Here is a 57,671-nt window from a genome sequence, read left to right on the forward strand (position 1 = left end):
TTGGATACTGGCTTTGAACAAATCTTTCTCATGCTCAATTCGACCAACCGTGAGGTAGGAGAAGTGTTCGACACTTATGTCTATTCTAACGGCGTTCAACAGGGACAGTTCAGCTTCAGCACGGCTGTTGGTTTGTTCAAATCATTAGTAGGCTTATGCTTGGTATTAGCGGCTAACAAGATTGCAAAGAAGTTCGGGGAACAAGGTGTTTATTAAAGTTGAAAGGAGCTGCTGCCATGATTCGTCAATCACTCGGCTCACGTATTTTTGATTTTGTAAATGTCGTCGTGTTAATTGCCGTTGCCTTAATTACTTTGATTCCGTTCGTGTTTGTATTGTCAGGCTCGTTAACGGCTTCTGAAGAGCTGATTCGCCGCGGTGTCGTCCTGATTCCAACGAAATTATCGCTTGATGGTTACAAATATATTTTTTCGACGAAAACGATTTTATGGAGTTTATGTGTAACCGCTTTCATAACCATTGCAGGCACGTTAATCAACCTGTTTTTTACCACGCTGACAGCTTATCCGCTCGCGAGAAACGAGTTTATGGGACGACGTCCGATTATGCTGCTCATTTTGTTCACGATGTTGTTCAGTGGAGGGATGATTCCAACATTTCTGGTTGTGAAATCGCTTGGACTGCTTAACAGTTATGGATCATTGCTTATTCCAGGCGCCATCAGTGCATTTAACTTGATTATTATAAGGAATTTCTTCCAACAGCTGCCCGACGGGCTGGAGGAGTCTGCGAAAATCGACGGATGTAACGATTTTCAAATTTTGATCCGCATTGTGCTGCCACTATCCCTTCCGGCCATGGCAACCTTTGCCTTATTTTATGCGGTGGGTCACTGGAACACGTTTTTTAATGCCATTCTATATATCAATGATACGACGAAATGGCCGATTCAAGTATGGCTTCGCCAAATTGTCATCTTATCACAAGGGGGGGTAGGGGATTCACAACAGATGGGGAGCGATTATGTAGCGCCTCCCGGCGAAGTGATCAAGATGGCGGTTATTGTTGTATCGACCGTGCCGATTCTACTTGTTTATCCGTTTTTGCAAAAGCATTTTGCCAAAGGGGTTTTGCTCGGTTCCGTGAAAGGCTAGTTATACAGCAGGCTGCTGATTACGAACCGATTATTTTTGTAACGACACTAGGAGGCTAACATGAAAATTACGAGCATTACTTGTTACAAGCAAACGATGGGATTGTTTTATGTAAAAGTAGAAACCGACGAAGGAGTTTATGGTTTCGGCGAATCAAGCCCGATGCGGCCGGATGTGCTGATGCAAATTATGAACACGGTGATCAAGCCTGCTGTCATTGGGATGGACCCTTTTCAAACGGAATTGATCGAAGAGGTGGTGCTGCGGAGAAATTACAAAATATCAGGTCAATTGCTTGCCTCGGCGTACAGCGGTCTCGAAATCGCGTTATGGGATCTGAAGGGTCGCTATTTAAACCAGCCGGTGTATAATTTAATCGGAGGTCTCTATCGTGATCACATTCCGCTTTATGCATCCAGTATGAGTCGCGATCTAACCCATGCGGAAGAAGCGGATAAAATTCGAGATGCGATCGATCGTCTTAAGGTCAAAGCCGTCAAAATCAAGGTAGGACCTCGTTTCGGGACAGGGCTCCCGGTTGATTTGCACGATGATGTGCTCAAGGTCAAGGCGGCTCGAGAAGCGATTGGACCTGATTGCAAGCTGATGATTGACGGCAACAGCTCTTATACTTACATTCAAGCCGTACAACTTTTCGACCGTATTAAGGAATACAACATTCATCATTTTGAAGAGCCTTGCCCGTATTACGATGTAGACACTTACGTGAAGCTGTCGAACACGCTGCCTGTCCCTATCCATGTGGGCGAACAGGATTGGAATATATTCACTTTCCGTGACTTTATTAGCAAGGGCGCTTGTCATCTGTACGCAGCCGATCCTGTCAAATGTGGGGGAATATCTAGCGCGAAGCGCGCTGCTGCTTTATGCCGTGCGTTCGGCATTCACTATGTTCCGCACAACACCACTAAGGGAATCGGCTTCGCAGCAGCCATTCATTTGGCAGCGAGCTCGCCGGAATGCAGCAGCTTTTACGAATACAATATCGAAACAAACAGTACCAGAGAACGTTATTTGAAACAGCCTTTCGAAGTGAAAGATGGACATGTCCTGGTACCGCATGGACCAGGGTTGGGGATCGAATTGGATGAGGAACTAATGGAAGCTACACTTGAAGTTATTCGATAAGATTGTTTTGACTATTAAAAGTTCGTAATTAGGGGGCTAGCGTATCCATGAAAACGAATCATATTTTTAAGCGGGGACTACTTGTTACAGGAGCATTATCAATTATTCTTGCTTCGGCATGTTCCAATGGCGAGGGAACCAAACCTAGTGCATCGGAATCTACGAAGCCAGCGGAACTTACCATGATGAACTTATATTTGACGCCAGAGCCTCCAAAAATGGATAGCGAAGCGATGAAACTGCTTCAAGAGTACACCAACACGAAATTAAACATAACTTGGGTCCCAAGTTCAAGTTATAGCGAGAAAGTAACCGCATCGATCGCTGTCGCCGGGGATCTGCCACAAATCCTTCTCGTGAAGGACGACCGCAACCCTGCGATTATCGAAGCTGCACGAGCAGGCTTGTTCTGGGAACTGGGGCCATATCTGAAGGATTATCCGAATCTGAAAACATTGGATGCTACACGTCTAACCAATACGTCAATTGACGGTAAAGTGTACAGCATTTTCCGTTGGAGACCGATGGCGCGTAACGGTGTCATTATTCGCAAAGACTGGTTAAATAATTTGGGGCTTCAGGAACCAAAAAACCTCGACGACTTGATGAATATTTTTAAAGCTTTTACCTATAACGACCCTGACAAAAATGGTAAAAATGACACGTACGGCATTTCATTTGATTCAAGCAGCGCGCAAATTTTTCACCTCCTTGCTATGATGGGCGCTCCGAATACGTGGGAATACAAAGATGGTAAAATGTCGCCGGATTTCATGACGAAGCCTTATATGGATACGATGAAATTACTGCAGCAAATGTTCAAGGATAAATTGTTTAACAGTGACTTTCCAGTGGTCAAAGACCGAACTGTATTGGTGAATCAAGGTAAAGCAGGCGTATACATTGGGGCTTATGATGATTTGAACTCCCGGTTCACTGACTTATTGAAAGCGAATCCAAAGGCTGAATTGGATACTGTTGCTACTTTGAGCGGACCTGGGGGAATGAAAGTGCAGGGAGGTACCGGCTACAACAGCGTATATATGATTCCGAAAACTAGTGTAAAAACCGAGGATGAACTCAAAAAAGTTCTTACCTATATCGATAAGCTCGGTGATGAAAAGGTGCAGAACCTAATGGCGTGGGGGATTGAAGGCAAACACTATAAGGTGGAGAATGGCCAAGCAGTGCGGATTGACGAGCAAGTATTCACCGACGAAATCTATAATAACTTGTTCCAATTAATGGTGTTTGATGGCAGCAAGGCACTTCCCGGTAAGCAGGATCCTAGCGTTGATAAGTATACCAAGCTTATTCAGAACAACGAACAATACGCAGTTCCGAACCCGGCCTTGCCGCTTCTTTCCAAAACCTATATGGAAAAAGGAAAACAGCTGGATCAGGTCATTACGGATGCTAGAACCAAATTTATCTTGGGTGAACTGGACGAAAATGGCTTTCAACAAGCCATTGCTAACTGGCAAAAGCTAGGCGGAGACCAAGTCATGTCCGAGTACAAAAGCGAGTATGAGAAAACAATGAAAAAATAATGGGTGCGATGGCACCCACTTCATGCGATAATGTACGCAATCGAATCTTATAAATGGCATAAAGAAAGTGAGATTGTCATGAAGCTGAATTTGCCCCGTTATCAAGTGAAACTATTTGCATTATGCCTACTGCTTGGCGCCATACCTGTTATGGTGCTAGGCATTTTTTCGTATATGAAATCATCGAGCATCATTGAAAGCAAAGTGCTGAAAGGAAATGAGCAGCTTCTTCAGCAGACGCAGATCCAAATTGAAAACACGCTAAAAATTATCGATTTCTCCATCTTTCAACTTGGCAATTCGCAAGCGGTTACAGATCTTCTTCCTATACAAATAAAGGCTAACGATTTCCCGCTGGTAGACAGATTGTTAGAAACGATGCAGCGCATACAAATTTACGAGCTGGGAATTCTCGATATTCGACTGATTAATATTGATCAGCAGTGGGAGATAAATGATAAGGGTTACTCAAAGTTGAAAGAATCGGAGGATCTTCAGCTGTTTCGTTCATCTTCTCCACTCAACAGGCAGTTCAAATGGATGACACAAACGGTGGAGGGAAAAGCAGGAAAGCCATCACAAACGAATGTCTTTTTGTTCAAACAATTTCCGAATCTTTCGGCGAATCCCAGTGCTTTTCTGGTAACCCAAATGTCAAATCAGGAGCTGTTCAAAGTACTTCCCAAAAGCAGTGAACTGGGATCGTTGATCATTCTAGACGACAAAAGTAATATTATCGCGACCGACATGGCGTCCTCATTGGATGCGCTCGTTCGAAATACGCCGCTGTTGAAGGAGATGACCGAAGCTTCCGACCCAAACGGTTACCGTATTCAAAAAATGGGGAAAGAAGAGTACGGTTTCACTTACCGCAAATCGTCCTATAATGGATGGACGTACCTGTCTGTCGTGTCGCTGGACAGCCTCACACGGGAATCACAATCCATCGGTTGGGCTACAATATGGGCCTGTTTCATCATCATTGTTTTGATTTCAGTTCTCTCGCTGAAGGGAGCAAATAAGCTGTATTTGCCTGTCAGAGGCTTATATCAGAGCACCGCACAACCGGGGGAAGCTTCTGAATCTCAGGATCCAAAGGATGAGTTCAAGGTAATCGAAAGCCGAATAGAAAAAATGACGCAAAATTATAGGCATATGACTAGCCATGTACAAAGTTTAAGGAATCAATTAAAACCTTTTATGATATATAAATTAGTGCAGGGGGAACTATCGGCCAAAGAGATTGAAGAGCAGATCAGGCTGTTTGGTTATAACCCGGAATTCCGATGGCTCGCCGTCGTGGTGATTCAGATGGAAACACTTGAACCTACTCGCTATCAAGAAAGCGACCGTGACCTGTTATTGTTTGCGGTCAGCAACATTGTAGAGGAGCTGGTGCCAACCGAGTATCGTCTGAATCCTGTAGTTATCAAGCAATCACAGGTTACCGTCATCCATGGTAATCACGATTCACCGGAAGCATTTAAGGAGTTTCTATATGAAACGATCAAGCAAGTCCAGGCTAACGTGCTAACATTTCTTGATCTTCCTATCAGTGCAGGCATCAGCCGACCTTTCCAAATGTATAAGGATACTCCTAAAGCCTATGAAGAGGGGCTTGATGCGCTGAAGTATCGCATAACGAAAGTTACCGAGACGATCCTTTTTATCGAAAATGAAGAACCGGAAAAGCAAATGGTGTTTTTTCCTGATCATCTGGAAAAGCAGCTGGTGGAGGCCGTGAAGTTCACGGATGAGAAGCGAGCCCATGCCTTATTAAAGGAGTTTCTGCAAATATTGTCGAATCGCGAGCTCAAACATAACCAGATGTATAACTGGCTTATGAAGCTTCTGCTGGATTTGTTGTACATCCCGGAGCGGCAGGAACGGCCTTCTTTCTCGCTGGATACAAATGCGACACCGTTGTATGAACAATTGAAGCGTTTTAACACGATTCAGGAGATTGAGGATTGGTTTATGGTGCAAATTATTATGCCGATTATCCATACGGAGGATCAGAACAAGGAAGCGCCGCATCAAAAAATATCAAATGAGGTCATCCGGATTATTCAAAGTGAATATGACCGGGAATTAACGCTCGAGGAGTGCGCTTCGCGACTTAATTATCACTCCAGCTATATCCGGCGTGCATTGAAAAAAAGTTTGAATATTAATTTTACCGACTATTTGCTTTCATACCGGATGGAAATCGCCAAAAAATGGCTGCTGGAAACAGATATGAAAATAGCCGATATGTCGCAAAAGCTTCAATATAATAATGCGCAAAACTTTATTCGCTATTTCAAGAAAACGACTGGATTAACACCGGGGCAATACAGGGAAAAGATTCTAAATGACAATGATGGGGAGTAACTGTAGGGGAAGATGTATGTGCTATTATGGAAGGTGCTGATACGAGATGTCAAAAAAACGGTACGAGGTCGAAGAAAACGAAGTTAGCGTAGTTCCTTTTGACCCTAATTGGTTCGTATTATTTACCGAGGAAGCACGCAGCTTAAGAAATGTAATTAACGATATCGTTCATTCAATTGAACATTTCGGCAGCACTTCCGTTGAAGGGCTAGATGCTAAACCTATTGTAGATATTCTGGTTGGGATACAATCAGATGTTAGTCTGATGGAAGTTCATATTGAAGCTCTCGAAGAGTTAGACTATGAATTTTTAAGGGAAGATGGGCGAAGACCTGGTCGATTTTTTTTCCGGAAAAGAGGGGGAATAACTTTAACGTAAGTTTCGTACCATTTGATGGCGACTTGTGGAGAGATAATATCGTATTTCGTGATTATTTACGCGAGCATCCGGATGAAGTCTGTCGCTATGCTGCAATTAAGAAAGCAGCGGCGCAAACATCACCCAATAGCTTACTGGGATATCAGAACTATAAGCGCTCTTTTGTAGAGGAAATGAAAGAACGTGCGCGAGTTTGGAGCGGAACGATATGAAAGCAAAAAAGATTGTACTAACGGGTGAACGTTAGTTCAATCTTTTTTATTTTACGACACTGACAATTCGATTTCGGCCTTCTTCTTTTGCTCTATACAAAGCTTTATCTGCAGATTCAAGCAATTCGTTTAAATAGGAATGGGGACTTCTTAGACTTTCCATGGTGAAATTATTAATCGTTAGTAAACCAATACTTATCGTAATCGATAAGGAATGAGGTACATTTTTAACGATCATCTTATTGGATTCAACGGTATTTTTGACTCGCTCAGCTAAGAGGTTCGCCTGTAATTGACCCGTTCGCGGTAAATAGATTATAAACTCCTCCCCGCCATAACGAGCCAAAAGGTCTGTTTGACGCAGGGTTTGTCGAATTGCTGCCACCGTGCTAAGTATCATTTGATCACCGACTAAATGGCCGTAACTGTCGTTGATTAACTTAAAATAGTCGATATCTAATAAAATGACTGAGAATGGGATTTGGTGTTTGATATTATTCATTACTTCATACTCTAACTTTTGTGTCAGGTAACGACGGTTATAAATACCTGTTAGCCCATCGGTTATAGCCATCTTTTCGAGTTTCCGGTTTGTTAGTGAGAGTTCATCTTGTTTAATAATTAACGATTGGTTGCGTTCATGCAGGATCTCGTTCTGAGAATTCGTTTCATGAATGAGGCGATAAAATTCACTCACATCTTGAAAAGTGATAACACGTCCCACCATTTCACTATCCACACGGATAGGTGCTGTTTGAATATTCACATACCGTTCATTAGGGAACTGTATTTCGATTTGAGTTCGCTTCAAAGGGTGCATTTGATACGTTTGAAGGAACGAGTGAATATTGCTCTTAGATTGCCCTTTTGAGAGAAGATTGGCCATATCAAAACGGGAACCTATACGAAAACTAATATGAGGAAGTAGAGTGCGATTTATTTCTACAACTACTTCATTATCATTGAGTACCAGAATACCATGATCGATAGTGTCTATAATATCTTGATGAGCTATTTTTACAATATCAAATGCTTTATCGCGATGAATGGCTATGACAAAGAAAATAGCAGAAAGTAATATGCCTAAGGATGTCAACCCTGGAATCGCGGGTAAAGGTAAATGAAGGACAACATTTAAGAATATATCTAAACATACGAATACGGTCATTACCGTAATTCCTTTAAACACTTGCTTGACCTGCGTTTTGATACGTGGTGCCTTGTCGGATATTAAAGCCCGACTCATCAGATAAAGCGAAACTATAACATAGCCGATCAAAACAGTAATGAGAACCCAAAAAAGGGGTCCATAAGTCCTGTGGATGTAATTACCCTGCAAAGGTAGAACGAACTTACCATTTGGATTCACAATCGCGCAAATTGCTACAAATATAGCTGGAACAAAAAGCAATATTGGCACTTTTTTTCTCAGGAATCGTGTATGTCCAGTGAGAAATATGGTGAAAAGAAGCCAACCGACGGCTATCAGGCACATGTCAATAAAAGATAGTTTTAAATAAAATAATTGAACTTTGGGCGTGTCCACCGCTTTAATGGCAAATTGGCAGATTGGCCAGAACATCATGCAAAAATGGAATGTTAAATAAACTTTGTGCAGAATCGTGATGGTTACGGAAGCAAATACATAGACAAATAATGCAAACAAAAGTAAAAACAAGGTCAAGTCAGTAAACGACAAAAAATCCATGTTACACCCTCTAAAGTAATAATAATATTCATATAATTACTAGCTTTGGGCTAAAAGTCCTGCTTCATTGTACTAATATATTATTTAAGTGAAAATATCACCATTCATAAGATGATTTATGCCTGGATACGTTCATCGCTCAGCATTGACAGATTTTTTCATTTCGTCGTGTTGTACTGTGATATAATAATTTTTGAATAAAAAGTGAGGTGCATCATCATCAATAAAAAAGCGTTAAGCATTATATTCCTTATCATAGGCGGGCTTGCGTTGCTGCCATATCCTTTCTTGATGATTGCAAACATCATGCAGATTGCCGGGGTTCGATCGGAAGGCGATAGCGCCCTGTTATTATTTATCGTATACGCATTCGTGATCGTGTCCAGCTTGTATTTGATTACGTATTTGGTATGTTTGATTCTCGCGATCGTCAAGCGGAAGCAAGGATTTTTACTGATTTCGGCCATACCACTTTATCATTTGGTCTTAGTTTTTGTATTGCTTTTGATTTGGTTCTTATTTGAGTAGGACACCAATTAGAAGATGATTGCTTGTTTGAAAATAAGCAAAGGCAGCCGGTAGGCTGCCTTTGCTCAATTGATGGGGTAGATAGGGAATGTTACCATGAGGGGGAAATGACCATCGAAGCGGTCAGTCAAACAGTCAAGATCTACCGCTGAACCGTTTGATCGCTTCCTCGGTCACCGGTGTGAAGAGGTTAATCAGGTTACCGTCCGGATCGCGAAACAGCACAGCACGGTTACCCCACGGCATCGTGGTTGGTTCGTTTACCCACTCGTCGACAAACGGCTTCAAGCGCTCGTATTCGGCATCGACATCTTGGACGTGAAACTCGATGATGACTGTCCGATTGTTAGCCGCCTCAGCGGAACCAGCGCCGAACAATTGTACCGTCTGGGAGTGGCCGATCGCCAGGGTGCACGATGGCACAACAAGTTCGGCAAAGACGGGCGCGAGGCGTTCCGCTGAGACTCCCATGACTTTCTCATAGAAATCGACGAGACGATCCACGTCGTCGGTAATGATGCGTACAGATGCAAAATTCATGAGATACCATCCTTCCTATAATAGATGATACCACTCAGTAGCATATCATTTTGGGCCAAAATTCTTCGCATTTAATTCCCACTCCTTTCATTTACTTACTCCGATTATATAAAAACGCTACTGACAACAGTGTGTCAGTAGCATTTAACCATGCAATTTGAAGCTCCAAATTTTAATTATGAAGTCCTGTCCGTCAACGCGGCAATCCTCTCATTCATATTGCCACATAATCGCCCGCCATGATAGCAGATGACAGTTTCAATGTCATACATGTTGAGCTTCTTCAATGATTGAAGCGCAGTTCTCAAATTAGGTGTTAAGGCTTCAATTGGGCCTTTGAGTTCTCCATTTTCGATTACCATAGCATCTCCCGCAATTAACGTCTTGGTGGGCTGATGATAGAAACAGACATGTCCAGGTGTATGGCCAGGCGTGTGAATCACTTTGATCCCGCCAGCAAATGGCAGTGTTTCGCCGTCTACCAATGTACGATTAACATTTGCACTCGCGGGCTTAACGAAAGCTGCTTCAAAATCGCTTTGTATCTTCTTCGGAAGTGTAGCCAACAGACCGAATAGTCTTTCCAATGGTATTTTAAGCATCGGCTGTTTCCCATTAATAACTGCCTGATCCTTTTCATGAGCATAAACAAGTAGTCCCGAATTATCTGCTATAAAGGTTGGAAGGCCCCCGATATGATCAATATCTTGATGGGTTAAAAGGATGGTGCTAAGGCGTTGTTTAATGCCCGCTCGCTGAATAAGCTCCAAAATTGCTGGGGCAGAGCCAGGCATCCCTGTGTCAATCAGTATCGACTCCTGTTTGTCGAATAAAACAGTCGGGCAGATCGTCATCATCCCCCAATTTAGCTCCAACATTTCAATACCATCTGCAATCCGCATCTTTCAGCCTCCATTAGGTATGGTATATTAAAGTAACAGATGTTGCCTTAATGAGAAATATACAACCGTTGCATGAATGGAAACAACCAACAATCATTGCAGGAATGTTGCTATAGCGATAAAGCAGATAAATTGTCGGGGAAGGTATGATGGAAATGGGCACAAAAGTATTGAACATACGAAATACACAAACAAAACAGTTACTAATCAACGCATTTTTGCAGTTAGTTTCTGAAAAAGATTTTGAAAAAATAAGAATAGCGGATATTTCTCAAAGAGCACATGTGAACAGGGCTACTTTTTATGCTCATTTCAATGATAAGTACGAGTTATTGGACTACATGATTGGAGACTCCGCTTCTGCTGCAATTGTGGAATTTACTTCAGGAACTGTGACATTCGATCAGAATAGCATCTTTCAGCTCGTCCTAGGAGCATGTTATTTTTATCAACAACCGAAAATGAAATGCCGCAGCAGCTATATAGGTTTAGTCGTACCACAACTGAAAGAAAAAATGATAAATGAGTTGAAGATCTATTTGATGAAAAGTTTAGAGAATATGCAAACAGAAACTGAAAGGAATCTTTATGTGCCTATATTTGCAAATATCATTAATGAAGGTGCACTTCAATGGGCTTCTGGAAAAGTTGAAATGAATCAAGAGGAAATAGCGAGGAGAGTCTCATTATTAGTAATAGGAGGATAACAGCTTTCTGAGGAATGAATTGTATAACAAGTTTAAAATGAAATAAACACCGGTTACCTTAAGCAGGTGACCGGTGTTTTCTATTAGCGTTTAGGCATTTTGCTCTCATCCATGTATAACAGGTTCCAGCGGTGACCATCCAAGTCGGCAAAACCTGCACCGTACATCCAACCATCCGTTTCACTCGGCTTGCCAAAGATGCTTCCTCCGGCAAACTCTACTTTTTGAATAAAGGTATTTACTTCTTCTCTGCTCTTAGCGCCAATGGAGAATATGACTTCTGCGCTATGGGAAGTATCTGCGATTTTTGAACCTGTAAATTTCTCAAACACCGTATCCGGGAACAGCAAAATCGTTGTTTGGCCTATGGCAAGCTTGGCTCTCTCGTTACCCATACTCACTGCTTGGAATCCAATCTCATTAAAAAAGGCGGTTGACCTCTCAACATCTTTGACCGGCAAGTTAATCCAAATCTCTTGTGACATGGCTATAGCCTCCTGGAATATATTTTCAACTGCTTCAACTATACGCTATTTCAGGCCGCAGAAGCGAATTCATCATTTACGACGGCTCAGATAGGGTTCGCATTTTTCGAAGTGATGGGAATAGATACATCCAAAGCCCCGCGATTGCAAGCGTACCAAGACCACCGACGAATACCGCAGGAACTGCTCCAATAAATCCGGCTAAAGTCCCCGACTCAAACTCTCCCAACTGATTAGAGGTACCGATAAAGAGGGAGTTAACGGCATTGACCCGCCCCCGCATTTCATCCGGAGTTTGCAGTTGTACGAGAGATGACCGAATGATGACACTAATCACATCTGAAGCACCAATGAAGAATAATGCCACAAGGGAAATGAATAAATGGCTCGAAACGGCGAAGAGCATAGTCGCTAATCCAAAGACGGCGAGCGCTGCAAACAGAATGTAGCCAACAGCTTTTTTCAGTGGATAATAGACCAAGACAATTGACATTAACAAGGCGCCGATAGCCGGTGCGGTCCTCATTAAACCTAGTCCCCATGGTCCTGTATGAAGAATATCCTGTGAAAAAATTGGCAATAAAGCGGTTGCACCACCCAACAATACAGCAAAAAGGTCAAGTGATATCGTCCCCAGGATGATGGGTTGGCGGTAAACGAACATGATGCCAGAGAAGAGGGAACGTAGAGACACCGGCTCAGATTTGCGCACAATAGGCGTTGAACGGATGAAGAAGGTTAGGATGCCCGCGGTTAAAAGGGCGAGCGAGGCGGCTGTATAAACAAAAGATGAGCCTGCCCAATAAAGTAATCCCCCCATGGAGGGTCCAAGTATCTGCGATAATTGTCCGACCGAGGTGTTCCACGATATCGCCTGTTGAAGGAATTCCTTGGGTACCAATTGAGGCAGCAAAGCTGAAGAGGAAGGACCTTCGAATGCTCGGCATGCTCCTAAAATGGCCGCCATTACTAGGATATGATTCTGACCTAACGAATTTGTAAGACTACCCGATAAAAGCAATAAGGCGATAACGCCCTCTACGATTTGGCAGAGAAAGACGATATATCGCCGATCATAGCGGTCTGCGAAATGCCCAACGACCAAGGTCAGCAGAACCATGGGGAGAAATTGGGCTAGTCCAACAAGACCGAGACTGAAGGCATCATGGGTCAGCTCATACATTTGCCAACCGATCGCTACAGAAAGCATCTGGAAGGCAATTGAGGATAACATTCGTGATACCCAATAGTTCTTATAATAGGGGATTTGTTGAATTGAACTGCTTGATGAGGCCAATTGTATGACACATCCTTTCGACTAATAACTCATAAATTGTATTATATGCCTTACTCAAAAAAGAAGTCTATAGCCATATTGTTTTGTAAACGGCGTTTCCGAAAGGGTGATTACTTATGAGAGCAGGGGAAGTCCGCAAGTCTAAGCCCCGCTTGTATCCGTTTCCCAACCAGGTGCTTTGGCAGAACCACAATACAACAGCTGCCCAGACCGTCAATTTTTCGATCATAGGCGATTGTCATGTCGGCTATTCGAACAGCTTGAGTATTTTTAAAAGCATACTGCCCAAGGCCGTTCGTCTTGGGAGTACAAGTTTTGTTATTTTTGGCGGTGATAATAAACATGGGTCGAAAGGCGCGCAGGCGGATAGCGATTATCAGGCGTTCAAGGATGCTGTGACGAGCGTGCTCGGGACCAGTATTCCATACAAAGCGTCCATCGGAAATTGGGAGGACGATACGCGGGAGCAATTCCGGAAATATTTGAATCCGGTGCTTGGTATGATGAATTTTCCGGGGACAGGTGGCAGGGTGAAGTATGTCTGGCTTGATAACGCACCGGGCAAGTTCAGCTATGACAGCATATCCCTACTGAAATCGCTCAGCGCTAACTACTACTATATTATCGATTGCCACTGGCCGCTACGTGTGAACGGCATTACGGTGGACTCCTCGCATGTGCTGAGCGCAGAGGAGACGGGGCATTTCTTCAAGTCGATTCCGGTAAGCGTCCGGGATAAAGTGCTCGGCATTTTTACGCATCATGCGCACACGTTCTTTGAAAATACCTCAACCATCTACACGGGATTTAATGAAACAAGGTTCTATGTTTGCGGCTGTTCCGGTTCCTATAATTGTCGATGCAACAGTTCATCATGCGGGAGGGGGTATTATCAAGCGTCGCTCACCCTACAAGGGAACCAGGTTACTCTTTCCAAGGTAACGCCCGGCAAAATGTGAGCTAAATAAAGTTTCCACAGCGTTCACTCAACTGGGTGAACGCTTTTTAGCAGGCTGGGGGCGGAGATAGTGACGAAACGCAACTTATTTTATACTCCCGAAAACTTCCCGGTTTTATCCCAAACATTTCCCAGTGGTGTCTCAAGAAAAGTGAATTGCACGTGTTGTATGCTAATTCCAGCAAGTAAATACAATTCATTTGACAAAGGGAGAGAATGGAATCTATGACATTGAAGTTCAACAAACGTAAACAAACCTCAGCCATTACATTTTTATTGGCGGGGTGTTTGGGGTTCGGCAGTATTGCCGGTGCTTTTGGCGAGACGCCCCCTGCAAGCGTGCAAATCAAGGAGTTTAGCTTGCTAGATACGTCATCTGACATCGTAGGTGCAGCTGATTTTACACCTGAGGGCAACAAGGACGGTCACTTCAAGCTACGGCTAAGTCTAGCTCAGAATACGGTTATCAATTCCGTCGTATTACGTTCCACGGATGCTTATGGTAAGGATAACTACCAAGGGGTATGGAGAACCAACCATGTAACAACGGGGTGGCTCCTCGGCATTGTGCAAGATAAAACGGTTACATCGTCAAGTGGTACATCACATGAAAGCATCATCATTAACCAAGGGTTTCGAAAGGATGTGAAAGAGCCTGTCGGTGAATTTGAGGGAGAGCTTAACTTAGACCTCTACGCCAGCGATAACGGCACGATCAAGGAAACGCAATATTATGTCTTAGAAATTTTAACTCCTCAAGGGACCGTAGTTTCCAAACCGATAAAGTATAAAAGTCCGATGACAACAGGGGAGAGCACGGGCTCTTCAAGCCCGCCACCGCAACCTATACCAACACCTCAGACCCCAACCCCTGTTCCAACTTCGGATAATCCGCTAATTCATGTGCTTTTTAATGGTCAAGAGCTTCAGTTCGATCAAGTCAGTCCCGTACTGAAAGATGGTTCAACACTTGTACCGTTCCGTAAATTATTTGAAACGCTGGGTTTCGAGGTTCAGTGGAAGGAGACTGACGGGTCCCAGAAAGCGATCGGAATTAAAGATGGACTCAAGATTGAATTGACAATTAACAGTACCACCGCAATTGTGAATGGTAAAAACGTGAGCTTGGATGTCCCTGCCCAAATCCTGAATGGGAGCACCTTAGTCCCACTTCGCTTTGTAGCGGAAAACAGCGGATACAAGGTGTCGTACTCCAGAAATGGTAACGAGATGACAGTTCGAATTGATGCAGCTGATGAAGTTCCAAACACACCATCACCAACCCCTTCTCCTTCTCCTGCTCCAATCCCGGATCCGGTAATAGAGGTGGCTGAGCCGTATGTCGTTAAAGGTTATGTGCGGGATGCAAAAGGCCAGCCTCTCCCTGATATTGTTGTTTTCGCCGATAACACAATGCTTTACGACAGCAATATTCTTGGCGTTACCGATGAATCGGGACACTATCGGATCGAGCTGCCTCTGATAGCTACATCATGGCATATGGGCGCTGATATAACGAAATCATTTAACGAAATGGATTACACCTTCCATTTAAACGTTGATAAGGATCTACCGTTTTCGGGAAGCACTGGAGCCGTCCGCAATTTTACTTGGAGCAAATTTGAAGGAATGATTTATATATATCCGAATTTTACGTCATCGGACGATTCACTGCCGGAGTTCGATATGAGCGATCTGGAAATCACGCTGACTCCCGCCGGCCCACTGCTCGATGGTAGTGCCGGTCGTACGATAACGAAACGCGGAGGTCCGATTTCAAATGGAGCGGGCATTGATCAAATACCGATTGGCCGTTACAAGGCTACCGCCAGATGGGTGCCAGAGGGGCATGCGCCAATTTCCTTACAGATTAGTGACTCAACCGGCAAATATGCAGCTACTGTCGAATTTGAATTCGGTCCTCCTGTAGGCGTATCTACAACTAATTATCTCGCAGAACTTAACGTTAAAATACCTTAAATCGACATTCAAACAACAAGCGATTAGACTGCCGAATGGCAGTCTTTTTGCCTGCTGTATATTTAAACCTTCCTATACGAAAAAAAACCGACCTTACGGCCGGAGTTCCTTGCTGCAACTTATGCGGTTAATTCTTTTGAATTTTTTACCTTCGTGAAAAAATTTCCCGTCCATATCATATAGCCCATTCCCACATACACCAAGCCCCAGAAGAAGGCAAACCATTTCTCAAGCCCCGGCATACCGAACGATATGAGCATGAGAATAAACAAAATAATCGTCCACCGTGGAAATACTTTACCTCTAAAAGTAACAATCATTAAAATAATAGTTCCAAGCAGCATCCCCATACCGGAGACAGCTCCGGTGAGATCAACGAACAGCTGCCCTTTTTTCGCATAATCGCCGTATGCAAACAAACCGTAAAAATTAGAGGCAACAAGCAAATTGCCAATCATGATAAGCAGTGTAGAAATGAAGCCCAATACGCCGGTCTCCTTCGACTGTGCCATATATAGCGCAATAGAACTGATCGCCATCAGGATACAAGCGATAAACCCGCATATCACTTCCGGCGAACTGTCATCTCCCCAGATGAGCGACGATGGTGTCATTCCTATTCGAACGATTCCAGCTAAGAAACAGATAAATCCAAGCGATTTCACAACTTTGTCTAGAGTCATTTTGAATAACCTCCAATATTTATTGACTTCCATGTTACTAATTGTACCAACGGATAGTTCCTGTCAACGAGAGTATCCCCTACCTAGTGAAGACAGGAAGATTTATGGGTAGATCCGGGAAGCAATCCGCAAGTCATATACAGATTCAGGGGCAGCAGTTATAATTTTCATATAGCTTTCATTGGCTAATTAGGAGGAGAGATGAGGCTCTTAAGAATGAAACTGAGTAGTCAAATGGAGTGGCTATTGCAGGTGCTTATGATTGCAATCAGCTCAATTATGGTTATTTTCTTCATAAGCAGTATTTCAGGTTATTATGAAACGCTGCGCGATCAATGCATCTTGCAGTCATGCGGTTCATCGGCTCCAGTTCCGCCGACCACGCTTGAGACACTGAATCAGCACAGTTTAACGGTTGATTCGTATGCGGCGGCTTTAGTCGCGATTGACAGCGGGCTTGCATTTTTTTTCTATACGGGTGCCGGTATCATCCTCTGGAAGAGCAAGCGAGAGAAGATGGGAAAGCTTGCCATGCTCGCGCTCGTTGCGTATGGGACTACGTTTCCCTCGCTCGTCTATATTGCTTCTGAAGGGAGCAAGACATTTCAGAGATGGCCGGATGGCATCAGTACAATTGGTTGGATAACGCTATTTTTGTTTTTTTTATTATTTCCGAGCGGAAAGCTAACGCCCTATTGGACACTCTTTGTTTGGATCCCGTTTAGCTTGGTACAGATTTCGAGCTTTTTACTTCCGGAAACCGTTATAGATTTGCAACAATGGTCCCCAACAGCGAGGATTTTGTATTATTTATCTGCCATCGGCAGTATGATTTATTCGCAAATTTATCGATATAGGAAGGTTTCTAATGCCGAGCAGAAGCAGCAGACAAAATGGGTTGTCTACGGCGTTACCATTTCGTTTCTTGGTTTTTTTGGAATAGGTGCCTTTTTTGTTGCTGATGCGGCGTTCAGTCCGGTCTCTTATATTTATTTGACGATCGCTTTACATGTTTTTGTGTCTATCATTCCCTTGACGCTTGCATTTGCTACCCTTCGCCATCGCTTATGGGATATCGATCCGCTCGTTAATCGGACCATTGTCTATGGTGTCTTGTCCCTTGCCATTGTGATCGTTTATTCTGCCTCTGTTCTATATTTAAGCAGTGTGTTCCGAACGGATAAAAGCTATATTATCTCCCTGATCGCAACTTCCATCGTCGCTATTCTTTTCGCACCGCTTAAGCAATGGCTTCAGCGTATCGTGAATCGCTTGATGAAAGGCAGGCACGATGATCCGTTTGCTGTGCTTGTCGAATTGGGAGATAGTCTGATAAAACCGATGGCGCCAGAAAAGGTGCTAGATGCCGTCGCTCGAACCATTCAAGATGCGCTTCGCCTTCCCCATGTTAGTATCTCGATTGGAATAAACGGTCAGGAAACGATGGTGATATCCATCGGTGAAAAGAAATATGAGTTGCATGCTTTTCCTCTTATTCACAGCGGTGAAGAGCTCGGTACGCTCTGGTTGTCGAGTCGTTCGCCAGGAGAGGCGTTCAGCTCGGAAGATAGCAGGTTGTTGGATGTACTGCTTCGTCAAGCTGTGCCAATCGCTAAAAACATAAAAATGACCGCTGGTATGAAGCTACTGGCCAAAGATTTGCAGGAATCGCGCGAACGTCTGGTGCTTGCTCGTGAGGAGGAGAGAAGGCAAATCCGTAGAAATCTTCACGATGAGCTTGCTCCGCGCTTGATGTCGCTGGCGTTTAACGTAGCGGCTGCGGAGCAGTATATTCGCAAAAGTCCGGATACCGCTATCGAACTGCTGGGAGAGTTAAGGCAGGTCATCCGTACGACGGTTAACGATATCCGTACAATGGTACACGATTTGCGTCCACCAACGTTGGATGAATTCGGCCTGCTTGGCTCAATTGAGGCACGAATTGACGAAATCTTGAAGACGTCCGCTCAAATGGCAGCTACACGGAATCATGACGTAATTCGTGTGAAACTACACGTGCTGGAAGAGCTTCCAATTTTACCGGCAGCGGTGGAGGTAGCGGTGTATCGCATCGTAACAGAGTCTTTAGTTAACGTCATAAGGCATGCGGAGGCAACAATTTGCGATGTACATATACGGTTGACTGCGGCGCAAGAGCTGCAAGTTGAAGTTATCGATAACGGGAAGGGCATTCCAATTCCTATAAAGCCAACCATAAATGGAGGCATCGGGCTAACCTCAATTCGCGAGAGAGCGGGAGAAATTGGCGGTCATTGCCTATTTGAAAGATTGGAAGCAGGCGGTACGCGTGTAATGGCGCTGCTGCCGCTATTGCGTGGGGAGGAAATAAAGTGAGAATTTTGCTCGCAGACGATCATCCGCTATTTCGCGGAGGCGTGCGCAACTTAATTGGTACTACAGAAGATCTACATGTCATAGGGGAAGCATCGAACGGGGAAGAAGCGGTGCAGTTGGCTCTCTCCTTATCACCTGACGTCATTGTTATGGACATTCGAATGCCGGGTATTAATGGGATTGAAGCGACGAGAATGATTAGGGAGAAGCAGCCTGAACAAAAAATACTCATCGTAACGATGTTAAAAGACGACAAGTCCGTTTTTATGGCCATGCAAATGGGAGCACGAGGTTATGTACTTAAAGATGCGGGGGAGATGGAGCTGCTGCAGTCCATTCGAATTGTGGGTGGAGGTGGTGCTGTATTCAGCTCAGACATCGCTTCACGCATGATGCATTATTTTACGATGCCGAAGCCATCACAGCCGTTAAATCCGGCGCTTTCCGAACTGACGGGCCGAGAGACGGAGGTGCTTGAGCTGATCGCGGACGGATACTCCAATGGACAGATTGCAAGCCGCTTACAATTGAGCGCGAAAACGGTCGCCAACCATGTCACCAATATACTAAACAAGCTTCAAGTTCAAGACCGTCACGAAGCTAAAAAGGTGCTGAGGAACTTTCATGATGCATCGGATTTTGAAAGGTAATGTTGTTTAAGGCTACCGTATCAGGAAAGACCTTGTCATTACGACAGGGTCTTTTTTGTGTCAAGCCTGAAGTCTCCTACTTAGAAGGTATTGTGTCCATAATGATGTGTAATTTAAACTAATAATTTTTATTATTTTGGACTGTGTAGTCTGTAATTAACGTTTTTCTGATTTCTCCCCATAAATCAGCTGAATATAAGGGAATGCATTAACAAGAATTCCCGGTGTGTGCAAATCCAATAATGGATTGACAGCAGTTGTGTCTTAAGATAAGATTAGAATGAACATTCGATCTAAGGAAGAGCGTAGGTGGTTATGAGGCCTCCCATTGCCTTTTCATTTATTGATTGAACGTTCGATACAAAATTGGTCATCAATGACTGAAAAAAATCATTTGTACAAATAATATTTGGAGGAGATTCAATTATGAATAAGAAGACTATTTTTATTACAGGAACAAGCTCAGGATTGGGAAAACTGACGGCGATTCATTTTGCGAAGCTTGGTTGGAATGTGGCCGCGACGATGCGTACGCCAGAGAAGGAAACTGAGCTTACCGCATACGATAATATTAAAATCTTTAAGTTGGACGTTACGAATGTGGACCAAGTCAATTCTGCAGTTAACGATGCGATAGCAACCTTCGGAAAAATCGACGTTGTAGTTAACAATGCGGGGATGGGGTCGTATGGGGCGCTTGAATTAGCCGAAGAGAGCACCATCGATTGGCAGTTTGCCGTGAATGTTCGCGGCCCGATTAACGTTATTCGTAAATTCCTGCCTCATTTCAGAGAGGTTGGCGGCGGGATGTTTATCAATATTAGTTCTTTCATGGGTGTAACTACGGCAGTACCGCTAGGTTCACTGTACAATATGTCCAAGTTTGCTTTGGAAGGTTTGACGGAAGGTCTTTATTACGAGCTTAAGCAGCTTAACATCGAACTTCGTCTTATCGAGCAAGGCGGTTCTAAGGGAAATAATTTCGTGCATAGCGTCATTTGGAATAAAAACGAAAACATCGATGCTTATAATGATTTAGAAAATAAAGTAGGCCATATGATGGCAAGTAGGCCTGAAGATCAACTCGATGATCCGCAAACGATAGTGGATGCTATTGCTGCTCAAGCAACCGGGGAAAGCAATCAATTCCGTACGCTGGTTGGTGATGCAGGGAAAGGCTTGATGGCCCTTCGCAACTCCGTTCCAATCGAGCAATATTTGGAGACGATTGCCTCGAACTATAAATAAGTCAAAACATAAATATTAGTTTATCCAGTAAGGTTCTTGTCAAAAGCAAAATGACAAGAACCTTATCTTATTTTTGGCGGATTGTGGGGTACTCTTTTGTTTCTTTATGCATGGGAATTTATGGATTTATAGAGTTTCAAATGATAAATTTATAATACTTGATAAATTTACGCTGAATACTTGAATCATGGAAGGAGAAATACATGTCTCAATTCCCTGTATTAGAAACAGAGAGGTTCGTACTCAGACAGATTAAACTCGATGATTCTAAAGAAATATTTCAATACTTCTCTATGAATGAAGTTACGAAATTCTATGATTTGGAGAGTTTTGTGAAAATTGAACAAGCCGAAGAATTAATTCGCAGATGGAATCAGCGATTTGAAAATAATCAAGGAATTCGTTGGGGAATTACTTTGCGCTCCGAAAAAAAAGTAATTGGAACATGTGGTTTTCATGCGTGGGCGAAAAATCATCATAAAATTGAACTTGGATATGAATTATCACCTGAATATTGGAAACATGGAATTATGACCGAGGTGGTTCCGAAAATAATAGAATTTGGACTTCACAAACTTCAATTAAACAGAATTGATGCATTTGTTGAACCAGAGAATATGAGATCAAGAAAAGTACTTGAGAAAATTGGGTTTAGAGAGGAAGGGATTCTGAAGGAACATTTTTATTGGAGGAATCGGTTTGTTGATACTGTCATATATGCGTTGCTTAAGAGAGAATATGAGGGTGAATTGCGAACTTGAGTGTAATTGAAAAGATATTTATAAAGGAGTACCAATCATGTTTGTAGCTTTCAATCTAGTAATCCGTTTCTTGCTGGAACTGTTCCTTCTCGGTTCTTTGGGTGTCTGGGGATATCATCTTGGAGGTGGAACTTTTGCGAGATTTATCCTTACGGGTGGGCTTCCATTAGCAGCCGCATTCATATGGGGACTATTTATTTCTCCAAAAGCCAGGTTCTCTCTACCAACACCCTTAATTGTCTTCATCGAATTTTTACTTGTCGGAGCTGCAGCCTATGGATTAATTTGGTCAGGCTATTTTATCACCGCCGTAATCTACGCAGTGGCTCATATTGGTAATAGGCTTCTGCTGAGCATTTTCGTTGATAAGAGAAAGGAAGGGTAACGATGAGTATGATCCAAAAAGAAATGATGTTCATCGTACAATCACAGCTTGCCATTGATTTAAATTGCTCAATCGATGACCTGAACGGTGAGAAGGACAGCATTATTTTTGTAGAAGCCAAAGAAAATCCTGGACGCAGGCCATTTCCGCGGAAAGCACGTTATTTCGAAATCCTATCAATGGGAAAGCCAATTGTAGTCTCAGCTACACCGGAACGGTTGCTCATTGCCAAAGAACAGATGCAGGGCAAAAGCAGGGATGCCGTATTTTCCTTACCGTTTATCAGAGGTTTGTACTTGCATTTTCTGCCTGATGTAAAAAGAATAAAGCCTATATCACCACCGGATTTTTTCTCATTTGAATTGATGAAGCGAGAAGAGGTGATCCGTTTATTTGATGTTACAAGATTTAATGAAGCTATCATATATGATTCGAATCTTCCTTGGCAGACAGATCTGGCTATGCTTGCAAAAAAAGATGGGGAAATTGTCGGCGTGGCAGGGGCAAGTAAAACCTGTTCAAAACTATGGCAAATTGGTATTGAAGTATTACCCGATTATCGTAACTTGGGATTGGCTAGTTATCTTGTAAACAGATTGACTTTTGAAATATTGGAACGGGGAGAGGTACCGAGTTATGAAAACGCTGTTTCAATAACCAGCCACTCCTTTATTCGTAACCTATTAGTTAACTAATAAACTTATTATTGACAATGTGCTAGCAATTTAGCATAATGTGACCAATGGTTCTTTTAAATATTATTTAGTTAATTAATAAGTTAACCTAAAGGAGAGTTGCCAGAAAATGACCAGCACGCATAAGTATGTTAAAAATTACCCGCGCCCACAATGGATTCGCGACGAATGGCAATTGTTAAATGGAGAATGGAACTTCCGCTTTGATGATTCGTTCGAAGGAGAGCGTAACAACTGGTACAGCGATCTCCATGCGGATCGCACCATTCAAGTTCCTTTTACATATGAGACTAAGGCAAGCGGAATCGGCGAGGAGAAGTTCCATCCGTGCGTTTGGTACGAACGGATCGTAGCAATTCCGGAAGAAACGAAAGATAAGCGAGTAATACTTCATTTTCAAGCCGTGGACTATTTAACTAAGCTGTGGGTGAATGGCGTTTATATCGGCTCGCATGAGGGGGGATATTCCGCGTTTTCATTTGATATTACGGATGCTGTGGAGCAAGGCAGTAATAACCGCATTTCCGTCCGGATTGAGGATGGAAACAGTACGATGCAGCCGCGCGGCAAGCAGCGTTGGACTGACAAGAACTATGGCTGCTGGTATGTGCAGACGACAGGCATCTGGCAGTCTGTATGGCTGGAATACGTCGATGCTTACTATGTAAGCCATGCGAAAATTACGCCGAAGCTGGAGGAAGCGTCCGTTTCGTTCGAATACGAGCTGGGAAGCACCGTTCGAACTTTCGATGGATTATCGCTCCAGACGATTATTCGTTACAATGGTAAGCTGATTCGCTCGACCGAAACGAATGTAGATAGGAAGTTCGTGAAGGTGGATTTAAACGTCATGAACGATGTCGGTGAATGGAAGGTCTACGCTTGGCATCCGAATCATCCGAATTTGTACGATGTGGAAGTTGTTCTGAAGAAGGACGGCCAACCGGTTGACACGGTCTACACCTATTTCGGCATGCGCCGCATTCAGATTAAGGGCAATAAGGTACTACTTAATAATCATCCGTATTATCAACGTCTGCTGCTCGACCAAGGGTATTGGGAAGATACTCATTTGACGCCACCATCTGAAGAAGCTCTTATTGAAGATATCGAGAAAACTTTAGCCCTCGGATTTAACGGTGTTCGTAAGCATCAGAAGCTGGAAGATCCCAGGTTCTTATACTGGGCGGACCGCAAAGGGCTTTTGGTATGGTCGGAATTCGGATCCACGTATGAGTTTGGAGATGATGCGGTACATCGGTTCACGAAGGAATGGATCGAAGTTGTGCGCCAGCATTACAATCATCCGAGCATTGTCACATGGGTTCCGTTCAATGAATCGTGGGGAGTTTCGAGCATTTCTACGGACCGGAAGCAGCAGCAGTTTACGGAATCGATCTATCATTTGACCAAATCGTATGACCAAATGCGTCCTGTTATTGTGAATGACGGTTGGGAGCACACGGTTTCGGATATTATAACGCTGCATGACTACGAGGAGCTAGGCTCAGTATTCGAAGATCGGTATAAGGATCAAGAAGTATTGCTTAGCAATAAAGTACCGCATGACAAACATCGATATCCTTTTGCTAATGGATACAGCTATAAGGGGCAGCCGGTGATTATCAGTGAATATGGCGGCATCGCATTCAAGAGTGAGGAAGGTTGGGGCTACGGCAACCAAGTCAAGAATGAAGAAGAGTTTTTGGCGCGTTATGAAAGTATTACCCAGGCTATCAAAAACTTGGATTACGTTAGCGGCTTCTGTTACACACAGCTGACCGATGTGCAGCAAGAGGTGAATGGGTTATTAACGATTCAGCGTGAACCCAAGATTGAGATGGAAAAAATCAAAAAAATCAACTTGAAGTAGAAGTTGTAATATTCTGAAGAAGATCTGCTACGTTTTGTAAGCAGGCTTCTTTTTTTATTTCCCAATGATGATTCCAATTAACTATTGACAATACAGTTCAATTTGATAAACTTGGTTCAAAATGACGAACAAATTTGAAGGATAAACGGAGGCGCTTTCATATGAGATTAGAAGCTGAATCGACCATTCAGGAAGTCAGAATCATCGAAATAGCCGATCATAACCTGCAAAATGAGCATAGGTACGTGGAAATTGTTTGCTATGGAGGATTAACGGGGCATGCCGGACCGTTGGACGGGCAATATCAGTTTCTTGCCGTCAAAAATAGGCTTCATGTTTTTAACAAATTTCTTGCGAAACGCGATATTTTTGATCCCGAAATTGAGTTTGCATCCCTATGGGAGGCTGTCTATCCGGAATATCCACTTTCATCGTATGAGGATGGAAAAGATCCGTTAAACGGTGACAATATCTGGCGTTCGCACCGTACATCGAGACATTCCGCAACAGGGGAAATCATTACGGCATTCAGCGCAATCGATATTGCCATTTGGGATTTGCGGGGAAAGGCGAGTGCCAAACCTGTACATCAGCTACTGCATGGCGGACGCACCGAACTTGAGGCTTACGTCAGCTGCATGGGCAGCAAAACACCGCAAGAAGCGGTGGAAAAGGCGACCAATTGGTATGACAAAGGTTTCAAACGCCATAAATGCTTCCTTCCCCACAGACCAGTTGAAGCTGCAGGAGTCAGGAACAATCTTCACATTATGGAAACGCTTCATCAAACGTTGCCGCAGGATGCGCAGGTGATGTATGACCTGAGCCGTTTAAGCGATCAACTGGACGATTCATCCACCAGGAGCCAAAGGCTGAATTGGGTTAATGAGATGGTCAAAGAAATGCAGAACTACCGCCCGGTTTGGATCGAAGAGCCTGTTTCTCCAGATGACATTGAGGGATACATGATGATCAAACAAGCCAATCCAGCGGCATTGCTGGCTGGCGGAGAGCATCTTTATACGCGTTGGAGCTTGAAACCATATCTGGATAAAGGACTGCTGGATTATGTGCAATGTGATCCGGAATGGTGCGGCGGCATCTCCGAAGCGATCGCGATCTGCAAAATGGTTGAAACCTCTTACCCGAATGTCCGTGTAGTACCGCACGGTCATATGATTTTGGCAGCGTCGCAAATTATAGCAGCGCAGTCTGAGGCCTTATCTCCGTTTACGGAATATTTATATCAGGTCATTCCCGATCGAAATCGTTATTTTACCTATGCACCGGAACCTGTGAACGGGATTTTGACTGTACCGCAAGATCCCGGAGTAGGGCCGGCGCTTGACGATTCTAAATATCAAATCATTCGAATCTATAAGGATGAAGAATAAAAGCAGCGGCCGATAAAGTTGTACGTAGCATTTTTAGAAATGGAAGGGAGTTTATGACCATGAACCTTAAACCAGTCATGATTCTGGCAGCAAGTGTTCTGACAATGTTCCTTTTCGAAACCGCATGCTCCTCGGACGAGCAGCTGGCTGACAAGCAGGATACGTCAGCTGCTCGCCAAAAGGTTAAAATAGATATTTGGCATTGGACAGCAGAGCCTGGAATGAAACCGGCATTTGATGCGTTTAATAAGTCACAGGCCAATATTGAAGCTATCTTCCATCAGTTTCCAAGCACCTCGAACATTCCATCCCAAATTAATTCTTTTCTGATTTCCGGCGAATCCATTGATGTCACTGCCCAGTTCAGCCCGGATGACCTCAGGGAGAGGGTGAAAAATAATTTGTATTTACCTCTCGACGAATTTCTAGCAGAAAACCATATCGATTATGAACAAACCTTCGGCAAAGCTATAAACGATTTAACCAAGATCAATGGGCATTATTATAGTGTTCCTTACGGGGTCAATAAATTTGCCGTGTTTTATAATAAACAATTGTTCGATGAAGCGCATGTTCCTTACCCTAAAGCGGATTGGACGTGGCAGGATTTCATGAAAACAGCCAAGCTTTTAACGAAAGGAGAGGGTGCGGATAAAATATATGGTTCCGTCATCTATCCGCTCGACAATAACATCGGCTGGAGTACGCTAGCTATTCAAACACTTGGCTTAAACGGTATGTATAAAAACGATCAAGAAACGAATTTCGATCATCCCAGTTACAAGCAAAGTCTTCAGTTATTTATCGATATGCAAAATAGAGATCAATCCATTATGCCACTCACCGAATTTCCGGGGCAAAAGCTGGACATAGGGACGAATCGGACGAGTTTATTTTTCAAAGGGAAGTTCGCGATGTTTATTGAGCCTATTTATAATATTTGGAGAAGTCGTCTTCCGGAATATAGACATGATTTCCAAATGGGGGTCGTGCAGATGCCAAGAATTGATGCTAATGCTCCTACGGTTTCCCCAATCACCTTTAGTGACATGAGTATTCCGAGAAGCAGCAAGCATCCGAAGGAAGCATTTGCGTTCATTCAATTTTATTGTTTGACGCGCCCTGATGAAACGGTGGCTCCGAAAGGAATGATGCCTGCGGCTGCACTCTCTGACCCCCAAGTCATCCAATCGGTCAATCAGTTAATTTATAGTGCGCCCGGGGTTGATGAGCAAGAAGCCAAGCAAGTGTTCGAAGATCCGAATACGCGTTATGTGACTCCGGAGACAACCATTACTGTCGCCAAGAAAGAGATATTGCAGGTGGTCAGTAAAGATGTCACCAAGGCATTTCTCGGAGAATGGAGTGTCGATGAGGCATTAAAGGATATGAAACAGAGATCCGACGCATGGATTGCTTCCAAAAATCAGCAGTAAAATTAGCCTTTTATGAATGCGCTCTCAGATCTTATTGCGCAGAAATTCGGTGATTCGCATGAAATCAATAGATTGGCTAGGGATAAAAAGCAGCATCCATCGTAAAATTTTTATCTCTTTTATGTTAGTTATGTTATTGCCGACGACGTTAATTAGTGTAAGTACCTATTATTTCTCCATCGATTTGCTGAAGCGCAAAGTCAGCGAGTCCTTTCTGGATAATCTTGCTTACAACAAGAACATCATCGGTATGGAGTTTAAGCAATTCGAACAAATCGCTGATTATATTCCCTATAATTCGGATATTCAAAAGGTGCTTTCTCCCGGTTTCAAATCGCCTTCCATACAGGGCTATTATGATCTGCAAAGCGCGCAGCAATCGCTCAATAATTTTACTATGCAGGCATTTGCTGTTTCCAATGTGGCCTCTATCCAGATTTTTGGCGATAACGGCATCATTCTTTTTACCGGAGCTTCAAGCGATATTTATCCGGACGATAAGAAGTTCAAGGAGAAGATCTGGTACCAGCAAGCGGTTCAGACAGATCAGCCCCAGTTTAGATTCGGTACGTTGAACGAAGAGTCTGACGGACCGGCTGGATCAGGGAATATGTACAGTCCTTCCATGATCAAGACCTTTCGCAATAGCGCCACATTAGAGAAGCTTGGCGTAATTTACATTAAAATCAGAAGAGATTTGTTCGACAACTTGTTTGAAGACAGCAATATGAAGAAAGCCGGGAAATTTGTAATCCTTGATGATAACGGGCAAGTCGTGTACCATCCCGACAAAAGTATGCTGCTGAAGGCGTTTCCAGGCGTGGATAAATTGAGAGAGCAGCAGGGAGACCACGGTTCATTTATTACCCGGGACGGTCAATTAATGGTGTATTACCACATTGAACGCTACGGTTGGTGGTTAACAGACAGCATCCCTCTCAGCGAGCTTCTGAAAGACAATAAAATTATTTTTAATATTACGATTGCCGTTGTATTGATTTGTTTCGTACTTTCAGGAATTATTTGGTATTTCGTGGCGTCCGGCATTGTCCACCCGATCAAGAAGCTGGCATTTGTCATGCGAAGCGTGAAAGAAGACGGATTGGCCGTTAAATCCGAATATACGGGCAAGGACGAAATTGGCCTGTTAAGTTCGAGTTTTAATTATATGATTGAGAAAATTCAAGAGCTGATTTCCAGGATGGTTGAGGAGCAAGCCAAGAAAAAGGATATGGAGTACCAATCGCTGCAAGCCCAAATTAACCCCCATTTTCTATATAACACGCTTAATTCCATCCGCTGGATGGCAATGATTCAAAAGGCGGACAACATTAAAGAGATGGTGGAGGCGCTGGGCAGGCTGCTCGCGAATAGCACCAGCAAAAGCGAAGCCATGATTACAATTGAAGAGGAACTGGCGATCGTCAAGGATTACATCAAAATCCAAGAGGTCAAATACTCGGATAAGTTTCGCGTTGATTTTGACATCGATCCGAAACTGCTTAAGGTCAAATGCGTGAAATTTATTTTACAGCCATTTATAGAAAACGCAATTTTCCATGGGATAGAGCCAAAAAGCGGTACCGGCTGTATTCGTATTCAGTTGCAGCTGAGTGGCCATGTGGCGGAAATAACCGTTTATGACGACGGAGTGGGGATGGATGTAGAGCAAATCATGTGTGAGGGACACGACAAGGGTAACGGTAAACGCTTCAATGGCATCGGGATTAAGAATGTTGACGAACGGCTGCGATTGACATATGGGGAAACATACGGTGTAACCATCCAAAGTGTAAAAGAGCAATTTACGTCCGTAAAGATCCGATTTCCTGTGGATGCAGATTTCGAGGCAGGAGGACTCCAATGATCAGTGTGATGATTGCAGATGACGAAACGTTGGCTAGAGTTGGATTGAAAACAATGATTCCCTGGGAGAAATACGGGTTTCATTTAGTGGCGGAGGCTGAGAATGGCAAAGTAGCCATGGATTTAGCCCTGCAATTAAAGCCGGATATTATCATCACCGATATCAAGATGCCGCTATTAAATGGAGTTGAGCTTATCTCTGCTTTACGTGAGCAGTTAAAGGATACGAAATTTATCGTTCTGAGCTCTTACGGCGACTTTGATTATGTGAAAGAAGCGATGCAGATCGGTGCCGAGGACTACATATTGAAGCTGGAAATGGAACCGGAACCTTTTGCCGAGCTGCTTAACAAAGTTAAAGGGAAGATTGAAGCCGAGCGAAGCAGGCATAAGGAGGAGCGCGCAGATGAATGGAACAAAAGGCGGAACTTACCTGCGTTACGGGAAAAATTGTTCCAGAATCTGTTATTCAGCTACTATATCAATGAAGATGAGATCCAAGAGCAATTCAATTATCTGGATATCAAGCTGCATGCCGAAAATCTGATATGTTTGTTAGTTCGAGTGGAGAACAGGGAGCTATATGAAAAATACGGTGTAGACGACAGGTATGTGCTAACCTATGGCGTCACGAATATGATTGAAGAGATTTTGCAAAATTATCCTCCAGCTTACGTCACCTCAACCAATTCCATGGAGTTTGCCATTATTCATTCAATTAAGGCCGATTCAGAGACTGAACCGAAATCTGCTGCCGAGAAATTAGCCGTTCATGTGGAAAGCGCTTTAAAAACGTGTTTTAACTTCAAATGCCGAATTGGAATTAGCGAATCATGCAGCCGCCTTGGAAAACTGAAGTCAGCCTATCGCGAGGCAAGATCAGCGCTTGATCAAGGCTTTTCGGAGCTGAAGCGTACCATTCATCATTATCAGCGGCACTTAGATACCGGCCATACGGTTAGCTTTGAAGAGGAGTTTAAACCAATCGATGACGGGAGAAGTATCGTAGCCCGCGCCAAAAAATATATGTTGAAACATTACGATGAGGATATCTCCTTAAAGACAGTTTCCCAGTATCATAACATTTCCCCGAATTACTTGAGCTCTCTGTTCAAAAGAACAACGAATGAAAACTTTATTGATTTTCTCATTCATGTTCGGATTGAGCAAGCTCAGTATTTGCTTAAAAACAGCAGTAGCAAGATCTATGAAATCGGTATAAAAGTCGGCTATCCGGATGCCTATTATTTCAGTAAAATTTTCAAAAAAGTGACGGGTTTAACGCCTCAGGAATATAGAAATTGTTAGAAGTGAAACAGCCCCTTGCGGGTTGTTTTTTTATAATGAATGCATGTCATGCGTTAAATAAAACAATGGATCGTGAATAAAGACAATATCCGGAATTTGCTTAATAGTCACCTTTGGATTCAGCTTAACTGGACGGCCAATTTAGTAATATAAAACAATGGATGCCTTTAGATATTACATTTCAACATGCTTTTCGGCTTTCTATAATGAAGACATGAACACATAACTTTACGAATAGGGGAGTGAGCATGTTGAGAAATTCAGCTTTTAGAAGAGTGAAGCGTTATTTGGTACCTCTGATGCTTATCGGAAGCACGATTGCAGCAATGGGTTGCCAAAGTCAAAGTGCGGGCACGGCCGCCAAGTCAGCCGATGCAGCGCCGGGTCAGACTGTGCTAAATGTCTACAGCTGGACGGTTGAGGATAGCATGAAGCCATTTTTCGAAGCTTTTGAGAAGAAATATCCGAATATCAAAGTGAAATATACGAAAATGGCGGATTCCAATCCGACGACGGCGAATTCGCTGCTGACCTCAGGCGAAGCCATCGACGTTATCCCGCAAGCCTCGGTAGATGATATGCGTGTCAGGGCCACAAGCGGGATGTACGAGCCTTTGGATGAGTACCTGAAAAAAGACAAAATGGACTACAAGCAAATTTTCGGAGATTCCATTAATGAATTGGAAACGGTGAATGGCAATCATTATGCACTTCCATACAGTATGGCGACCTACGGTCTTTACTACAATAAAGCCATGTTTGATAAAGCAGGTGTACCGTATCCAACCGACGACTGGACATGGGACGATCTCAGGGCGGCAGCGCTCAAATTGACTTCAGGCAGCGGAGCTAATAAAATCTATGGCTTTTTACCGGACTACACAGGCCAATGGGCTTTCCCCGCTATTCAGCAGCTTGGTCTCAACTATGTCTATAAAAATAACGGACAGGAATCGAATTGGGACAATCCTGCCTTCTTGAACGCCTTGCAATTTTTTTACGATATGGAAATGAAAGATAAATCAGCGTGGCCGATTTCGGAATACAAGGCGCTCAAAATCGATACCAATCCGCATACCATTTTTATGCAGGGGAAAGCTGCGATGTACATTCAGCCATCATTCATTGTCAAGTACAGCTCGCAGGAGTCCTATGGCTTTACCAATTTTGAGTACGGCGTTGTCAATCTGCCCAAAGTGAAGAAAGAAGACAGCTTGAGCAATGTATATTATATAAGCGATTTCAGCATTCCAGCGAGTGCACCTAATAAAGAAGCAGCCTGGACGTTCCTCAAGTTTTACTGCTTGGAAGCACCGGAAATTTTCGCTCAATCCAAAGCGATGACGCCTGCCAATCTTTCATCTATGGATGCTTCCGTCAATGAGAAGGTAGGTAAAATCATTTTCGATTACCCGCATTTTGATCAGCCAACAGGTATGAAAACATTTATTACGAATAAGATGAAGCTCACGCCATATTTGACGACGATCACAACGGCAAAAGCTGAAATGATGGATATGGTAAAATCGGAAATTACTTCGTGTTTAATGGGCAATCAAACTCCAGCGGAGACCATAGCCAAATTGAAAAAGCAGTCCGACGATTTGATTAAAAAAGCAGGAAAATAGGAGATGTGCGGAGGAATGCTAGATGGAACTGGCAAAGAAGAACTCACTCATAGCACCTAAACGCAAAAAGAAGATTCGTAAGGATATCCTGCATGAAAATATAGCGGGATGGTTGTTTCTTTCCCTTAATTTAATCGGGTACATTATTTTCAAATTAATTCCGATTATCCTTTCGCTGATTTTCAGCTTGTGTGATTGGAACTTGGTATCCGGTTTAAAAGGAATTAAATTTGTCGGATTAAAAAATTATATCAATTTGTTGACGGACGACGTATTCATTAAGTCCTTGGTAAATACCATTGTTTATGCAGCTATTACGGTTCCGTGTTCTGTGTTTCTTGCCTTGATTCTTGCAGTAGTACTAAACGATAAAATCTTCTTTAAAAGCTTAGTCCGTTTAGGATTTTATTTACCCAATATTGCTTCCATGGTTGCGATTTCCGTGGTGTGGAGTATTTTGTACATGCCCACCTTCGGTCCAATCAATCAGTTCTTGATTTCAATTGGGATCGAACACCCCCCGGGCTGGCTGTCTTCATCCCAATGGGCGCTGATCTCGATTATCATCATGAGCGTTTGGCAAGCCGTTGGGTACAATGCCGTTATTTTGCTGGCTGGACTGCAGAGTGTCCCTGGAACATTGTACGAATCGGCGGAAATCGACGGAGCCGGCCCGCTGCGCAAATTTTTTCAGATTACGATTCCCATGCTGTCGCCAACTTTGTTTTTCGTAACAGTGATCTCCATTATAGGTTCGTTTCAGGTGTTCACGCAGGTGAACGTCATGACGCAGGGAGGGCCAGGCACTTCGACGTCAGTGCTGGTCTACTATATTTATAAAGCTGCCTTTACGTACAATAAGATTGGATACGCCAACGCGATTGGATGGGTATTGTTCATCTTGGTCTTCATTTTTACGACGCTACAGTGGAAATTTTCCAATAAAGACTCGCATGTAAACTAGAAGGAGAGGAGGATCCAGATGAGTGCGAGGTCTTTTAAATTAACGCAAAAAACGGTTTTAACCGTAGTTATGCTCTTACTATCGCTCCTATCCGTCATGCCTTTCTTCTGGATGTTATCGGCATCCTTCAAGCCAACTGCGGAAGTATTTGAATTTCCGATCCGATGGATCCCGAAAACGTTTATTTGGGATAACTATGTAACCGTATGGTTCGCTCGTTTTCAAACCTATTTTTTAAACTCGGTTAAGGTTTCCGTGGTCAGTGTCATCGGAGAGGTGATTACAAGCGCACTAGCGGGGTATGCTTTTGCGAAAATCAAGTTTAAAGGCAGAGAGCCTGCTTTCGTGATGTATATCGCCACCCTGATGTTTCCACACCAGATGTTATTGGTTCCAAGATTCGTTTTGTATCGTTTGATGGGCTTGTACAACAGCTTGTGGGCATTAATGCTTCCCGGCATTTTCAGTGCTTTCGGTACCTTCTTATTTCGACAGTTTTTCACCACGATACCAGATGAATTGATGGAAGCGGCTAAATTAGATGGCTGCAATCATTTTAAAACGTTTACAAAAATCATACTCCCGTTATCTATGCCGGTTGTTTCCACGCTTGTTATTTTTTCGTTCGTCGGTTCGTGGAACAATTACGAAAATGCGTTGGTTTTTTTAAGCAACAAGGATAAGTTCACCATTCCGCTTGGCCTGCTGCAGTTTCAAACCGAGGAGCAGACGAATTACGGCGCCATCATGGCGGCATCCGTCTTGTCGCTGCTGCCGATCTTTGTTATCTTTTTGAGCCTGCAAAAATATTTTATTGAAGGAATTGCTACGGCAGGTTTAAAGGGATAAACAACTATAGCTATATATACCGAATTGGAGGAGATTGTCCGTGTCACAAGCAAATCAATCGAATAAGTTGCCTGACATCATTATTGTACAAGATCATCAAACAGCGCTAAATTCAGAGCCTTCCGTCCAGTGGGCGAAGCAAACCTTGATTGGCACGCTGGAAAGTCGCGGAATGGTTGTTGCACTTGAACAGTTGAGTGCCGAGCAATCTGCCAAGGTGCAAATTATTATTTCCGGTAACGATTCCCCGGCAGCCGTCGCTGCGGGAAAGGATCTAGGCGTTGCTTTACCGGAGGAAGCGGAATCGCTTGCAATTCTTGCCACACAAGGAAAAATCGTACTCACCGCACCTGATGGACGTGGGCTTGTATACGCGCTCCTTGAACTGACGGATCGTATACAGCACGCTTCCGGAGATATAACTGGGGAATTGCTAGACGTTAGAACGCTCATCGACAAGCCGGCCAACGAGATTCGGAGCGTCACTCGCTTATTCGCTTGCGAACCGGAAGATAAGCCTTGGTTTTATGATAGGTCATTTTGGGATGAGTATTTGACAGAACTGGCGACACAGCGGTTCAACCGGTTCACCCTGTCTTTAGGAATGGGGTACGATTACGGCCACGATCTGAATGTACGGGATAACTACTTTTGCTTTGCATACCCGTTTTTGTTTGATGTGCCGGACTACGAAGTAAAAGTGCTTGAACTGTCGGAAGAGGAGAGAAGGCTAAATTTCGAAACGCTTCATTACATCGGTCAGGAAACCAAACGGCGGGGGATGCATTTTCAGCTTGGACTTTGGAATCACTCCTACATGTTTACGGAAAGTCCGAATATGGACTATACGATTGCCGGTATTGACGATAAGAATCATGCTTCCTATTGCCGTGATGCGATCAGCCAGCTGCTGAACGAGTTTACGGAGATCGACGGCTTAACATTCCGTGTGCATTATGAAGGCGGTATTCCAGAGCCTGCTTATGAATTTTGGCGCGTTGCGCTGGCAGGAACGAAGGACATCGGTCGCAGGGTAGAAATCGATATGCATGCGAAGGGCATTAATGACGAGTTGATTCAGATTGCGCTTGACACCCGTCAGCCGATATTTATTTCGCCGAAATATTGGGCGGAGCATATGGGACCAAGCTACCATCAGGCGGCAATCCGGGATAACGAATTCTCTCTGCCGAAAAACCAGACGATGGATATGCAGGCGATTACTGCATGGTCGCGCCGGTTTACACGGTACGGATATGCCGATTACTTGCAGGATGATCGCAAAATAGGCATTTTATTCCGGTTGTGGCCCGGAACGCAGAAACTTCTCATGTGGGGAGACCCCGCGTTGGCAGCAGGCTATGGACGGCATTCCCATTTCAGCGGGACGCAAGGTATCGAGCTGTGCGAGCCGCTGACCTTTAAGGGACGCAAAGGTTCGGGTACGGACGGCGGAAGGGAGCCTTATCTCGCCGAAGCGCTGAAACTGCCGAACCGCGATTGGCAGAAATATAAATATACGTACCGGCTGTGGGGACGGCTGCTCTATAACCCGGAAGCGACTCCTGACGTATGGCGCAGATATTTGCGCTACGAATTCGGTGAGGCGGCAGACAGTTATGAATCGGCGCTTGCACATGCAAGCCGCATCCTGCCTTTGGTAACTGCAGCCTACTGTCCTTCCGCTGCAAACTTTGTTTATTGGCCAGAAATGCATACCAACCAGCCGATTGCCGATTCCGAATTGCCGTCGCCGTTTGGCTTCGATACGCCAAAGCCGGGAACTTTCGGGGCAGCTAGCCCTCTGGACACTGCCTTATTTTATCGAATCGATGATTTTGCCGACGATATTATTCAAGGTTTCCGTCACGGTAAGTATTCTCCGCTTGAAACAGCGGATCGTCTGGAGTCCATGGCGACATCGGCCGCTCAACATTTGTCAAAAGCCGAAGAGCTGGCCGTAGATACACAAGCTGCGAATTTTCAGCGGTTTGTAACGGATACCCGAATGTTGGTCCATATCGGCCAGTTCTTCGCGAATAAGTTCCGGGCGGCGTTAAGCTATGCTTTGTCCGAACGGACCGGGGATACGGTTGAGCTGGAAAGAGCGTTGGATTTCTATAAGTTGGCCAAAGAGCATTGGGTCAAGGTCATTGAGATTTCGCAGGATACATATAAGGCGGATATCGCATTTGGCAATTCAGGGGCGGTTAGAGGTCACTGGGCGGATCGGCTGCCAGCAATCGAAGCGGATATGCAAGCTATGGAAAGCCAACTGCAGACAGCCCGAACAGACGCCAGCCGGACGGTAGATACCGGAAAACTGCAGGCAGCCATGAAAGTGCTGACCGCTTCTCCTGTGGACCGCAGGCAGCTTTTCGAGCATGAGGCGCCGTCGCATTTCACCAAAGGTGAGAAGCTTGATCTACAGCTCGAGCTGCCTGGCGCATCCGATGGCCTGAAAGTGGTGCTGCACTATCGGCACGCCAACCAAAGCGAGCATTACGTTGTCACCGAAATGAGTCGGGACGGTGCGAGCTTTGCTGCCGAAATTCCGGCAGCGTACACCATGTCGCCTTTCGGCATCCTGTACTTCTTTGAGGTTGTTGAAAGCGACAGCGGAGCCCGGCTATATCCTGGTTTGAACGAGGACATTTCGAATCAGCCTTATTATTTCGTCCAAAGCCGCTAATTCATGTTTCCAAGCTTCGCAGCAGGAAGGTGCTGCGAAGCTTTCCATCACAATCCATGCGCCACTTTAACGCATAATGGGAGGGATTCAGGTGAGTTCAAAGCAAACGACTGGAAAAAACGGCATTATTGATTGCGATGTCCACGTCTACCTTAAATCCAGGGAAGAGCTGAACAAATATTTGCCTCAGCCCTGGCGAGACTGGTATCGTCCGTTGAACCGAGCTTACGGCAACATTCAGGGAAATCGTGTGGATGCCAAGCCGCCAAACGGTGGTGGGGCGGGAACCGATCCCGATTTTTTGCGGGAGCAATTGATCAACGAATACGGAATCGATTACGCGATTCTGTTGCCCCGCGCGATGCTGAACAATTTGCCGGATCCCGATATGGCTTCCGCAGTAGCCGCTGCCTATAACGATTGGCTTGCCGATACATGGCTGGATAAATATAATCATGACGGCGTGTTCAAAGGCTCACTGTATATCGCTACCCAAGACCCTATCGGAGCGGCCAAAGAAATAGAGCGATGGGCCGGCCATCCTCATTTTGTGCAGGTGATGACCGATTCCGGTGCAACAGCGCCCTTCGGTCAGCGGCAGTATCATCCAATTTATGAAGCCTGTGAAAAATATGGTTTTCCTCTGGCGATTCATCCTGGTACGGATGGGATGGGCATTAACCATCAGCCCACACCAGGTCATCCTACCCGCTACATTGAGTTTCATACGTGCTTGTCGCTTGCCTTCCAGGCACATCTGGTCAGTTTTCTGACCGAAGGGGTTTTCGTGAAGTATCCTAAATTCAAAATTGCGCTTGTCGAGGGTGGCGTTTCCTGGCTTGCGCCTTTAATGTGGCGGTTGGATGCGGAATATAAGGGACTCCGCTATGAAGTGCCTTGGCTTGAAAAGCGGCCGAGCGAATTTTTGCGAGACCACGTGCGTATTACGAGCCAGCCAATCGAGCGGCCAGATGACGACAAATATTTGTTGACGATGTTGGAAGCGATGGATGCCGAACATCTTCTCATGTTTGCCAGCGACTACCCGCATTGGGACTTCGACTCGCCGAGAAGAGCGTTTCCGAAGCTTCCGGCCGAGCTTCATCGGCGAATCTTTTATGAGAATGCGAAGGAGTTTTACAACCTTTAAACAGGAGGCTGCTGAACATGGAGCGATTCGTAGTATGTAAAACGGCCGAAATGCAGCCGGGAGAGCGGAAAATCGTTCAAGTTGGCGGAAGGTCTATTGGCGTATTTAACGCAAACGGGGAGTATTACGCCTTGCGCAACAGCTGTCCGCATCAAGGAGCGCCTTTGTGTGTGGGCAGATTGACGGGGACGACGCTGCCGTCAATGCCTGGCAGCCACCGATACGGTAGGGAAGGCGAAATACTGGCCTGCCCTTGGCACGGATGGGAGTTTGATGTCACGACGGGCAAATCGCTATTCAATCCCCATCAGTGCTTGGTCAAAAAATACGATGTGGCTGTAGAGCCGTTAGAAGATAGTCTTGAAACCTTCCCGGTTTCTGTAGAAGAGGAACATGTTGTTCTGTATGCCTAAAAAGGAGGAGGAACATGGGATTTAACCTCTCCGGGAGGCGAGTATTCAGCAGCCGGGCAGCATTGCTTCATCGCATGATTATGCTGACCTTGGCTGCTTCTATTCTGCCGACTTTACTTGTAGGCATCAGCAGTTATCTATTCTCGACTTCGACGCTGCAAAATGAAGTCAACCGCGCCCATGTTCAACTGCTGGAGAATACTTCGGCAACCATTGATCGGGATTTACAAAATATGCAAGATAGCACATTGCAGATGTTATTTCATCCTCTTTTCGCGAATGAAGCTTTGCAGCGGGGCATCAAGGGAAATGAATTTGAGTTTAACTTGCAGGTCTCGCAGTTTTTTTCAACTTTTCAGTATAACCATAAGCAAATTCTTGATATATCCATGTACATTAAAGACAACTATCTGCTTTCTTCCTCTTACGGTTTATTTAAAATTGCCCCGGTGTACGACCACAACAGGCTAAATGATGCGATGGTTTCCCCGAAGGAGCTGGAGTGGACCAATTCCGTCTTTCGCATTCGGGAGAACGATGAAGCTAGTGGCGTTACCTTTATATGCAAGCTGCCTCTTCAAGCACCTAATCCAATCGGTCTCATGCTTGTCCGTATGGATCAGAAGGTGTTTCAGGATTCGCTTCAGCGCTCGACCGTGTATCCAGGCCAGATGACAGTAATTGTCGATCAAGAAGGAAAAACCGTTGCCGCCTCTTCCGCTTTTACGCTTCCTTCCGAACTGCTCAATACGATTCGTCATAGGAATATATCTGATCATAAGCTCAATTATAATTGGAACAACCGTAATTATCTGGTCACAACGTTAACGTCACGCTATACCGGCTGGCAGTATATTGATTTGATCCCAACGCAAGAATTAAATGCCAAATCGGCGGGAATCGGTGTTATCACAGCAATTGTCCTGGTTGTCGTGCTTTTGTTGGCGTTTGTTCTCACGCTTCTTGGTACGCAATGGATTTACCGGCCCATTGCCAATCTTATGAATTTCCTAAAGCGGGAAACTTCCTCAGGTAATGATGTAGGAGAAGACGAGATAGGTTATATGAAACAAAGTTGGCAGGCTTTAAAGCATGAGACGAGTCAACTCCAGCACCAGCTATCTATGCAACTGCCTATGCTGCGGGAATCATTTGTCATGCAGATGCTGCTCGGGCATTATTTGCATTACTCGCAAAGCGAGCTGGAACAGTTGTTCATGCGGTACGGGCTTCCCCACCAAACCCGATTCGCGGTTTTTATTATGACTTATGACAGAAGCGGTCCAGTTAATGGGAGGTTTTTGGATCAGGACCGGGACCTTGTCATTTTTGCTATGAAAAATATTATTATGGATATGGTACAAACGAATGTTCACCCGATTCTTGGGGTTACTGTCAATTGTCTAAACGATCAGCTGGCTGTGCTGCTCTGGCAGCATACGGAAGCAGATCATCAAATCGCTCATGAAACGTTAGAGACATGGGAGAATTCTGTGAAGGCGTTCGTTGAGGAGCTCCGAAATGTATTAACCAATTACTTACGGCTGCCGGTAACGGCAGGGCTCGGAGTAGGAACGAGCGAGATCGGCAATCTCCCATTGGTGTACCGGCAAGCGCAATCAGCTCTTACTTCGCGTCTCGTCGTTGGAGGAGAGCAAGTTATTGCTCCGGATAACGACTTCCTGAAATCGAATGAAGGTTACCGTTATCCCATTGAGTTGGAGCGTCACTATGAGGAGTCTTTGAAGCAGGGAGATCTCCAAGAAGCGGAACGGATGCTTCACGAGTTTTCGAAATATGTCATCGGTGCGACCCATGTTGCCAAGGTGATTCAAATGTCGTATACGCAGCTCCTGGGCACGACGATACGCACCATGTATTTGCTTGGCATTGAACCCGATACTGTCTTCAAAGGAGAAGAGCCCTACGACTACTTACGTAAGTTTCAAAACATGGATGATTTAAACCGTTGGTTTCTTCAACATTTGATTACACCAATCGTGCAGTTCGTACGAAATAAAACGAATATAGAACATGAGCAAATTATCATCAAGGTGACCGCTTATATCCATGAGAACTATCATCAGGATATTTCTCAGGATCAGTGCGCGCGCAATTTCGGAGTTAGCCGTACCCATCTCAGCAAGCTTTTCAAAAAATTCAAACAGATTGCCTTTAGCGATTATTTAACGCACGTTCGGATTGAGAAGGCCAAAGAGCTGCTTTGTGAAACCGATATTCCCGTCGCTGACATTTCTGAGAAGGTTGGTTATCTCCATACGCAGAACTTTATCCGTGTTTTTAAAAAGATGGAAGGGATCACTCCCGGACAATTCCGTGAGGAACGCGGGTAGCATAGCTGCCGTGTTGCACGACCCTCTATGCAGCTGGAGAGCAGAAAAACTCCTGCTTTATAGGGGGTTTTTGCTTACTTTTAGCGGATGCTCGTTGTGTGACTCGGGTCTGGGCTGTCACAAAATGAGCATGCACAAATGGCTTATTGAGAATTACCGGAGCCATCCCTAGAATACAGATTGCCGGCATGGAAATTCAGCAAGCATGGAGCAAGCGATAGTAGGGTGACATTCAAATTTATGGAGAAAGGATGAGCGTATTGCCAGATCAATCTAGAAGCGCGGTATCCGCCGATGATTTAAAGAGACCACTTCAGACGAAACAGGCAAGCAACCGTTTTCTAAATTGGCTGAAAAGTTGGAAGCCGACATGGAAGCAAGAAAAGTATCTGTATGTTCTCGCGCTGCCCGGACTGTTGTATTTCCTTATTTTCAAGTACATCCCGTTGTGGGGGCTGTCACTTGCCTTTACCGAATACTCACCTTACTTAGGACTGTTCAAAAGCGAGTGGGTCGGATTTAAGCATTTCCAAAGTTTTTTTGCCAATCCTGATTTTTGGCTGCTATTCCGCAATACCCTAGCAATCAGCTTCCTAAATATCATTTTATTTTTTCCGATGCCCATCATTATTGCATTGCTCCTGAACGAGCTGAAAAACGTTACCTTCAAAAAATGGGTGCAAACCTCGATTTATTTGCCTCATTTTTTATCTTGGGTCGTTATCGTGGGTATCTGCTTTCTGACCTTGAGCGGCAGCGGGATTATTAATAAGCTGGTCGTCGAATCGGGAGGGCAGGCTATTAATTTTTTAACGAATCCCGAAACCTTTTGGGGCATGCTGACGGCTCAAACGATCTGGAAAGAAACCGGCTGGGGAACGATTATATTTTTGGCTGCTTTAGCCAGTATTAATCCCGAGCTATACGAAGCGGCAAAGATTGACGGGGCGAACCGATGGAAGCAAATGCTCTATGTGACGACTCCGGGTATTAAAGGAACGGTAATTATTTTATTAATACTCCGTTTGGGTCAAGTATTGGATATTGGATTCGAGCATATTTACTTGATGTCCAGCTCGGCCGTGACGGAGGTTGCGGATGTCTTCGACACTTACGCATACCGGGTAGGGATTCAAAACGGGCGATTCAGCTTTGCCACCGCTGTCGGCATTTTCAAATCGGTGGTCGGCTTGATCCTTGTTCTATTGGCAGACCGGGCAGCTAAGAAGCTGGGAGAGGAGGGCGTGTACTGATGAAACTGCGCTGGGGCTCGCGTGTGTTTGATATTTTTAATTATGTGATTCTTGGACTGATTGGGTTATCGACTTTGCTGCCATTTATTTATGTTATTCTCGTTTCGTTTACCGATCCTGTCGAGTATCAGACCAGTCCGATTGTCATCTTTCCCAAACATTGGAGCTTGGCTTCGTATGAGTTCATTCTGTCAACACGGACCTTTTTGAACTCGCTAAGTGTAAGCGCAATTCTGGCGATTGTCGGTACGGCTTGCAGTCTTATATTGACAAGCGGACTTGCGTACACCTTATCTCGCAAAAAGTTCAGACTGAAGCGGGTGTTCATGATAGGTATTTTGTTCACCATGTTGTTCAATCCGGGGATGATTCCGAACTATTTGCTGGTCAAGGAGTTGGGGCTGGTCAATACCATATGGTCGCTTATTCTTCCGGTACTGAGCAGCGCCTGGTATGTCATTCTGATGAAAAGCTTTTATCAGGAAATTCCTGAGGAACTGGAAGAGTCGGCTAAAATGGACGGATGTACGGACATCGGCGTATTTTTCCGGATTATGCTGCCTGTTTCTGTAACGGCGCTTGTCGCTTTCGGCTTATTTTTCGCCGTCGCTTATTGGAATACGTATTTCAATGCGGTGCTGTACATTAACAAAGATACACTTCGCCCTATGCAGGTCGTGCTGCAAGTGCTGCTCATTCAAGCATCAACACAGGTAGGCGATCCGTCTGTTGCGCAAATGCTGCAGAGCGATCAGATGCTGCCACCGGAGACGATCAAAATGTCGGCGGTCGTTGTGGCTTCCTTACCAATTATCATCGTATATCCATTTCTGCAAAAATATTTTGCCAAAGGCATGATGGTCGGCTCTGTGAAGGGTTAAGTTAAATTTGAAGGAGGTCAAACAGATGAACAGATGGTTAAAAAGAGCGTACCTTGGTGCCGCTTCGACGGTTGTCCTGCTTGCTGGCTGCAGCTCTCCGGATGGAGCTTCCAATTCGGCGGGCAGTGCTGCGGGAAATCAGGAACCGACGGAGATCAATATACTGACCACAACCTATAACTCGGCTCCCGGTAATGATCTGGACAGTTTGAAGCAAATCAACGAGAAATTTAATGTGAAAATGAATGTGACCTACGTTCCGGCTAATAATTACCAGGACAAATTGAACGTCATGCTGGCCTCGGGCGATCTACCCGATGTGAGCCTGGTTTGGGACATTAATACGCAGGCATTTGCCAACGCGACAAATCAAGGGGCTTTCTGGGATTTAACGCCGTACATCAAGGATTATCCGAATTTGGCAGCTTATCCTGAGCAAATTTACAAAAATGTCTCTTTTAAAGGGAAAACCATGGGCATTCCGCGTGTTCGTCCCATTGACGGGCATCAGTCGCTGCTCATCCGGCAGGATTGGCTGGATAAATTAGGATTGAAAGCGCCAACGACGATGGATGAGTTTTATAGTGTTATGGAAGCCTTTACAAAAAATGATCCTGACGGTAACGGCAAAAACGATACGTACGGATTTGTCGGTCAAGGTACACCAACGCTATCGAATTATTTCTTATCGATGTTTGGTGCGGGTCTGCAGCATTATGTGGATGAAAACGGCCAAGTGCAGCCTAGCTTCTTCAATCCCAAAATCAAAGATGCCATGGCCTTTTGGAATAAAGTAAACAAAGCGGGCATTATGGTGCCGGATCTTCCTTTGTTGCAAACGAGCCAAACCCGCGATTTCATGACGCAGGGCAAAGTCGGGATGGGCTTTAGCAACGTGTATGACGGCCATTTGTATACCGATGACTTGAAGAAGGTCAATCCTAACGCGATAATCAAACCTTACTTGTTCCCGGCGGCGCCAGACGGCAAGGTTTATATGGAGGCGGCACCCGGCTCGTTCGGTATTTTCATGATCAATAAAAAAGTCAGTGAACAAAAAATGAAAAAAATTCTCGAGGTTTACAACTATACGGCAACGAGAGAAACGTACAATCTGGTTGCTTACGGTATAAAGGGTGTTGACTACAACGAGAACGAAGCAGGGGACATCACCCAGACAGACGAGGGTAAAAAGAAGGGCTATGCTTTCGATACTTCGGCGCAATGGGTCTCAAGCTATTACGATAAATACGTAAAAGCGGATTTGCCGGGAATGACGCCGGAAACAAAGGCTTACAACCACAAGCTGGTAGACACCATCTCAACCGTATCCGTCCCGAACCCGGGCCTTGGGCTTGTCACTCCCACGGCCTTGGAGAAAAGTGCGGATTGGAATAAAAAAATCAACGATATGATGACGAATGTCATTATAGGCAAAAACAGCTTTGAAGATTTTGATAAATTTGTCCAAAGCTTTAAAGACGACCCGTCGTATCAGAAGCATTTAAAGGAACTTAATGACTTGTACAAGGAAAAAACAGCAAAAAAATAAGAGATCTCGGGAGGCCTATCGACATGGGAACAAGATTACAGGGCAAGGTAGCGGTTATTACAGGCTCATCATCAGGCATCGGAAGAGCGAGCGCCGAGGTGTTCGCGGAGGAAGGAGCGCATGTCATTGTCAATGACGATGGCGGACGAGAAGGTTTGGGGCAGCAGGTCGCTGATGGCATCAATGCGCAAGGAGGTTCGGCCGTTTATGTTCAGGCGGACGTATTCAAAAGCGAAGAATTAAAGCGGCTCATTGATTATGCTTATGAAAAGTTCGGCAAATTGGATATTTTGATGAACAATGCCTATAGAGGGCACACCAATTCCGTATTAGACCAAGAAGAAGCGGATTGGGACAGGGTATTCGCTTCTTCGGTTAAAGCCGTATTTCTCGGCAGTAAATATGCACTGCCTGGTATGATAAATGCAGGAGGCGGTTCCATTATTAATACCGCTTCGGTCCACGGGTTGCTTGGGGGAAGAAGGCATTCCTCCTATGATGCTGCCAAAGCGGCAATCATTAATTTGACCCGCCAGATGGCGGTTGATTACGGGAAACACGGCATTCGGTTTAATTCCATTTGTCCGGGCCGCATTGTGACGGAAGGGAAGATTGATTTCCTGGAGAAATATCCAGAGGAGGTTCGCCGGCAGCAAGCGGTTTACCTGCTAGGGCGGCCAGGAACCATGCGCGAAGCCGCACTGGCCGCACTGTTCCTGGCATCGGACGATTCGTCCTTCGTCACGGGCCATGCTCTGGTCGTAGACGGCGGCCTGACCGCTCAGCTGGCGGATAGTGTTTCCGAGCCGCTTGAGGAAGGTCTCGGCCTTGCCTGCTCCAAATAAATGAGCAGATATAGGGAGAATATCTATGAATAAGCAGGCAGCAATTTTTGCATATATCGGCACGCAAACGGACGGCAGCAGCAGTGAAGGGATATATGTTTATAGCATGAATCCGTCTACTGGTGAATTGCTCTATTCGAGCACGGCTGCAGCGGGGATAAATCCTACTTACTTGGCGATTCACCCATCGAAACAATATCTTTATGCAGCCAATACTATTGAAGGAGAGGGCCTGATCAGCGCCTTCTCCATTGATCCCCTAACGGGGAGGCTGACGTTCATGAACAGTCAGCCCTCCGGGGGCTCTAAACCTGTTCATTTGACTGTAGATGGAACGGGCAAATTTGTGCTTGCCGGGAATTTCGGCGACGGCAGCGTGTGTGTTCTGCCGATCCAAGCGGACGGCAGCCTTGGAGCGATGACGGATATCATCCGTCATTCCGGCTCCAGCGTCCATCCGACGCGTCAGCAGGGACCTCGCGTTCATTCGGTCACGCTCGACCCAGCCGGACGATATGCGGTTGCCGCTGAATACGGAGCCGATCAGCTGCTGGTTTATCGGCTGGATGCGGAACGCGGGAAGCTGCTTCCTGCAGCTGTCCCGTCCATTTCCGTTGCAGCGGGTTCGGGGCCTCGTCATGCCGCCTTTCATCCCAATGGACGTTGGGCATACGTTATCAATGAGCTGGGTAATACGTTGATGAGCTACGATTATAATCCGAGCCAAGGCATCCTTCATCTTAGGGATACGCATGCCACGCTGCCGGAAGGGTTTGCCGAACCGAGTTTTTGCGCCGATGTTCATGTTCATCCGGACGGCACTTATGTCTACGGTTCGAACCGCGGGCATAACAGCATTGTCATTTATGAGGTTGAGCCTGAGACGGGAAGGCTCCAGCTTGTTGGCCATGAACCGACTCTGGGGAGAGCACCGCGAAGCTTTATCATCGACCCGACCGGTCAATACTTGTATGCGGCGCACCAAGATACGGACAATGTCGTCGCATTCAGCCTGGACCGTCAGACCGGCAAACTGTGTCCGGTAGGTCACAGCATTAAGGTGCCGATGCCGGTATGCATCAAGATGATTTCGATTTAGCTGCGTTTATAGGTATGAGCCTAACGATGATCAACGAATGAGAGGAACTTGCATGATGGACTCATTAGTAAAAATAGCTATAATCGGATGCGGAAGCTTGATGTATCAATTTGTTTACGATTGCCTGAAACGGATTCCGTTCAACTTAATCGCTGCCAGTCATGAAGATGAAGGGGAACTGACCCGGTTTACGAACCGGTACCGGGTTCCGAAGGCGTATACGGATTACCGGGAAATGCTGGAACAGGAGCAACTGGATGCTGTTATTTGTTTCACGGAGGACGAATACGCTCATTTTCAAATAGCTGAAGAATGCCTGCAAGCTAATGTTCATGTGTTTATGGAAAGGCCGGCTTGCTTTTCCATCGAACAGGCTGAACGTCTCCTTGAGCTGCAGCGGCGTACGGGAAAATATGTGGTGTCACGCTATAACAAACGGTTTACTACAGCATATATGATGGCGAAGGAAATCATCCAAAGGGAGGAATTTGGCAGGGTTACGATGTTTCTGTCCAAATTCCAAGGCTCGGAAAGCGCATCGAATGAGCTGTTCCTGTTCAATCATGTGAGTCATCATCTTGATTTGGCTAGATTTCTGCTCGGCGAGATAAAATCGCTGCATGTCGATCAAATCAACCTCGACGCACACAGAGTCGGATACAATATTTCATTCGTCGCGGAGTCCGGCGCTATTGGTGTCATCCAATCAGGCTCTCTGCAAAAGATCGAATACCCGATGGAGCGGGTGGAAATCACTGGAGTCGGCACGAACATTGTTGTGGACAATATTCGGCATCTTGCGTATAACCGGCCTGCTCCCAAGCGGGAAGGCTTTCAATTTGCCAAGTTAGCGGATGGCGGAGATACATTGATGTGGAATCTGAATCACGGCAACTTGAGCAATTATTCCTATTATGGTTTTGAGCAACAACTGTATGAATTCATCGACAGTATTCAGAGGCAGATGGCTCCCGAGCCTAACATGGAGGATACCATTCATACGGTAAAACTGGTGGTGCAAATTCAATCCTTGTCACAAACCATATGATTGAAAGTATAAAAACCCGCTCCTGCGGGTTTTTCGCTTTGATATCGAGATGTGGCTTTCTAAATATTGTGCGGGCGTAACACTTCCGCTTTGCCTACAATATGATGAGTTTAGAAAGATAAAGAGGTGATCTAATGGCAGTTGTAAAAGCCAGGAAACAGGATATTGATATGTTGGCAAGGTTGCTGCGTGCGGAAGCTGAGACTGAAGGCGAAATGGGCATGCTTCTTGTTGGAAATGTTGGCATTAACCGAATAAGAGCGAATTGCTCCGATTTTAAAGGAATCCGGACCATTCCTCAAATGATTAACCAGCCGCATGCGTTCGAAGCGCTGCAACATGGTTTGTATTATCAAAACGCCAGAGAGAGAGAACGCCGTCTGGCGCAACGTTCCGTAAATGGGGAGCGAAATTGGCCGGGTAAATTCTCCTTATGGTATTTCCGCCCAGGTTCATTCGAAAATCCAGGTCCTTGTCCGGCAACTTGGTATAATCAACCATTGGCAGGACGATGGAAAAAGCACTGTTTTTATGAACCAACAGCCAAAGAATGTGAAAATGTTTATAATACGTTTTAATTTTATGGTTGGTGAACGATCGTTGAAGTTGAACAGACAAGGCCATCCGGCAAGGATGGTCTTTGTGTTTGCAGTTATAAGAGAGAATTTTGTTAACATGAGGAAAGATTTAACTGTTATACGTCGAACTATATTATATGGATGGACAAGCTTTTTATGACTGGGAGGTCTGAAATGAAGGTCAAACGAATCGTCGCCAATATAAATGCGCAGGATATCTCGGCAGCTAAATGCTTTTACCAGGATGTACTCGGCCTTGAGATCATGATGGATCATGGTTGGATTAGAACTTATGGTTTAGACGAGGAGATGAGCATTCAAATTAGCTTTGCCTCACAGGGTGGCTCAGAAACACCTACGCCTGATCTATCGATTGAAGTCGATGATGTCGATGCTGCATTAGAAGGCATGAAGAAAGCTGGATTTCCGATTGAATACGGGCCTGTTGATGAACCTTGGGGTGTAAGACGATTCTATGTTCGCGATCCATTTGGTAAGCTTATCAACATACTTGCTCATGAAGATTGATTCACTAATGGCCAAATTGAAATAAGACACTGGTAAAAAAGGTGGTTATAAGATTGATTGCCGAAGCAATTATTATACAAAATGACTGTGTACTAATGGTAAAGCAATACGTTGAACGCGGAGATATTGTTTGGAATTTTCCCGGAGGTGGCATGCAAGAAGGGGAAAGTCCTGAGCAAGCGTGTATGAGAGAAGTGAGAGAAGAGACGGGATTTGATATTCAGCTGATAGGTTTATTGAAGGAAAGAAACAAAAAGTATAGTTTCATTGGTGAGGTAGTTGGAGGAAATCTATTCCTCGATACCGATAATCAAGATAACCTGGATATCATTGAAGTTGCATGGATACCTCTTGCCGAGCTTGAAAAATTTGATATCATCACCTTGCCCATGCTTGAATTAGCTAAACAGCGAGTCCCATTTAACATTTTTTAAAATATTATTGGGATATGTCGATTTTTATGTATACCGCTCGTCGACTAATTAGAGGCTAGAAAGAACGCTTCAATTTAATGGTAGAGGAGACTTTGATCATGAAATTTCTATGTTTAGGTTACTTGGAACCCGAGAAAATGGATGCCCGACCAAAGCATGAGATTGATGCTATTATGAATGAATGTTCGGTTCATCTGGAAAATTTTTATACTAGCGGCCAAGTAGTTATCGATGCTGGTCTCTCATCTGAAACGAAATGCTTGCGGAGAGCGAATGGGAAAGTGAAAATAACCGATGGTCCTTTTATCGAAACGAAGGAGATGATTGGTAGCGCTTTTCTCATAGAAGCACAAGATATGGAGGAAGCCATCCGAATTGCTTCCTTACATCCTACCGTACAGGTTGCTTCGGGTGAGCAATTCGGATGGGGAATTGAGATTCGTCCAATCGACTACTTTGAATCGAGAGAGTAGAAATAAAAAAAGGGGCTCATCGGAGGCCCCATTTTTCATATATATTCTCACATCTCTTTGTAGTACTTAACACGGTAATAAACGTTATATCCGAGGATAAACATATAGGCAAAAGCCAATATAAATACCGTTATTTTATCTATGCCCATCAAGGCAAATGCTAATAGTAAAGCTCCAAATAGAAAAACAATCATATCATAGGCTTTAGCTTTTGCCCGATTTGCAATTGCCAAATTACGCTCATCATTTTTTTCAATTTCCATCTGCTTTGCTGCTGTAGGATTATTCTTCATAAGGTGTCGGTTGATTACTTCTCCCATACCGTGACCGAAAATCCCACAGCCAAGCCCGACACAGATATAAGGCAATGCTCGCAGTATACCTTGTGGATCTTCAATCGTTTTGATGAAGACTATACCAATTGACAGTAGTGCTACGCCTACAAAGGAAAGAAAATAATACGAGATCGGATTTTTCATAAACTTTCATCCTCCTCATAAATAAAGATTTCTTCAATACTCATACCGAAATAGCGAGCAATTTTGAACGCTAAAAGGATCGATGGGTTATAACGTCCATTTTCCAACGAACCGATCGTTTGTCTCGACACTTCAAGAGCTAATGCTAATTCTTCTTGCTTAATTCCGCGTTGCTTGCGGATTTCTTCTAAACGGTTCTTCAGAGTGTATACCCCCTTGTGGAAAGCTGGCTTTCCATAAGGAAAGTATATTGTGCAGCGCAAATGATGTCAAGCGAACTTTCCATTTTGATGAATTTTAACCACTTGAGTATTTGCGTAGAGGAAGGAGAAACACAAAGTGAATGACCACATCCCCGGGATTCAGTTAAGCCGCTTATTCCATGAGAGTTATATCGCGCCGCGCCTATCGTCTGTGATGCCAGCTCTTTCATACGCTTCAGCGCTTGTTGGTCCTGGCAGCGAAGTGCTTGGATTCGATACATCGATGTCATGCGATCATGACTGGGGACCTCGTGTACTAATTTTCATCCGTGAGTCCGATATTTCTCAAGGAGAAGCAATTCTCGCAGCACTTCAGCATGAGGTTCCGGTATCATTTTATAACTATCCCGTCGCAATCAATCAGACAATTGTAACGACCGTATCGAGTTACTACAGTAAAAGACTTGGTGTCAGCCCTTCTAAATGGTTTGAAGGACTTGATTTGGTCGACTGGCTGACTATTTCTTCCCAGACTCTTGCGGAGTTATCGGGAGGAGCCATCTTCCGAGATGATATCGTTGAGTTAACGAATGCTCAAGAGAGTTTACGATATTACCCCAAGGATGTATGGCTTTTCTTGATGGCATCGGTCTGGAACAGGATTGGGCAGGAGGAGCATTTGATGCCAAGAGCAGGCTTCGTAGGAGATGAACTGGGGTCTTCTCTGATTGCATCCCGTCTAGTAAGGGACGTAATGAGTCTTTGTTTCCTGATTGAGCGTCGATATGCCCCATATCCCAAATGGTTCGGCACTGCCTTCCTACAGCTTAATTGTTCATCCGGATTGTTACCTCATCTGCAAAAGGCACAATATACAAGTGACTGGAGAGAACGTGAGCAAGCGGTAGCAAAAGCCTACCAGGTCGTCGCGCAGATGCATAACAAAATACGGTTGACTGAACCGCTTGAGACGGCGGTGAAACTCTTTTATGATAGGCCCTTTTCTATCATTGGCGGAGGCCGTTTTGCGGAAGCATTGGTGAGTAAAATTGAGGACCCAACGCTGCGTAAGCTTGCTGCCTTTGGTTTCGGCGGCATTGACCAGATCAGTGATAACACTGATTTTCGCGCTATCTCCGAACGTTTCCAAGCAGCAACTAGTGAGATAAACCCGCTTCGAGTTTTCTTCGACCGCTTGGGAAATGATAGGGTCAATGAACTTACAGAAACTGGAGACATAGAAAATGGATGATAAAGACCGGAAACATTATAAATTTGGGATTTTTTACTTCAACCCAGATAATAAGTCAATTTTTGTTCCTAAACGGTTAGGACTAGGATGGACCATTAACTTTGCTCGTCCGATTAGTTGGATTATTATCCTTGCTATAGTCGGTATCGTGATATATAAAGTTTGGGTGACGAAATCAAATCAGTGATAGAATGTTAACGGGGAACATTTGTTTAGCGATCTTATTTTTACGCGCAAGCAAAGGACACCAAGGATAAGACAAACAGATATTTTACAGGCTGAGCATGATAATAATAACTAGAAGAGGTAATAAATTCATGGACATGGACTATTTCATGCTAATATTTGGTTGTATATTCGCAGTTTTTGCTACGGTTGGTCTCGGATTCTTATTATATATTTTACGTCGAGAGAGGAAAGCAGATGATTAACGTGAAGGAGTTGATAAAGCCATAAAGACAGTAGGATCAGTGAAAATCTTGCTATTTCATGGCTTATGGAGTGCAGTAATTGAATTTCACAAAATGAATGGTTTGGCAACGAGAGGAGTTTATACATTGAACTTTCATTTAGTTGAATTGACTAATTATCTAAACCAGCTTAAAAATTTAGAAAATACCTCATATTATGAATTTCTGAAGGTACCTTCGATGAGTGTAGGGCTTTATAAACTGAATAAAGGCGAAAAAGATAACCAAAAGCCTCATACAGAAGATGAGATATATGTGATAATCGAAGGTAAATCTTCGTTTCAGAATGGAGATACATATAGTTCAATTAGCAAAGGGGACGTCTTATTCGTAGAAGCAAACAAAGAGCATAGATTCTATGATATAACAGAGGACCTAACTACTCTAGTCTTTTTTTCACCAGCAGAACACTCTAATAAATAGCTAATGTTTTAAATTTTAATTGTTGATTTAAATATGGAGCAGATTGTCTCGGGCAGGCTACTGTTCCTTTTTTTGTTGAAGTAACATGGTTCCACTCCCTGGATCTAAATCCGAATTGTTCCCTATGTGATGTCAACGTTGAAACAATTAGTATCCCTTCAACTCACCAATATCGGATACCCGTTGTCGTTACTTCATATAGTAGGAAGGAGGAGGGGGTTGCATGAATTTTGGAACCTACATTCAATCGGCACGCATTCAAGAATGCAATCAAACACGGCGGATGCTTATTACGTTTGAGCAATGGGAAGAGGAAGCGCGTAGGTTTCTTGACCCACGGTCTTTTTCATATGCGGCAAGTGGTGCCGGTGAGGGGACAACAATTCGGGCAAACCAGGAATCATTTCAACGTTGGCGTATTGTTCCAAGGGTATTAAGGGACGTAGCCGATCGAGACCTTTCGGTAAAGCTTTTCGGGAAGTTTTTTCCTTTCCCTATTGGTTTTGCTCCTATCGGAAGGCAAGCGATGTTTCACCAGTTGGGGGAAGTGGCATCTGCAAGGGCGGCCGCGATTTTAGGCATTCCTTTTATTCAAAGCATGGTTTCTACGTATTCCTTGGAACAAGTAGCCATCGCTCATCCGGGCAGTTGGTTCCACTTGTTTTTCGGGCAAGATCGTGACGTATTAAAAAGTTTAGTACTACGCGCGGAAAGAGCTGGTTTTACCGCCATTGTTCCAACTCTTGACCGGCCGGTGGAAGGGTGGAGAGCGCAGAATTTATCGTTGTGCGTTTCTCCATTTATGTTCCAATACGGGGTTGGTAACTTTATCTCAGACCCGGTCGTGAAGCAAAAGTATGGCCTTTCACTGACACCTCAAACAATGCGCTATTTGACAAGCAAACCCCATATATCTGCTGAGGATTTTCGCTATCTACGCTCTATCACGAAACTTCCAATAATAGTGAAAGGGGTTCTCCATTCGGAAGACGCAAAAATGTTAATTAATTACGGGGCAGACGGAATTATCGTATCCAACCATGGTGGACGACATTTGGACGGAGCCATCGCGGCATTAGATGTATTACTTTACATTGTGGACGTTGTTGGAGCACAAGTTCCTGTTATGTTCGACAGCGGCATCCGGTGCGGTGCGGATATATTCAAAGCACTGGCCTTAGGAGCCAAAATGGTATTTATCGGACGGCCATATCTTTATGGTCTGACTATGGGCGGCGAAACTGGAGTTCGACACGTTATGGAAAATTTAGTAGCCGATTTTGATTTGAATCTCGGGATGGCAGGTTTAAAAAATGTAAGTGAGCTGCTTCCCAGTACATTATTCAAGCAATAGATGCCAAGATGTGGTTCAATTGCAAATCAGAAAGAGGGGTCGATTCCATGATAACTCACTTCTCACAACTTCAATTAAATACAGTTTCTGTGCAAGGCGTTAAACAATTTTATCAAGGCCAGTTGCGTTTCCCTATTGTTTACGAATCTGATCATGAAATAAGTTTCCAACCGACGGAATACTTTACTTTGTCTTTTATAGAAGCCGATGAATCTCTAGCTCCAGCCCATTTTGCCTTCGAAGTACCTTTTTCTGAATTCAAAAACATAGTAAACTGGCTCCAAAGTGCTGGGGCTGTTACCCTTTTGAAATGGCCGGATGGCAGAATTGTAGACGAATTCGAAACGGGAATGAATGTTTATTTCAGAGATGGAGACGGCAATTTATTAGAAATAATTACGCATCATTACATTAAGGAAGGAATACTACCTCCTTTTGGTGAGTTGAAAATTTTGTATCTTAGAGAGATCGGGTTTCCCGTTGATAGTGTAATTGATTTTAGGAAGTTATTAGTTGATATTTTTAATTTCAAACTTGATAAGATATCTGATAACTTTACTTTTGCTATTGGTGGAACATCACATGTGATTATTCCTTCTAAAAAACGTAAATGGATTCCAATGGCAATGACTGCCTTACCCCCAACGATGAAAGTAGTTTTCGGGGTAAGTAGCTCCGATTTTATGAATAAGGTCAAAGCAAACTTATCTACAAAATCTATACATTTTGATGAAAACAAAGAAGATGGTCTGCTTCATTTTAAAATAAATGAATACAATTTCAATTTAAGTCTTACAAATTTTCCTGAAGAAGTACCTACGCTTCTAAATCTACCTTACTCAAGATTAAAACCTTAATTTTGCGTAACAAGGAACGAGGATTTAATAAACTACATGAAAAGGCAGCCAGTTCAAGTGGATTGGTTGCCTTTTGTTCCTTCCTGACTATCAACGCTGGCTCTGGAGTAGTTGTATATATTCAGTTTATAAAGCTAATTTATTCTATACAAAAGTCATTAATCATATTGAGGATTACAGGAGGAACTATGATGGAAAAAACGATCTTAGTTAGTGGAGCTAGTTTCGCTGGCCTCTCCACAGCCTATTGGATGAATAAAATGGGTTACAAGGTCACCGTTGTTGAGATTTCTAAAGGTCTTAAAAAAGGCGGCACGCCAGTAAATATCGGCAAAAATACCGTCGATATTGTAAAACGAATGGGGCTGCTCGACCAAATCAAGTTGAATCATATAAACATGGAATTGATGGAATTTAAAAATTCAGATGATGTCACTGAAAGAAAGGAATTACGTGAGGAGCATGCAGAAGATGAATATGAGATTGAGCGAGATGTTTTGCTGAATATCATGTTCGAGGCTGTAAAAGAGGATGTCGAGTTTATTTTCAGCGATAGTATTGTGTCGTTGAAAGAAGAAAATGGTGGGGTCAACGTTGCTTTCAAATCGGGCCAAAACCGCTCGTTTGACCTAATATTCGGCTGCGATGGTATTCATTCGATCGTTAGAAAATTGTGCTTCGGAGAAGAGGCTGAATTTTCGCATTTCCTTAAAACTTATTTCTCAATTACGATCGTGAATAGCTTGTTGATCCGAGAGAATACGACTCAGATGTACAACGAGCCTGGCAAGGCGATCATGCTGAACGCCTACAACAATAAAACCGATATTGTTCTCTGCTTTTCTTCAGATAAAGAAATCCCTTACGACTACAGAAATGAAGAACAGCAGCGGAATATCATTTTGGATCAGTTTTCTGGACTAGGCTGGCGAACACCTGAATTGCTGGAAGAAGTGAAGAACTCAAAAACTTTTTACTTTGACAAGCTGTGCCAAATGAAAATGCCATCCTGGACAAAAGGCAGGATAGCGCTAGTCGGTGATGCTGGTTTCTGCGCGTCTCCGGCTGCTGGCATGGGTGGATCACTGGCAATAGATGGGGCTGGCGCTTTGGCCGATGCTTTTCAAAAGTACATAGAAATCCCTTGTTTTTTGATAGTGGCTTGAGGAAAAAGCGCAAGATATGGAAATGGCAGCTGATCGTTCGATCGGCTGCCATTTTTGTTTAGACTTGTACCTGTTCAGACTCCTGTGAATTTACAAAGCGGTTACGGGCTGCCCCCATACCAAATACAAATACTAAAAAGCTTGCGGCAATTAGTAAAGTTAATGGTAGATCCCAAGTCCCGGTCATGTCATGCAGCAAACCGAACAGCATTGGGCCAATGGCGGCCATGATATAACCAACGGTCTGAGCCATACCAGACAGTTCCGCTGCTTCTTGAACGGTGCGAGTTCGTAGACTGAAGAAAATCATAGCTAAGGTAAATGAAAATGCACCGGCAATGCCAATAATGACCGCACACAGTGGTACTAGTGCATTGGTGTTCATAAACATGCCACCTATACCAAGCAGATAAAGAACAGCCGTTAATAGGACCAGTGGTCTCTGGTTGCGCATGCGGCCTGCGATGATTGGTACAAGGAGCGTGAACGGCAGCATGGAAAATTGAAGAAGAGAGAGCATCCAACCGCCTGCACTTTCCGACATCCCTCGGCTGACCAATATTTCCGGAAGCCAAGCAGCTAACATGTAAAAAATGATCGATTGCAAACCCATGAATGCTGTTACTTGCCATGCAAGTTTAGAATGCCACAAACTCGGCCTTTTATCATTGGCAACAGTAGAAACTTCAGCAATCGCTGGTTTGGTGTTGCGCAGTCGGGGGAACCAGCTAATCATGGCCAGGATTGTCAGCATGCACCAACAAATTAAAGCACCTTGCCAGCCGAAGCCCGCATCACGTGCGAGGGGAATGCTGATTCCGGATGCCAGTGCTCCGCACAGATTCATAGAAACGGAGTAAACGCCTGTCATTAACCCAACTTGATGGGAGAAATCCCTTTTTACGAGACTGGGTATAAGCACATTGCAGACGGAAATGGCAAGTCCAATCAAGATTGTTCCTGCAAATAAGGTTCCGGCGCCGTGAAGTGAGCGGCATACCGTTCCTAGGAACAGGACGACCAATGCACTAAAAACGACACGCTCCATGCCATAACGCCTTGCGAGTTTGGGAGCGAAAGGCGACATGAAAGCAAATGCGAGTAAAGGGACTGTCGTCAGCATACCCGCAACCGTATTTGAAATTCCCGTTGATTCCCGAATATAGCTGATTAGAGGACCAACCGAAGTAATTGGCGCCCGCTGATTGGCAGCGACTAGAATAATGCCAAGGACAACTAACCATCCTAGTGTCAAGTTTGTAGAATTCTTGATATGCGTTGATGCTTGTAAGTGTTTCATTTTGTTTTAACCTCTCTGTTGCTGAAAATGTTCTTTGGAATGTTCGATGTAGATTCGTACGGTTTCCGCAGCTTGTGAACTGTCATTTTGTTGGATAGCAAATAAAAGCATTTCATGATTTTGCAAATAATAACTATGAGAGCTTAATTCCATAACATCCGAAATGGTTTCGCGAACGCCTTCGGTCATATGGTTATAAAGTTCCATAAGTAAAGGGTTATGGGAAGCCGCGATGATCGAGCGGTGGAATGCAATGTCTGCTATGGCATAAGCTGCGTGGTCGCGGCTATGTACGGCAAGCTTGCAAGACTCTATGTGCTGCTGAATTTTCTCCAAATCTTGTTCTGTTCGCCGCGTTGCAGCTAAAATGGCCGCTTCACGCTCTAACGCATGGCGAACCTCTAGCGTCTGCAATATATCACTCCTTTGAATTCGTTTCTTTAAAACAGGGCCAAGAGCACTTGATGAGGATACGTAAGTTCCATCACCTTGCCTTGTCTTTAATAATCCTGCATGAGTTAATGCGCGCATAGCTTCTCTTAACGTATTGCGACTGACCTGCAGCTCTTCCATGAGCTCAGGCTCAGTAGGAATCTTCATCCCAACCTGCCACACACCACTTTCAATTAATTGTTCAATTTGCATGGATGCCTGCTCGGCAAGTGACAGGCGGTTAGTTTTATTCAACATAATGTCCGCTCCTCTTAAACGTAGGATGATTGGTTGTTTATAGAATATCACTTCGTGAGGGTGATGACAAGACCAGGAATGCGGAACTGAAAAATAAAAAATCAGCTTGCCGCGCCGGAATCTGCTCTTAAAGAAAATTTTATTACCGCACTAAGTCCGACAAGTCATGAAGTCATCAATTTGGTTGGAAATATATTGG

General features: G+C 44.3%; 54 protein-coding genes and 1 pseudogene (2 of these 55 cut by a window edge). 45 read left to right on the forward strand and 10 right to left on the reverse strand.

Features of this window, described 5'->3' with window-relative positions; all coding sequences use genetic code 11:
- The 6 genes and pseudogenes from AC3WTJ_RS17210 to AC3WTJ_RS17235 form a co-directional block, all read left to right on the forward strand.
- Positions 1-216 carry the end of an ABC transporter permease gene (locus AC3WTJ_RS17210; protein WP_157322183.1) on the forward strand. Its footprint begins 642 nt before the window's first position, so only the last 216 of its 858 coding nucleotides appear in the window; its start codon lies beyond the left edge, outside the window; it ends in the stop codon at positions 214-216.
- 20 nt (positions 217-236) lie between these two features.
- Positions 237-1,115 carry a carbohydrate ABC transporter permease gene (locus tag AC3WTJ_RS17215; RefSeq protein ID WP_492522818.1) on the forward strand — a complete coding sequence of 293 codons (879 nt, stop codon included), beginning with the start codon at positions 237-239 and terminating at the stop codon, positions 1,113-1,115.
- Positions 1,116-1,175: 60 nt separating this feature from the next.
- Positions 1,176-2,264 carry a mandelate racemase/muconate lactonizing enzyme family protein gene (locus tag AC3WTJ_RS17220; RefSeq protein WP_492522819.1) on the forward strand — a complete coding sequence of 363 codons (1,089 nt, stop codon included), beginning with the start codon at positions 1,176-1,178 and terminating at the stop codon, positions 2,262-2,264.
- A gap of 47 nt (positions 2,265-2,311) precedes the next feature.
- Entirely contained in the window at positions 2,312-3,814 is a 1,503-nt protein-coding gene (locus AC3WTJ_RS17225) for an extracellular solute-binding protein (RefSeq protein ID WP_492522820.1), read from the forward strand.
- 78 nt (positions 3,815-3,892) lie between these two features.
- Positions 3,893-6,187 carry a helix-turn-helix domain-containing protein gene (locus AC3WTJ_RS17230; RefSeq protein WP_492522821.1) on the forward strand — a complete coding sequence of 765 codons (2,295 nt, stop codon included), beginning with the start codon at positions 3,893-3,895 and terminating at the stop codon, positions 6,185-6,187.
- Positions 6,188-6,233: 46 nt separating this feature from the next.
- Positions 6,234-6,778: pseudogene (locus AC3WTJ_RS17235) on the forward strand (GrpB family protein).
- Positions 6,779-6,824: 46 nt separating this feature from the next.
- On the opposite strand, the gene AC3WTJ_RS17240 reads toward AC3WTJ_RS17235, so the two are convergent.
- On the reverse strand, positions 6,825-8,486 hold the full coding sequence (locus AC3WTJ_RS17240; RefSeq protein ID WP_492522822.1) for a histidine kinase N-terminal 7TM domain-containing diguanylate cyclase: 1,662 nt from the start codon (positions 8,484-8,486) through the stop codon (positions 6,825-6,827).
- Positions 8,487-8,756: 270 nt separating this feature from the next.
- Between AC3WTJ_RS17240 and AC3WTJ_RS17245 the strand changes: the two genes are divergently transcribed.
- Positions 8,757-9,014, forward strand: a complete 258-nt coding sequence (locus AC3WTJ_RS17245; protein ID WP_492522823.1) for a hypothetical protein — start codon at positions 8,757-8,759, stop codon at positions 9,012-9,014.
- Between the two features lie 135 nt (positions 9,015-9,149).
- Here the strand turns inward: AC3WTJ_RS17245 and AC3WTJ_RS17250 are convergent, their stop codons facing one another.
- The gene (locus tag AC3WTJ_RS17250; RefSeq protein WP_492522824.1) at positions 9,150-9,554 is read right to left on the reverse strand and encodes a VOC family protein; all 405 of its coding nucleotides are present in this window, start codon (positions 9,552-9,554) and stop codon (positions 9,150-9,152) included.
- Between the two features lie 176 nt (positions 9,555-9,730).
- Positions 9,731-10,456: an MBL fold metallo-hydrolase gene (locus tag AC3WTJ_RS17255; protein ID WP_492522825.1), complete on the reverse strand. Its 726-nt coding sequence runs from the start codon at positions 10,454-10,456 to the stop codon at positions 9,731-9,733.
- Between the two features lie 155 nt (positions 10,457-10,611).
- On the opposite strand from AC3WTJ_RS17255, the gene AC3WTJ_RS17260 reads away from it, so the two are divergent.
- Positions 10,612-11,163 carry a TetR family transcriptional regulator gene (locus AC3WTJ_RS17260; protein WP_492522826.1) on the forward strand — a complete coding sequence of 184 codons (552 nt, stop codon included), beginning with the start codon at positions 10,612-10,614 and terminating at the stop codon, positions 11,161-11,163.
- An 83-nt stretch (positions 11,164-11,246) separates the two neighbouring features.
- Here AC3WTJ_RS17260 and AC3WTJ_RS17265 read toward each other — a convergent pair whose 3' ends face one another.
- Positions 11,247-11,648 (reverse strand): VOC family protein, encoded by a 402-nt coding sequence (locus tag AC3WTJ_RS17265; protein WP_492522827.1) that lies wholly within the window; start codon positions 11,646-11,648, stop codon positions 11,247-11,249.
- A 76-nt stretch (positions 11,649-11,724) separates the two neighbouring features.
- Positions 11,725-12,945, reverse strand: a complete 1,221-nt coding sequence (locus AC3WTJ_RS17270) for an MFS transporter (protein ID WP_492522828.1) — start codon at positions 12,943-12,945, stop codon at positions 11,725-11,727.
- 116 nt (positions 12,946-13,061) lie between these two features.
- Here AC3WTJ_RS17270 and AC3WTJ_RS17275 point away from each other — a divergent pair, with 116 nt between their 5' ends.
- Both AC3WTJ_RS17275 and AC3WTJ_RS17280 read left to right on the forward strand, forming a co-directional pair.
- The gene (locus tag AC3WTJ_RS17275; protein WP_492522829.1) at positions 13,062-13,904 is read left to right on the forward strand and encodes a metallophosphoesterase; all 843 of its coding nucleotides are present in this window, start codon (positions 13,062-13,064) and stop codon (positions 13,902-13,904) included.
- Between the two features lie 224 nt (positions 13,905-14,128).
- Entirely contained in the window at positions 14,129-15,883 is a 1,755-nt protein-coding gene (locus AC3WTJ_RS17280; RefSeq protein ID WP_492522830.1) for a copper amine oxidase N-terminal domain-containing protein, read from the forward strand.
- Between the two features lie 119 nt (positions 15,884-16,002).
- Here AC3WTJ_RS17280 and AC3WTJ_RS17285 read toward each other — a convergent pair whose 3' ends face one another.
- Complete coding sequence (locus AC3WTJ_RS17285) at positions 16,003-16,566, reverse strand: hypothetical protein (RefSeq protein WP_492522831.1); 564 nt, start codon at positions 16,564-16,566, stop codon at positions 16,003-16,005.
- 216 nt (positions 16,567-16,782) lie between these two features.
- Between AC3WTJ_RS17285 and AC3WTJ_RS17290 the strand changes: the two genes are divergently transcribed.
- The 28 genes from AC3WTJ_RS17290 (at position 16,783) to AC3WTJ_RS17425 (ending at position 49,278) form a co-directional block, all read left to right on the forward strand.
- On the forward strand, positions 16,783-18,921 hold the full coding sequence (locus AC3WTJ_RS17290) for a sensor histidine kinase (RefSeq protein WP_492522832.1): 2,139 nt from the start codon (positions 16,783-16,785) through the stop codon (positions 18,919-18,921).
- A complete protein-coding gene (locus AC3WTJ_RS17295; protein WP_492522833.1) occupies positions 18,918-19,571 on the forward strand; it encodes a response regulator in 654 nt (217 codons plus the stop codon). The genes AC3WTJ_RS17290 and AC3WTJ_RS17295 overlap by 4 nt, the downstream gene beginning before the upstream one ends.
- A gap of 426 nt (positions 19,572-19,997) precedes the next feature.
- Positions 19,998-20,819: an SDR family oxidoreductase gene (locus tag AC3WTJ_RS17300; protein WP_492522834.1), complete on the forward strand. Its 822-nt coding sequence runs from the start codon at positions 19,998-20,000 to the stop codon at positions 20,817-20,819.
- Between the two features lie 203 nt (positions 20,820-21,022).
- A complete protein-coding gene (locus tag AC3WTJ_RS17305; protein WP_492522835.1) occupies positions 21,023-21,580 on the forward strand; it encodes a GNAT family N-acetyltransferase in 558 nt (185 codons plus the stop codon).
- A gap of 37 nt (positions 21,581-21,617) precedes the next feature.
- Entirely contained in the window at positions 21,618-21,965 is a 348-nt protein-coding gene (locus AC3WTJ_RS17310; RefSeq protein WP_492522836.1) for a YrdB family protein, read from the forward strand.
- Between the two features lie 2 nt (positions 21,966-21,967).
- Positions 21,968-22,660 carry a GNAT family N-acetyltransferase gene (locus AC3WTJ_RS17315; RefSeq protein ID WP_492522837.1) on the forward strand — a complete coding sequence of 231 codons (693 nt, stop codon included), beginning with the start codon at positions 21,968-21,970 and terminating at the stop codon, positions 22,658-22,660.
- A 109-nt stretch (positions 22,661-22,769) separates the two neighbouring features.
- On the forward strand, positions 22,770-24,533 hold the full coding sequence (locus AC3WTJ_RS17320; protein ID WP_492522838.1) for a glycoside hydrolase family 2 protein: 1,764 nt from the start codon (positions 22,770-22,772) through the stop codon (positions 24,531-24,533).
- Positions 24,534-24,694: 161 nt separating this feature from the next.
- Entirely contained in the window at positions 24,695-25,927 is a 1,233-nt protein-coding gene (locus AC3WTJ_RS17325) for a mandelate racemase/muconate lactonizing enzyme family protein (protein WP_492522839.1), read from the forward strand.
- 59 nt (positions 25,928-25,986) lie between these two features.
- Positions 25,987-27,363, forward strand: coding sequence for an ABC transporter substrate-binding protein (locus AC3WTJ_RS17330; protein WP_492522840.1), 1,377 nt, complete (start codon positions 25,987-25,989; stop codon positions 27,361-27,363).
- 58 nt (positions 27,364-27,421) lie between these two features.
- Positions 27,422-29,230, forward strand: coding sequence for a sensor histidine kinase (locus tag AC3WTJ_RS17335; RefSeq protein WP_492522841.1), 1,809 nt, complete (start codon positions 27,422-27,424; stop codon positions 29,228-29,230).
- Positions 29,227-30,537, forward strand: a complete 1,311-nt coding sequence (locus AC3WTJ_RS17340; RefSeq protein WP_492522842.1) for a response regulator — start codon at positions 29,227-29,229, stop codon at positions 30,535-30,537. The genes AC3WTJ_RS17335 and AC3WTJ_RS17340 overlap by 4 nt, the downstream gene beginning before the upstream one ends.
- 248 nt (positions 30,538-30,785) lie before the next feature.
- Complete coding sequence (locus AC3WTJ_RS17345) at positions 30,786-32,165, forward strand: ABC transporter substrate-binding protein (RefSeq protein ID WP_492522843.1); 1,380 nt, start codon at positions 30,786-30,788, stop codon at positions 32,163-32,165.
- A 22-nt stretch (positions 32,166-32,187) separates the two neighbouring features.
- A complete protein-coding gene (locus AC3WTJ_RS17350; RefSeq protein ID WP_492522844.1) occupies positions 32,188-33,129 on the forward strand; it encodes a carbohydrate ABC transporter permease in 942 nt (313 codons plus the stop codon).
- 18 nt (positions 33,130-33,147) lie between these two features.
- Positions 33,148-33,978, forward strand: coding sequence for a carbohydrate ABC transporter permease (locus AC3WTJ_RS17355; protein WP_492522845.1), 831 nt, complete (start codon positions 33,148-33,150; stop codon positions 33,976-33,978).
- 40 nt (positions 33,979-34,018) lie between these two features.
- Positions 34,019-36,670: a hypothetical protein gene (locus AC3WTJ_RS17360; RefSeq protein WP_492522846.1), complete on the forward strand. Its 2,652-nt coding sequence runs from the start codon at positions 34,019-34,021 to the stop codon at positions 36,668-36,670.
- A gap of 91 nt (positions 36,671-36,761) precedes the next feature.
- Complete coding sequence (locus tag AC3WTJ_RS17365; RefSeq protein ID WP_407867417.1) at positions 36,762-37,820, forward strand: amidohydrolase family protein; 1,059 nt, start codon at positions 36,762-36,764, stop codon at positions 37,818-37,820.
- Positions 37,821-37,837: 17 nt separating this feature from the next.
- Complete coding sequence (locus AC3WTJ_RS17370) at positions 37,838-38,233, forward strand: Rieske (2Fe-2S) protein (RefSeq protein WP_492522847.1); 396 nt, start codon at positions 37,838-37,840, stop codon at positions 38,231-38,233.
- 14 nt (positions 38,234-38,247) lie between these two features.
- Positions 38,248-40,587, forward strand: a complete 2,340-nt coding sequence (locus tag AC3WTJ_RS17375) for an AraC family transcriptional regulator (protein WP_492522848.1) — start codon at positions 38,248-38,250, stop codon at positions 40,585-40,587.
- A 251-nt stretch (positions 40,588-40,838) separates the two neighbouring features.
- On the forward strand, positions 40,839-41,840 hold the full coding sequence (locus AC3WTJ_RS17380) for an ABC transporter permease (protein WP_492522849.1): 1,002 nt from the start codon (positions 40,839-40,841) through the stop codon (positions 41,838-41,840).
- On the forward strand, positions 41,840-42,721 hold the full coding sequence (locus AC3WTJ_RS17385; protein ID WP_492522850.1) for a carbohydrate ABC transporter permease: 882 nt from the start codon (positions 41,840-41,842) through the stop codon (positions 42,719-42,721). Before AC3WTJ_RS17380 ends, AC3WTJ_RS17385 begins: the two co-directional genes overlap by 1 nt.
- Positions 42,722-42,746: 25 nt before the next feature.
- Positions 42,747-44,273, forward strand: a complete 1,527-nt coding sequence (locus AC3WTJ_RS17390) for an extracellular solute-binding protein (protein WP_492522851.1) — start codon at positions 42,747-42,749, stop codon at positions 44,271-44,273.
- A gap of 23 nt (positions 44,274-44,296) precedes the next feature.
- Positions 44,297-45,118, forward strand: coding sequence for an SDR family NAD(P)-dependent oxidoreductase (locus tag AC3WTJ_RS17395; protein ID WP_492522852.1), 822 nt, complete (start codon positions 44,297-44,299; stop codon positions 45,116-45,118).
- A 25-nt stretch (positions 45,119-45,143) separates the two neighbouring features.
- Complete coding sequence (locus tag AC3WTJ_RS17400; protein ID WP_492522853.1) at positions 45,144-46,217, forward strand: lactonase family protein; 1,074 nt, start codon at positions 45,144-45,146, stop codon at positions 46,215-46,217.
- A 52-nt stretch (positions 46,218-46,269) separates the two neighbouring features.
- Positions 46,270-47,265, forward strand: a complete 996-nt coding sequence (locus AC3WTJ_RS17405; protein WP_492522854.1) for a Gfo/Idh/MocA family protein — start codon at positions 46,270-46,272, stop codon at positions 47,263-47,265.
- Between the two features lie 134 nt (positions 47,266-47,399).
- Positions 47,400-47,843, forward strand: coding sequence for a cell wall hydrolase (locus AC3WTJ_RS17410; RefSeq protein WP_127456950.1), 444 nt, complete (start codon positions 47,400-47,402; stop codon positions 47,841-47,843).
- A gap of 174 nt (positions 47,844-48,017) precedes the next feature.
- Positions 48,018-48,371: a VOC family protein gene (locus AC3WTJ_RS17415; protein ID WP_492522855.1), complete on the forward strand. Its 354-nt coding sequence runs from the start codon at positions 48,018-48,020 to the stop codon at positions 48,369-48,371.
- Positions 48,372-48,424: 53 nt separating this feature from the next.
- Positions 48,425-48,805, forward strand: a complete 381-nt coding sequence (locus AC3WTJ_RS17420; protein ID WP_492522856.1) for an NUDIX hydrolase — start codon at positions 48,425-48,427, stop codon at positions 48,803-48,805.
- Between the two features lie 98 nt (positions 48,806-48,903).
- Positions 48,904-49,278 (forward strand): YciI family protein, encoded by a 375-nt coding sequence (locus tag AC3WTJ_RS17425; RefSeq protein ID WP_492522857.1) that lies wholly within the window; start codon positions 48,904-48,906, stop codon positions 49,276-49,278.
- Between the two features lie 47 nt (positions 49,279-49,325).
- Here the strand turns inward: AC3WTJ_RS17425 and AC3WTJ_RS17430 are convergent, their stop codons facing one another.
- Positions 49,326-49,757: a hypothetical protein gene (locus AC3WTJ_RS17430; protein ID WP_492522858.1), complete on the reverse strand. Its 432-nt coding sequence runs from the start codon at positions 49,755-49,757 to the stop codon at positions 49,326-49,328.
- The gene (locus tag AC3WTJ_RS17435) at positions 49,754-49,960 is read right to left on the reverse strand and encodes a helix-turn-helix transcriptional regulator (protein ID WP_492523268.1); all 207 of its coding nucleotides are present in this window, start codon (positions 49,958-49,960) and stop codon (positions 49,754-49,756) included. Before AC3WTJ_RS17435 ends, AC3WTJ_RS17430 begins: the two co-directional genes overlap by 4 nt.
- Positions 49,961-50,096: 136 nt before the next feature.
- Here AC3WTJ_RS17435 and AC3WTJ_RS17440 point away from each other — a divergent pair, with 136 nt between their 5' ends.
- From AC3WTJ_RS17440 to AC3WTJ_RS17465, 6 genes are all read left to right on the forward strand, one after another.
- Positions 50,097-51,212, forward strand: a complete 1,116-nt coding sequence (locus AC3WTJ_RS17440; RefSeq protein ID WP_492522859.1) for a DUF4037 domain-containing protein — start codon at positions 50,097-50,099, stop codon at positions 51,210-51,212.
- Positions 51,205-51,399 (forward strand): DUF5808 domain-containing protein, encoded by a 195-nt coding sequence (locus tag AC3WTJ_RS17445; RefSeq protein WP_492522860.1) that lies wholly within the window; start codon positions 51,205-51,207, stop codon positions 51,397-51,399. The genes AC3WTJ_RS17440 and AC3WTJ_RS17445 overlap by 8 nt, the downstream gene beginning before the upstream one ends.
- Positions 51,400-51,769: 370 nt before the next feature.
- Positions 51,770-52,105, forward strand: coding sequence for a cupin domain-containing protein (locus tag AC3WTJ_RS17450; protein ID WP_492522861.1), 336 nt, complete (start codon positions 51,770-51,772; stop codon positions 52,103-52,105).
- A 223-nt stretch (positions 52,106-52,328) separates the two neighbouring features.
- On the forward strand, positions 52,329-53,459 hold the full coding sequence (locus tag AC3WTJ_RS17455) for an alpha-hydroxy-acid oxidizing protein (RefSeq protein ID WP_492522862.1): 1,131 nt from the start codon (positions 52,329-52,331) through the stop codon (positions 53,457-53,459).
- A 47-nt stretch (positions 53,460-53,506) separates the two neighbouring features.
- Positions 53,507-54,316 (forward strand): VOC family protein, encoded by an 810-nt coding sequence (locus tag AC3WTJ_RS17460; protein WP_492522863.1) that lies wholly within the window; start codon positions 53,507-53,509, stop codon positions 54,314-54,316.
- Between the two features lie 191 nt (positions 54,317-54,507).
- The gene (locus AC3WTJ_RS17465) at positions 54,508-55,482 is read left to right on the forward strand and encodes an FAD-dependent monooxygenase (RefSeq protein ID WP_492522864.1); all 975 of its coding nucleotides are present in this window, start codon (positions 54,508-54,510) and stop codon (positions 55,480-55,482) included.
- Positions 55,483-55,540: 58 nt separating this feature from the next.
- Here the strand turns inward: AC3WTJ_RS17465 and AC3WTJ_RS17470 are convergent, their stop codons facing one another.
- The gene (locus tag AC3WTJ_RS17470) at positions 55,541-56,782 is read right to left on the reverse strand and encodes a CynX/NimT family MFS transporter (protein WP_492522865.1); all 1,242 of its coding nucleotides are present in this window, start codon (positions 56,780-56,782) and stop codon (positions 55,541-55,543) included.
- Between the two features lie 6 nt (positions 56,783-56,788).
- Positions 56,789-57,472, reverse strand: a complete 684-nt coding sequence (locus AC3WTJ_RS17475) for a FadR/GntR family transcriptional regulator (protein WP_492522866.1) — start codon at positions 57,470-57,472, stop codon at positions 56,789-56,791.
- 166 nt (positions 57,473-57,638) lie between these two features.
- Between AC3WTJ_RS17475 and AC3WTJ_RS17480 the strand changes: the two genes are divergently transcribed.
- Positions 57,639-57,671, forward strand: partial view of a VanZ family protein gene (locus tag AC3WTJ_RS17480; protein ID WP_492522867.1) — the 5' portion only. 180 nt of this gene lie beyond the right edge of the window; 33 of the gene's 213 nt are visible here — the first part of the coding sequence; it begins with the start codon at positions 57,639-57,641; its stop codon lies beyond the right edge, outside the window.

The sequence above is a fragment of the Paenibacillus sp. FW101-FHT12H11 genome, from assembly GCF_058790355.1.

What these genes read in the sequence shown, in the direction of transcription:
- AC3WTJ_RS17375 (WP_492522848.1), top strand. Translation starts at nt 38,248, where the DNA reads ATGGGATTTAACCTCTCCGGGAGGCGAGTATTCAGCAGCCGGGCAGCA.
- AC3WTJ_RS17380 (WP_492522849.1), top strand. Translation starts at nt 40,839, where the DNA reads ATGAGCGTATTGCCAGATCAATCTAGAAGCGCGGTATCCGCCGATGAT.
- AC3WTJ_RS17405 (WP_492522854.1), top strand. Translation starts at nt 46,270, where the DNA reads ATGATGGACTCATTAGTAAAAATAGCTATAATCGGATGCGGAAGCTTG.
- AC3WTJ_RS17340 (WP_492522842.1), top strand. Translation starts at nt 29,227, where the DNA reads ATGATCAGTGTGATGATTGCAGATGACGAAACGTTGGCTAGAGTTGGA.
- AC3WTJ_RS17395 (WP_492522852.1), top strand. Translation starts at nt 44,297, where the DNA reads ATGGGAACAAGATTACAGGGCAAGGTAGCGGTTATTACAGGCTCATCA.
- AC3WTJ_RS17475 (WP_492522866.1), bottom strand. Translation starts at nt 57,472, where the DNA reads ATGTTGAATAAAACTAACCGCCTGTCACTTGCCGAGCAGGCATCCATG.
- AC3WTJ_RS17275 (WP_492522829.1), top strand. Translation starts at nt 13,062, where the DNA reads ATGAGAGCAGGGGAAGTCCGCAAGTCTAAGCCCCGCTTGTATCCGTTT.
- AC3WTJ_RS17310 (WP_492522836.1), top strand. Translation starts at nt 21,618, where the DNA reads ATGTTTGTAGCTTTCAATCTAGTAATCCGTTTCTTGCTGGAACTGTTC.
- AC3WTJ_RS17455 (WP_492522862.1), top strand. Translation starts at nt 52,329, where the DNA reads ATGAATTTTGGAACCTACATTCAATCGGCACGCATTCAAGAATGCAAT.
- AC3WTJ_RS17390 (WP_492522851.1), top strand. Translation starts at nt 42,747, where the DNA reads ATGAACAGATGGTTAAAAAGAGCGTACCTTGGTGCCGCTTCGACGGTT.
- AC3WTJ_RS17460 (WP_492522863.1), top strand. Translation starts at nt 53,507, where the DNA reads ATGATAACTCACTTCTCACAACTTCAATTAAATACAGTTTCTGTGCAA.
- AC3WTJ_RS17220 (WP_492522819.1), top strand. Translation starts at nt 1,176, where the DNA reads ATGAAAATTACGAGCATTACTTGTTACAAGCAAACGATGGGATTGTTT.
- AC3WTJ_RS17410 (WP_127456950.1), top strand. Translation starts at nt 47,400, where the DNA reads ATGGCAGTTGTAAAAGCCAGGAAACAGGATATTGATATGTTGGCAAGG.
- AC3WTJ_RS17250 (WP_492522824.1), bottom strand. Translation starts at nt 9,554, where the DNA reads ATGAATTTTGCATCTGTACGCATCATTACCGACGACGTGGATCGTCTC.
- AC3WTJ_RS17290 (WP_492522832.1), top strand. Translation starts at nt 16,783, where the DNA reads ATGAAACTGAGTAGTCAAATGGAGTGGCTATTGCAGGTGCTTATGATT.
- AC3WTJ_RS17350 (WP_492522844.1), top strand. Translation starts at nt 32,188, where the DNA reads ATGGAACTGGCAAAGAAGAACTCACTCATAGCACCTAAACGCAAAAAG.
- AC3WTJ_RS17305 (WP_492522835.1), top strand. Translation starts at nt 21,023, where the DNA reads ATGTCTCAATTCCCTGTATTAGAAACAGAGAGGTTCGTACTCAGACAG.
- AC3WTJ_RS17325 (WP_492522839.1), top strand. Translation starts at nt 24,695, where the DNA reads ATGAGATTAGAAGCTGAATCGACCATTCAGGAAGTCAGAATCATCGAA.
- AC3WTJ_RS17385 (WP_492522850.1), top strand. Translation starts at nt 41,840, where the DNA reads ATGAAACTGCGCTGGGGCTCGCGTGTGTTTGATATTTTTAATTATGTG.
- AC3WTJ_RS17300 (WP_492522834.1), top strand. Translation starts at nt 19,998, where the DNA reads ATGAATAAGAAGACTATTTTTATTACAGGAACAAGCTCAGGATTGGGA.
- AC3WTJ_RS17280 (WP_492522830.1), top strand. Translation starts at nt 14,129, where the DNA reads ATGACATTGAAGTTCAACAAACGTAAACAAACCTCAGCCATTACATTT.
- AC3WTJ_RS17430 (WP_492522858.1), bottom strand. Translation starts at nt 49,757, where the DNA reads ATGAAAAATCCGATCTCGTATTATTTTCTTTCCTTTGTAGGCGTAGCA.
- AC3WTJ_RS17285 (WP_492522831.1), bottom strand. Translation starts at nt 16,566, where the DNA reads ATGACTCTAGACAAAGTTGTGAAATCGCTTGGATTTATCTGTTTCTTA.
- AC3WTJ_RS17335 (WP_492522841.1), top strand. Translation starts at nt 27,422, where the DNA reads ATGAAATCAATAGATTGGCTAGGGATAAAAAGCAGCATCCATCGTAAA.
- AC3WTJ_RS17345 (WP_492522843.1), top strand. Translation starts at nt 30,786, where the DNA reads ATGTTGAGAAATTCAGCTTTTAGAAGAGTGAAGCGTTATTTGGTACCT.
- AC3WTJ_RS17260 (WP_492522826.1), top strand. Translation starts at nt 10,612, where the DNA reads ATGGGCACAAAAGTATTGAACATACGAAATACACAAACAAAACAGTTA.
- AC3WTJ_RS17370 (WP_492522847.1), top strand. Translation starts at nt 37,838, where the DNA reads ATGGAGCGATTCGTAGTATGTAAAACGGCCGAAATGCAGCCGGGAGAG.
- AC3WTJ_RS17425 (WP_492522857.1), top strand. Translation starts at nt 48,904, where the DNA reads ATGAAATTTCTATGTTTAGGTTACTTGGAACCCGAGAAAATGGATGCC.
- AC3WTJ_RS17265 (WP_492522827.1), bottom strand. Translation starts at nt 11,648, where the DNA reads ATGTCACAAGAGATTTGGATTAACTTGCCGGTCAAAGATGTTGAGAGG.
- AC3WTJ_RS17445 (WP_492522860.1), top strand. Translation starts at nt 51,205, where the DNA reads ATGGATGATAAAGACCGGAAACATTATAAATTTGGGATTTTTTACTTC.
- AC3WTJ_RS17225 (WP_492522820.1), top strand. Translation starts at nt 2,312, where the DNA reads ATGAAAACGAATCATATTTTTAAGCGGGGACTACTTGTTACAGGAGCA.
- AC3WTJ_RS17355 (WP_492522845.1), top strand. Translation starts at nt 33,148, where the DNA reads ATGAGTGCGAGGTCTTTTAAATTAACGCAAAAAACGGTTTTAACCGTA.
- AC3WTJ_RS17255 (WP_492522825.1), bottom strand. Translation starts at nt 10,456, where the DNA reads ATGCGGATTGCAGATGGTATTGAAATGTTGGAGCTAAATTGGGGGATG.
- AC3WTJ_RS17400 (WP_492522853.1), top strand. Translation starts at nt 45,144, where the DNA reads ATGAATAAGCAGGCAGCAATTTTTGCATATATCGGCACGCAAACGGAC.
- AC3WTJ_RS17215 (WP_492522818.1), top strand. Translation starts at nt 237, where the DNA reads ATGATTCGTCAATCACTCGGCTCACGTATTTTTGATTTTGTAAATGTC.
- AC3WTJ_RS17320 (WP_492522838.1), top strand. Translation starts at nt 22,770, where the DNA reads ATGACCAGCACGCATAAGTATGTTAAAAATTACCCGCGCCCACAATGG.
- AC3WTJ_RS17240 (WP_492522822.1), bottom strand. Translation starts at nt 8,486, where the DNA reads ATGGATTTTTTGTCGTTTACTGACTTGACCTTGTTTTTACTTTTGTTT.
- AC3WTJ_RS17330 (WP_492522840.1), top strand. Translation starts at nt 25,987, where the DNA reads ATGAACCTTAAACCAGTCATGATTCTGGCAGCAAGTGTTCTGACAATG.
- AC3WTJ_RS17230 (WP_492522821.1), top strand. Translation starts at nt 3,893, where the DNA reads ATGAAGCTGAATTTGCCCCGTTATCAAGTGAAACTATTTGCATTATGC.
- AC3WTJ_RS17465 (WP_492522864.1), top strand. Translation starts at nt 54,508, where the DNA reads ATGGAAAAAACGATCTTAGTTAGTGGAGCTAGTTTCGCTGGCCTCTCC.
- AC3WTJ_RS17470 (WP_492522865.1), bottom strand. Translation starts at nt 56,782, where the DNA reads ATGAAACACTTACAAGCATCAACGCATATCAAGAATTCTACAAACTTG.
- AC3WTJ_RS17315 (WP_492522837.1), top strand. Translation starts at nt 21,968, where the DNA reads ATGAGTATGATCCAAAAAGAAATGATGTTCATCGTACAATCACAGCTT.
- AC3WTJ_RS17415 (WP_492522855.1), top strand. Translation starts at nt 48,018, where the DNA reads ATGAAGGTCAAACGAATCGTCGCCAATATAAATGCGCAGGATATCTCG.